The following is a 56,137-nucleotide window of genomic DNA, read 5'->3' on the forward strand; positions in this document are numbered from 1 at the left end:
CGGGCGGCGGCGCAGGCGGCGCAGGTGCCGAACACCTCGACGTCGTGCTGCACGTCGACGAAGCCGTGCTCAGCGGCGATCCGGGCCGCCCAGCGCTCGACCGGCGGGTCGGCGACCTCCACCGTCCGGCCGCACGAGCGGCAGACCAGGTGGTGGTGGTGGCTGGAGGAGCACCGCCGGTAGGCGGCCTCGCCGTCCGTGCTGCGCAGCACGTCGAGCTGGCCGTCGTCGACCAGGGCCTGCAGCGCCCGGTACACCGTCGCCAGCCCCACCGAGTCGCCGCGTTCGCGCAGCAGGGCGTGCAGGTCCTGCGCGCTGCGGAAGCCGTCCAGCTCGTCGAGCAGGGCGAGCACCGCGTTGCGCTGCCGGCTCTGCCGCCGGGGTCCGCCCTCCGGCTGCTCCGTCACGCTCATCGGGCGCCCTCCGTCGCGGCCCGGTCCGCCGGAGCGGCGTCCGTGCCGTGCTCGTCGTAGTGCACGCCCGTACCGGTCAGGTGCGGGGCGTGCAGGTGGCCGTCGTGGTCGTAGTCCACGTGGTCGCCGTGCGGCACGGCCTGGTGGCCGCACCCCGGGCCGTGCTCGTGCGGGTGGGCCGCGTGCACCTCGCCGCGCCGGCGGTGCCGCCGTCGGGCGGTGGCCTCGCGGAGCGCCACGGCGGCGGCGACCAGCAGGAACAGCGCGATCGCCAGCAGCACGATCGTGCCGCCCGAGGGGGTGCCGGTGTAGTAGGACGCCGTCGTCCCCGAGACGCTGACGACCAGCCCGATGCTGCAGGCGAGGTACAGCGCCTGGCGGAAGCTCCGGGCCAGCAGCTGGGCCACCGCGCTGGGCACGATCATCAGGGCGCTGATGAGCAGCAGGCCGACCACGCGCATCGACAGCACGACGGTGCAGGCGACGAGGGCGGCGAGCACGATGTTCAGCGCCAGGACCGGCAGGCCGACGGCCCGGGCGTACTCCTCGTCGTCGCTCACCGCGTAGAGCCGCTGCCCGAGCAGACCGACGACGAGCAGCACGCACAGCGCGATGACGGCGAAGACCGCCAGGTCGCCGGAGCTGGTCGTCGTGATGGCGCCGAAGAGGTAGGCCTCGAGGTTGGTCGCCTGGCCGCGCGGGGCGAGGCTGAGCAGCACCACACCACCGGCGATGCCGCCGTAGAAGAGCACCGCCAGCGCGACGTCGCCGCTGGTGCGGCCGCGCGCCCGGACCAGCTCGATGAGCACCGCACCCAGGACGGCGGCGACGAGGGCCGCACCGACCGGCGCGGTGGAGGTGAGGACGCCGATGGCCACCCCGGTGAGGGCCACGTGGCCGAGGCCGTCGCCGAGCAGCGAGAGCCGCCGCTGCACCAGGAAGATGCCGACCGCCGGGGCGACCAGGCCCACCATCAGCGAGGCGAGCAGCGCGCGCTGCATGAAGCCGTACTCGAGGATCTCCACGTCAGCGGCCTCCGCTCGTCGACCGCACCGCGACGGTGGGCTGGTCCAGCCGGTAGCCGGGGCGCACCATCTCGTCGGCCGGGAGGCAGTGGTGGTCGCCGTGCCCGGTCGCCGCGCCGGCCAGCGGGCCGTCGTAGCTGATCCGGCCCTGGTCCACGACGACGGCGCGGGTGAGCACCGAGGCCAGCGGGCCGGTCTCGTGGGTGACGACCAGCAGCGTGGTGCCCGCCGCCGACACGCGGGCGAGCACCTCGGCCAGGGCGTCCTGGCTCGCGGCGTCCACGCCGGCGGTGGGCTCGTCCATGATCAGCAGCTCGGGCTGGGCGGCCAGGGCGCGCGCCACGAGGACCCGGCGCTGCTGCCCGCCGGAGAGCGAGGCGACCGGCTCCTCCATGCGGTCGGCGAGCCCCACGGCGGCGACGGCCTCGCCGACGGCCACGCGGTCGGCCGCCCTCAGCCGGCGGAGCAGTCCCAGCCGCGCCAGCCGGCCCACCGACACGACCTCGCGCACCGTCGCCGGCACGGCGCCGCTGACCGTGTGCCGCTGGGGCACGTAGCCCACCCGGCCCCGGTCGCGCAGCCGGCCCACCGGCGCGCCGAGCATCTCGACCTCACCACCGAGCACGGGCGCCAGGCCCAGCAGGCCGCGGGCCAGCGTCGTCTTGCCCGAGCCGTTGGACCCGAGGACGGCGACCGCCTCGCCGTGCCGCACCGTCAGGTCGACGCGGGAGACGATCGGCACGTCGTCGTAGCCGATGCTGGCGTCCTGGAGCCGGACGGCGGCGGTGCGGCGATCGGTCATGAACAGCCCTGGCCTTCCTGCAGCGTGGCGAGGTTGGCGCGCATCACCTGCAGGTAGTCCTCGCCGTCGGACTCGTCGGTCAGCCCCTCGAGCGGGTCGAGCACGGCGGTCCGCACCCCGGCCTCCTCGGCCACCGTCTCGGCGACGGCGGGGTCGACCAGGGTCTCGGTGTAGACGGTGGTGATGCCGCGGTCGCGGACGAGGCCGGTGATCTCGGCCAGCCCCGCGGCGCTCGGCTCCTGCGACGGGCTGAGCCCGCTGATGCCGATCACGTCCAGACCGTAGCGCTCGCCGAGGTAGCCGAAGGCGTCGTGGCTGGTGACCAGGGAGTCCACCGTGCAGGTGGCCAGGCCGGCCTCGATCTCGGTGTCGAGGGCCTCGACGTCGGCGCGCAGCGCGGCCGCGTTCTCCTCGTAGATGGAGGCGCCGTCGGGGTCGAGCTCGCCGAGGCGCTCGGCCAGGGCATCGCCCACCGCGGCCAGCCGGGTGGGGTCGAGCCAGAAGTGCGGGTCGACGGCTTCGTCGCCGTGGTCGTGCCCGTCCTCCTCGTCCCCGTACTCGTCCTCTCCGTGCTCGTCCTCTCCGTGCTCGTCCTCCGCGTGCTCCTCGGTGTGCTCGCCCGCGACCAGGTCGGCGGCCTGGCCGGCGTCCCACGCGGCGTCGCCGGCCTCGGCGGAGGCGGCCTCGTCGAGCGCGGGCTGGAAGCCCTCCAGGTACACCAGCAGGTCCGCCGACCCGACGGCGGCGACGTCCCGCGGGGTGAGCTCCAGGTCGTGCGCCTCGGCGCCGGCGGGGGTCAGCGAGGACACCTGCGCCCGCTCACCACCGACCCGGGCCGCCGCCCACTCCAGGGGGTAGAAGCCCGCCACCACGGTGGGCCGGCCGTCGTCCGCGCCGTCGCCGCCACCCGCGCCGCACCCGGCGGTGAGGAGCGCGGTGGCGGTGAGCGCGAGGGAGGCGGTCCATCGGGTCGCGTGGGTGCTCATGAGAATCATTCTCCCACGCGGAGCCGGAGTGCTGCTCGCAGCCCCGGCGGGCCGGGGAATCAGGCGAGCCCCCGCGTAGGCTCGGGGGCGTGCCCGAGGTCGCTGAGCTGCCGCTGATCGGTGCCGCCGCGCTGCGCGCGAAGGCCGCCGCCCGGGTGCTGCGCACCCTCCCGACCGACGTCAAGGACGCCGCGCTGGCCGCGATGGCCGAGGCGCTGGTCGAGCGGACCGACGAGATCCTCGCCGCGAACGCCGCCGACGTCGACGCGGCGGCCGCCGCCGGTACGCCCGCGTCGGTGCTCGACCGGCTGCGGCTGGACCCGCCCCGCATCGCGGGGGTGGCGGATGCGCTGCGCCAGCTGATCGCCCTGCCCGACCCCGTCGGCGACGTCGTCCGGGGCTCCCGGCTGCCCAACGGGCTGGACCTCAAGCAGGTCCGCGTGCCCTTGGGCGTGGTGGGCATCGTCTACGAGGCCCGCCCGAACGTGACCGTCGACGCCGCCGGGCTCTGCCTGAAGAGCGGCAACGCGGCGCTGCTGCGCGGGTCGGCGTCGGCCTCCGGCACCAACGCCGCCCTGGTGGCCGTCCTCACCGAGGCGGGGGAGAAGGCCGGCCTGCCCGCCGGCTTCGTCGAGCTGCTGCCGGCCGACCGCGCATCGGTGGGCGAGCTGCTGGGCGCCCGTGGGTACGTCGACGTCGTCATCCCGCGCGGCGGCGCCTCGCTGATCCAGCGGGTCGTGCGCGAGGCCCGCGTGCCGGTCATCGAGACCGGCGAGGGCAACTGCCACGTCTACGTCGACGCCTCCGCGGACCCGGCCATCGCCGAGGCGGTGGTGCTCAACTCCAAGACCCACCGGGTGAGCGTCTGCAACTCCGCCGAGACGCTGCTGGTCCACCGCGACGTGCCCTTCCTCCCGCGGCTGCTGGCCGCGCTCTCCGGCGCCGGGGTCACCCTGCACGGCGACGACTCGGCGCGCACCGCGCACGACGGCGTCGTCCCGGCGACCGACGAGGACTGGGCCACCGAGTACCTGTCGATGGACATGGCCGTGCGCGTGGTCGACGACCTGCCGCAGGCCCTCGAGCACATCGCGCGCTGGAGCACCGGGCACACCGAGGCGATCGTGGCCGACTCCGCCGCCGCGATCGCCGAGTTCACCGCCGGCGTGGACGCCGCAGCAGTCCTGGTCAACGCCTCCACCCGGTTCACCGACGGCGGGGAGTTCGGCTTCGGCGCCGAGATCGGCATCTCCACCCAGAAGCTGCACGCCCGCGGTCCGCTGGGGCTGCCGGAGCTGACCTCCACCACCTACGTCGTGACGGGCAACGGCCACACCCGCTGACCCGATCTCCGCCCGAACGAGGAGCCCGATGCCCCGCCAGCAGTCCCCGAACTTCTCGTCGGTCGCCGACGTCAGCAAGCGGCTGTCCGCGGCGGGTTACCTGCCCGACGCGCAGATCGCGACGACGGTCTTCCTCGCCGACCGCCTCGGCAAGCCGCTGCTGGTCGAGGGGCCCGCGGGCACCGGCAAGACCGAGCTGGCCAAGGCGCTCGCGGCGTGCACCGGCTCGGAGCTGATCCGGCTGCAGTGCTACGAGGGCCTGGACGAGGCGCGGGCGCTGTACGAGTGGAACTACAAGAAGCAGCTGCTGCGCATCCAGGCCTCGCAGGCCGACGGCGGCGCGGACTGGGACACCGTCCACGACGACATCTTCGGCGAGGAGTTCCTGCTCTCCCGGCCGCTGCTCACCGCCATCCGCCGCACCGAGCCGACGGTCCTGCTCATCGACGAGACCGACAAGGCCGACGTCGAGGTCGAGGGCCTGCTGCTGGAGGTGCTCTCGGACTTCCAGGTGACGATCCCGGAGCTCGGCACCATCACGGCCGCCCGCCGGCCGACCGTCGTCCTCACCTCCAACGCCACCCGCGAGCTCTCCGAGGCGCTCAAGCGGCGCTGCCTGTACCTGTCGCTGGACTACCCCTCGGCCGAGCGCGAGCGGGAGATCGTGCTGTCGCGGGTGCCGGACCTGGCGCCGGGGCTGGCCGACCAGCTGGTGCGCACCGTGCGCGCGCTGCGCGGGCTGGAGCTGAAGAAGTCGCCGTCGATCTCCGAGACCCTCGACTGGGCCCAGACCCTGCTGGAGCTGGGGCTGGACACCCTCGACGAGCCGGCCATGCGCTCGACCCTCGGCGTGGTGCTCAAGCACGCCAGCGACCAGACCCGCGCCGCGGCCGAGCTCCGGCTGAACTGATGACCGCGGTCGGGCACGGCGGGCTCGCGGGGCACCTCGACGGGTTCGTGCGGGCGGTCCGCGAGGCCGGCATCCCGGTCGGCATCAGCCAGGCGGTCGACGCCGCGGAGATCCTGACCGTGGTCGACCTGCTCGACCGGGAGCAGCTGCGCCACGGCCTGGCGGCCGTGCTGCTGCAGCGGGCGGCCCAGCGGCCGACCTACGACGTGCTGTTCGACCTGTGGTGGCCGCTGGGCGACCGGCCGGTGGCCGACACCGAGGACGACGACGGCGGCCAGGGCGCGGAGGCCACCCTCGACGTGCCCGACGACGCCGCGCTCGCCGAGCTCATGCGCGCGGAGCTGCTGCGGCTGCTGACCGACGGCGACCCGGAGGAGCTGCGCCGGTTCGCCCGCGAGGCCGTCGACCAGCTCGGGCAGGGGCAGCCGACGCCGTCGGGGCAGTCGTACTTCAGCTACCGCGTGCTGCGGGCGCTCTCGCCCGACACCCTCGTCGCGCAGCTGCTCGCCGGGCTGCTGGGCGACGCCGGCACGGGCGGGCTGGCCGAGCAGGTGGCGCGGCAGACCGTGCGCGACCGGCTGAACGCGTTCAAGTCCGCCGTCGAGGCCGAGGTGCGCCGGCGGACGGCGGCGGAGAAGGGCCGCGACCGCGTGGCCAAGAACGCCGTGCGGCCGCTGGCCGACCAGGTGGACTTCCTCCGCGCCCAGGCCGCGGACCTCGCCGAGCTGCGCCGGGCGGTCACGCCGCTGGCCCGCCGGCTCGCCGTGCGGCTCTCGGCCCGCCGCCGTCTGGGGCGGGAGGGCCGGCTGGACTTCCGCAAGACCGTGCGCGCCTCGCTGGCCACCGGCGGCGTCCCGGTGGTCACCCACCACCGGCCCCGGAAGGTGCACAAGCCCGAGCTGGTGGTCCTCTGCGACGTCAGCGGGTCGGTCGCCGGGTTCAGCCACTTCACCCTGATGCTCACCCAGGCGCTGCGCGAGCACTTCAGCGGCGTCCGGGCGTTCGCCTTCGTGGACTCGACCGACGAGGTGACCCGCTTCTTCCGGCCCGGGGTCGACGTCGCCGACGCCATCTCCCGCATCGGGCGGGAGGCGCAGGTGGTCGCCTACGACGGGCACAGCGACTACGGCACCGCGTTCGAGGTGTTCGCCGACCGCTGGGCCTCGGCCGTGGGCCCGAAGACGTCGCTGCTCGTGCTGGGTGACGGGCGCACGAACTACCGCCAGCCGGGCGTCCCGGTGCTGGCCGACCTGGTGCGCCGGGCGCGCTCGGCGCACTGGCTGAACCCCGAGCCGCGCCGGATGTGGGGGAGCGGGGACTCCGCCGCCGATCGGTACGGCGAGGTCATCGACATGGTCGAGTGCCGCAACGCCGCGCAGCTGACGGACTTCGTCACCACCCTCTGAGCGGTCCTCCGGGTCGATCCGACCGCGAGTCCGCAGGTCGCCGAGTCACCGTGTCGACATGTCGCTCCGACGTGGCGCGCGGCACACGGGCGCGATCGAGACGGTGCCGTAACCGAATGCCCGTTGCCGCGTTGTCAACGCGGTGTCGACCTGTCGGCACCGACTGACCGCGACGACGCGGCCGGACCGCGACCGGCTGCACGGGGGAGCCGGTCGCAGCGGGTCCGCCCGTCCCGGTCCACGGACCGGGTCGGGTGGGTCCGCGGGGCCGGGGCCGGTCCTCACGGGCCGGCCCCGGACGCCCCGGATACGCTCGTCCGGTGGCGGGACGACGAGTCGGTGTGATGGGTGGGACCTTCGATCCCGTCCACCACGGTCACCTGGTGGCCGCCAGCGAGGTCGCCGGGCTCTTCGGCCTGGACGAGGTGGTCTTCGTGCCCACCGGCGAGCCGTGGCAGAAGAGCGACAAGTCGGTCAGCCCGGCGGAGGACCGCTACCTGATGACGGTCATCGCGACGGCGTCCAACCCGCGGTTCTCGGTGAGCCGGGTGGACATCGACCGGGGCGGCCCGACCTACACCTTCGACACCCTCACCGACCTGCACGCCCAGCGCCCGGACGACGAGCTGTTCTTCATCACCGGCGCCGACGCGCTGGCCCAGATCATGACCTGGCGCGACGGCGCCCGGTGCTTCGAGCTGGCGCACTTCATCGGCGTGACCCGCCCCGGCTACGCGCTGGCCGACGCGCACCTGCCCGAGGGCGGGGTGAGCCTGGTCGAGATCCCCGCGCTCGCGATCAGCTCCAGCGACTGCCGCGCACGGGTCGACCGCGGGATGCCGGTCTGGTACCTCGTTCCCGACGGCGTCGTGCAGTACATCGAGAAGCGCGGCCTCTACCGCCGACCGGTCGGCCGGGCGGCCGACGGCCGTCCCGCCTACGACCGTCCGACGCCGGGGAACACCCGCGCCGTCGACGGCGCTGAACCGTCCCCGACTCCAGACCACCTCCAGGAGGTACCCCGATGACCGCCTCGGCCGAAGCCCGGGAAACCGCGCTCGTCGCCGCGCAGGCGGCTGCGGACAAGCTCGCCACCGACGTCTCGATCGTCGACGTCAGCGAGCGGCTCGCCATCACCGACGCGTTCGTGCTCGCGTCGGCCCCCAACGAGCGCCAGGTGCAGGCCATCGTCGACGAGGTGGAGGAGCGGCTCCGCGAGCACGGCGTGAAGCCGGTGCGCCGGGAGGGCGTCGCCGAGGCGCGCTGGGTGCTCCTCGACTTCGTCGACGTCGTCGTGCACGTCCAGCACGCCGAGGAGCGGGCGTACTACGCCCTCGAGCGGCTCTGGAAGGACTGCCCGAGCATCCCCTTCGTCGACGAGGCGCAGCCCGCGACGGACGAGCCGTCCGCCCCGGCCGTGGAGACGGCCGGCCAGTGACCGCTGCGGCCCTTCCCGAGCTGCCGGTCGGCCGTCTGGTCGTCTGGCGGCACGGGCGGACCGGGTGGAACGCGGCGGGCCGCTTCCAGGGGCAGCTGGACCCCCCGCTGGACGACGTCGGCCGGGCGCAGGCCGCGCACGCCGCACCCCACCTGCTGGCCGGGCTCGACGGGCAGGACGCCGTGGTGCTCTCCAGCGACCTGGTCCGGGCCGCCGACACCGCGCGGGTGCTCACCGACCTGATGGGTGTGGAGCTGCAGCTGGACGAGCGGCTGCGCGAGCACGGGATGGGCGCCTGGGAGGGCCTGACCCGGAACGAGATCGCGGACCGGTTCCCCGAGCAGTACGCCGACTGGCTGGCCGGGCGACCCGTCCTCGGCCGGGGCGGCGAGGAGACGGCGGCGGTGGCCGCGCGCGTGCTGGCAGCCCTCCAGGACCTGCCTCCCGTCGAGGTCGCCGTCATCGTCACCCACGGCGGCACGAGCGGCCGCCTGATCGAGGCGCTGCTGGAGCTGGGTCCGGGGCAGCGGCGGGTCTTCGGTCCCCTCGGCAACTGCGCGTGGAGCGAGCTGGCGCGGCAGAGCGGACGCTGGCGGCTGCTGCGGCACAACTTCTCCGCGGGGCCGCTGCCCGAGGGCGTGGCGACCCGGCGAGCGGCGCAGGACACCGGCACGACCGTCCTGCCGGGCACCGGTGGGCAGCCGGGGCCCGACCCGGTGCAGGACGCCGACGCCGTCGGCTGACCGCTCCGCGGGGCGCCGGGGCCGCCGCGGGGGATGCCGCCGGTTAGCCTCGCCGCGTGCCCGTCGCCGTCCTGACCGATTCGACGGCCTACCTCCCTCGCGAGCTGGTGGCTGCCTACGGCATCCACGTCGTCCCGCTCTACGTCGTCCTCTCCGGGCGCTCGGGGCGCGAGGGCGAGGACATCTCCTCCGACGACGTCGCCAAGGCGCTGGTCACGCGGGGGCAGAAGGTGTCCACGTCCCGGCCCACGCCGGGGGACTTCGTGGCCGCCTACCGGGCCGCGCTCGAGGGCGGAGCCGACCGCGTGGTGTCGATCCACCTGTCGTCGGAGCTGTCGGGCACCTGGGACGCCGCCCGCGTGGCCGCCTCGCAGGTGGGGGAGCACATCGTCTCCGTCGTCGACTCCCGCTCGGCCGCCATGGCCACCGGCTTCGCCGTGCTGGCGGCGGCCCGGGCAGCGGCCGACGGCGCCGACCTGCGGACCGTGGACCGGATCGCGCGGGACACCGTGGACCGCACCCGCACGCTGTTCGTCGTCGACACCCTGGAGCACCTGCGCCGGGGTGGGCGCATCGGCTCGGCGGCGGCGATCCTCGGGTCCGCGCTGGCGGTGAAGCCGGTGCTCCACGTCGTCGAGGGGCGGGTCGTCCCGCTGGAGAAGGTGCGCACCTCCGCGCGGGCGCTGCACCGGCTCGTGCAGCACGTCGTCGAGTACGCCGGCGAGCGCGAGGTGTCGCTCGCCGTGCACCACCTCGCCGCCGCCGACCGGGCCGACCGGCTGGTGGCCGAGCTGCGCGCGCGGGTCCCCGCCGTGCGCGACGTGCACGTGAGCGAGCTCGGTGCGGCCATCGGGGCGCACGTGGGCCCGGGCGCGGTCGGCGTGGTGGTCGCGCTGCCGCCCGAGGGCGCGACGTCCTGAAGTCCTGAGGCGGGGAGGCACCCGGGCATCCTGGCCTCCGGTGCACGCCCGGCCTCGTGCGTCGTCCACAGCGGGCGGGGGCATCCACAGGTGCCGCTGCACCGGGCCGCGGGGAACAGCCGCTTCCTAGCGTCGCCGGGGTGCGCCTCCCACTCCGCCGGAACGACGACGCGGACCTGATCCGTGCCCGCCTGCGGGCGCTGCTGGCGCAGGAACCGGAGCTGCCGGGCGGCTGGCTGCCCGAGGACGACGACCCGCCGTTCGACGAGGTGCCCGTCGACGACGGCCTGCCGCCGGGGCTCGGCCGGCACCGGGCGCCGGGGACCGCGGCCCGCGTGAGCACCGGGCCGCGCGGTGCGCGAGCGCTGTGGCTCGCGGCCGTGCTGGCGGTCGGCCTGCTCCTGGGGTGGACCTGGCTGGACCGGCCGGTCGTGGAGCCGGCCGCGGACCTCCCGCCGGCCGCACCTGCTCCGTCGTCCACGCCGGTCGGTGAGGCGGCGGAGACGTCCCCGACCGTGGTGGTCTCGGTGGTGGGGCAGGTGGCTCAGCCGGGTCTGGTCACCCTGCCCTCGGGCGCCCGGGTCGCGGACGCGCTGGCGGCGGCGGGAGGCCTCCTGCCCGGTGCCGACGCCACCTCCGTGAACCTGGCAGCTCCGGTCGCCGACGGCGAGCAGATCGCGGTCGGGCTGCCACCCGCGGCAGCAGCTGCGGGGAGCTCCGGGCCGTCGGCGGGTGGCGGGAAGGTCGACCTGAACAGCGCGGGCGTCGCAGAGCTGGACGCCCTGCCGGGGATCGGCCCGGTGCTCGCCCAGCGGATCGTCGACCACCGCACCGCGCAGGGGCCGTTCGGCAGCGTCGACGAGCTCGACGACGTCCCGGGCATCGGACCGTCGATCGCGGCCGAGCTGGCCGAGCTGGTACGCGTGTGAGGGAGGTCGGGCCCGAGGAACTGCCCGACCAGCGGTGGCGCTGGCTGGACCTGCGGCTCTGGCCGGTCGCCGCCACGGTGTGGGCGCTCGGGCTCGCCGCTCCGCACCTGGCGGCGTCGACACTTGGCTGCATCGCCGCCGGTGCCGGCGTGCTCGCCGGGATCGCCGCCCGCTCGGGCCGCTCCGGTGCCCCGGTGGCCGTCGCGGTGCTGGCGGCTCTCCTCGCGGCGGCGGGGACCGGGGCGGTGCGGGCGGCCGAGCGGGAGACCGCGCCGTTGGCCGACGTCGCCGCGACCCGGGCGACGGTGCACACCTGGCTGGCGGTGACCGGCACGCCGCACCTCGTCCGGGGCGCCGGTGAGCCGCGGGTGGTGCTCGACGCGGAGGTCCGCTCCGCCCAGCACGGGGCGGGTGCCGCGGTGCTCGTCTTCGCGCCGGCGGAGGGGTGGGCCGATCTGCTCCCGGGCCAGGAGGTGCGGGCCCGGGCCGGAACCGCCCCGCCCGGCCCCGGGGACGACGTGGTGGCGGTGCTCTCCGTCCGCGGACCGCCGGACGACGTGCGACCGCCCCCGGCGGAGCAGCGGGTGGCGGCGGCGGTGCGGACAGCGCTGGCCGAAGCCTCCGCGCGCGTGCTCGACGACCGGCCCGGCGGGCTGCTGCCCGGCCTCGTCGTCGGCGACACCAGCGCCATGGACCCGGTCCTCGACGAGGAGTTCCGCCGGGCCGGCCTGTCGCACCTCACCGCCGTGTCCGGCGCGAACGTCGCCATCGTGATCGCGGGCGTCCTGTGGCCGCTGCGCCGGCGGGCGGTCGACCGGCGCCTCCAGGCGGCGGTCGGCGTCCTCGCGCTCGCGGCGTTCGTCCTGCTGGCCGGCCCGAGCGCCAGCGTGGTGCGCGCCGCGGCGATGGGTGCGGTGACGCTGCTGGCGCTGGCCTCCGGACGGGTGCGGTCCGCCCTGCCCGCGCTCGCTGCTGCGGTGACCGTCCTGCTGCTTGCCGACCCGTCGCTAACCCGGGACCCGGGGTTCGCGCTGTCGGTCGTCGCCACCGCGTCCATCGTGCTGCTCGCGCCCGGCTGGGGCCGGCGTCTGCGCCGGCGGGGCTGGCCCGCCTGGCCGGCCGACGCCGTGGCCGTCAGCGCCGCCGCCGGGCTGGCGACCGCCCCCCTGATCGCGGGGCTCAACGGCACCGTGAGCCTGGTGTCGTTGCCGGCCAACCTCCTCGCTGCCCCAGCGGTGGCCCCGGCCACCGTCCTCGGCCTGCTGGCCGCGGGAGCCGCCGTGGTCGTGCCGCCGCTGGGCGACGTCCTGGTGTGGCTCGCCGGCTGGCCGGTGCGCTGGGTGGTGCTGGTGGCCGAGCGGGCCTCCGCGCTGCCCGACGCCGTGGCGGGCTGGCCCGGGGGAGTGCGGGGCGCGGTGGCGCTCGGCGTGCTCCTGGCCGCCGTCGGCTGGGCGCTCTGGCGGTTCTCCCGGCTGCGCCCCCTGGCGCTCGCCGCCGCGGTGGGGGTGGTGGTCGTCGGCTGGCCGCTGCGGCAGCCGCTGGACGGGTGGCCGGTGGCGGGGTCGGTGCTCGTGGCCTGCGACGTCGGTCAGGGCGACGCCCTCGTGCTGCCGCTGGGCGACGGCGCGGGCGTGCTCCTCGACGCCGGACCGGAGGTCGGCCCCGTCGACGCCTGCCTGGACCGGCTCGGCATCGACGAGCTGCCGCTGGTGCTCCTCTCGCACCTCGACGCCGACCACGTGGGCGGCCTCGCCGGCGCCCTCACCGGCCGTCGGGTGGGCGTGGTCGCGACCGGCTCGCTGTCGCCGGCCGACGACCGCGCCGGGCCGGTCGACGCGCTGGTGCGCCGGGCAGGAGGAACGCGGGAGGTGCTCGTGCCCGGCGATCGCCGGACCGCCGGGGAGGCGGTGCTGGAGGTCCTCGCCCCGTCGCCCCGCCGGGCCACCGCCGCCGCCGAGCCCAACGACCTCTCCCTCGTCGTCCGGGTCACCGTGCGCGGCCTGCGGATCCTGCTGACCGGGGATCTCGGGGCGGAAGCGGAGGCGCGGCTCGTGCGGGACGGGACGGACCTGCGCGCCGACGTGCTCAAGGTCCCGCACCACGGCAGCGCCGACTTCGACCCGCAGTTCCTCGCCGCGTCCGGAGCCGCGGTCGCCGTGGTGTCGGTGAGCGCGGACAACACCTACGGCCACCCCGCGCCCGAGCTGCTCGACCAGCTCGCCGACTCCGGGATGCGGGTGCACCGCACCGATCGGGAGGGCGACGTCGCGGTGGTGGGGGAGGCGGGCGACTGGGGAGTGGCCTCCCGCCGCCCGGCAGGAACCGTCGGCGCCCCGTGACACCATGCAGCCGTGCCTGCTTCACCGGTCGAGCCCACCTCTCGGCTGCGCGTCGTGATCGGCGAGGAGGAGCTGCTCCGGTCGCGCGCCGTGAGCGCCGTGCGCGCCGCCGTCCTCGCCCGCCACCCCGACGCGGAGGTGCACGAGCTGGCCGCGCTGGGCCTCCCGATCGGCCAGCTGGCCGACGTGCTGGCGCCCTCGCTGTTCGGCGGTCACCGGATGGTCGTGGTGACCGGCGTCAACGAGGCGGCGGGCGCGCTGGCGGACTCGCTCACGTCGTACGCGAAGGACCCGGACCCCGACCTCACGCTCGTGATCGTCCACTCGGGGGGCAAGCGCAACGAGGCGCTGGTCAAGGCGTTCAGGAGCGCCGGCGCCGCCGTCGACGAGTGCCCCAAGGTGAGCTCCGTCGGTGACCGCATCGCCTTCGTGCGCAACGAGGTCCGCACCTTCGGCGGCCGGATCGCACCCGACGCGGTCACCGCGCTCGTGGACGCGATCGGCGCCGACCTGCGCGGGCTCTCGGCGGCGGCCAGCCAGCTGGTGAGCGACTTCGGCGGGAACATCGACGCCGACGACGTCGCCCGTTTCCACCGCGGGCAGGCCGAGGTCACCGGCTTCACCGTCGCCGAGCGGGTGCTCACCGGCGACCGGGCCGGATCGATCGAGATGCTGCGCTGGGCCCTGGAGCGCGGCGTGGCCCACGTGCTCATCGCCGACGCCATCGCCGACGGCGTGCGCACGGCCGCGCGGGTGGCCTCGCTGAGCTCCACCAACCCCGGCGACCTCGCCCGCACGCTGAAGATGCCGCCCTGGAAGGTGAAGAAGGCCCAGGCGCAGGCGCGCGGCTGGAGCATCGACGGACTGCAGCAGGCGCTGGGCGTCGCCGCCGACCTCAACGCCGACGTCAAGGGGGCCGCGGCCAGCGCGGACTACGCCCTCGAGCGGGCCATCCGGCGGATCGTCACCATCCGCACCGAGACCGGCCGGGGACGCGTGCCCGGCGGTCGCTGAGCCGGAAGCCCGCGGAAAGCGACGAGCCCCCGTCCCGGGAGGGAAGGGGGCTCGTTCGGTCCGCGCCCGCAGGCGCGGCGTCGGCTCAGAGGCCGGCGATGAGCTTCGTCAGACCCGACTTGCGGTTGGCAGCCTGGTTCTTGTGGATGACGCCCTTGGAGGCGGCCTTGTCCAGCTGCTTGTTGGCGGTCGTCAGAGCGGCGGCGGCAGCAGCGGCGTCACCGGACTCGGCGGCCGTGCGGACGCGCCGGACGGCCGTCTTCAGGGCGGACTTGACGGCAACGTTGCGCTGACGCGCCTTCTCGTTGGTCTTGATCCGCTTCATCTGGGACTTGATGTTCGCCACGCGTGAGCCTCGAAAAGTCTGGAGGGAATGGTTCTGACAGTGCGTCCGGGCGCAGCGCACGACCGCGCGACAGGACCGGTCTGCCAAGATACCAGCGACCTCGGCCCGCTCCCAACCCGGTCGATCGGGCGTTCAGTCACACCGGCCGGTGGGCCGCCACGAGCTGGTGAGCACGTACCTGCCCGGGCGCTCGACCTCCAGCGTCGTCCAGCCGTCGCGGTCGCCGGCGGCCAGGCACCCCCCGGCCCCTTCGAGCGACGACCACCGCGACCACCGGAGCGCGACCTCCACCCGGCCGGCGGCCGGCGCGTCCAGCACGAGCCGGGACCGGTCGCTGGACACCAGCGTGGCCCCGCCCCGCACGATGCCGCCGCCGGACACCTCGAAGAGCCGCCACGAGCGGTCGGACCACACCTCCCGCAGACCGGGGACACCTTCGCGCAGCAGCCGCGCCTCGCCGCCGGCCGGCCAGTCCAGCGGAGCGCGGGGGAGCACCACGTAGGAGACACCGGCATCCCGCAGCCAGGTCAGGTACGTGCCGGCGTCGAGGGAGCCGTCGTAGAACAGCCCGGCGTGCACGGTGTCCAGCTGCCGGAGCCACCCGCGCGCCAGCGGCACGTCCGCTGCCACCGACACGCTCTCCTGGTGGCTCTCGAGGGGCACGACCTCGATGCGGCCCACCGGGCCGCGGTCCCGCAGCTCGGCCAGCAGCGACGCGGCCTGCGGCGCGGGCGGAGCCGGCTCCCGGGGCATGAGGTCCTGGATCACCACCGGAGGCAGCAGCCAGGCGACCCCCACCGCGGCGAGGCCGACCACCGCCGTCCGGGCGCGTGCCACCGCGACCAGCACCGGGACGGCGAACAGCAGCACCAGGCGGGTCGACGTCGAGCCCACCGGGCTCGGGACCAGCCACGTCGCCAGCAGGAGCACCGCGGTGAGGCCCGCGCCGACCAGCAGCACCCGGTGCCGCCGGGGCAGGAGCGCCGCCACCAGACCGGTCGCCGCCACGGCCGCCAGCATCTGGTGGGCGCTGGTGGGCTGGGGGCCGCTCACCGCGCCCAGCAGCGGGGCGGCACCCACCGGCAGCAGCGCGCCGACGGCGATCAGCCACGGCTCCACCGGCCCAGCGCGCCACGAGGAGGGGCGCGCCGACGGCTGCCCGCCGCACCACCAGGCCGCAGCCGCCAGCAGCAGGAAGACCGACGCCACGGGGCTCGTCGCGCCGGCGAGCGCGGCCAGCACCGCCCCGGACAGGCGCCCCGCCCGGGTCCGGTGCCCGGACACCACGACGAGGGCCAGGCAGCCCAGTGCGGCACCCAGACCGAAGGTGGTGCGCCCGCTCCACTCGTCGGCCGCCCACGTCGCCGCGGCGCAGACCCCGGCGAGCGACGCCCGCGCCGGGGTGGGCCCGAGCCGGCCGATCAGGGCAGCGGTGGAGACGGCACCGATCACCGTGCCCGCGATCCCCACCAGCGGCAGCCCCAGCAGCGCCCCGGCCCACGGGCCGAGCAGGCTGTAGGACGCGACGGTCACCCCGCCGTACCAGCCGAGGTCCACCGGCGCCCGGTTCGACGCCGCCCACGACGCCCACCACTCCTGCGCGACCAGGTCGCCGCCGACGACCGGTGCCGCCTCCACGAGGAGGGCCAGCACCAGCGCGGCACCGGCCGTGACCACCACGGGGTGGGCCCGGAGCGGGGGCGTCGGGGAGGGCGCCGTGGCGGGTCGCGCGGTCACCGATCGGAGCACCCGCCCCCTCTGCCCCGGACCGGCGCCGCCGGAACCAGCGGCCGGTCGATGTCGCGCCGGCCGGGTCGCACCGTCCCGTGCGCCGGAGCCGTGGGACGATGGCGGCACTGTGACGACTCCCGCTGCCACCGATCCGGCCCTCATCCGGAACTTCTGCATCATCGCCCACATCGACCACGGCAAGTCGACGCTGGCCGACCGGATGCTCGAGGTCACCGGAATCATCGAGGCGCGGCAGATGCGTGCCCAGTACCTCGACCGCATGGACATCGAGCGCGAGCGCGGCATCACCATCAAGGCCCAGAACGTGCGCCTGCCGTGGAAGGTCGGGGACACCGAGTACGTCCTCGACATGATCGACACCCCGGGCCACGTGGACTTCACCTACGAGGTGTCCCGCTCGCTGGCCGCCTGCGAGGGCGCCGTGCTGCTGGTCGACGCCGCGCAGGGCATCGAGGCGCAGACCCTGGCCAACCTCTACCTGGCCATGGAGAACGACCTCACGATCATCCCGGTCCTCAACAAGATCGACCTGCCGGCCGCCCAGCCAGAGAAGTACGCCGCGGAGATCGCGCACATCATCGGCTGCGACCCCGACGACGTCCTGCGGGTCAGCGGCAAGACCGGTGAGGGCGTGCCCGCGCTGCTCGACCAGATCGTCGCGCAGATCCCCGCTCCGGTGGGCGACGCCGACGGCCCGGCCCGGGCGATGATCTTCGACTCGGTCTACGACATCTACCGCGGCGTCATCACCTACGTCCGCGTCGTCGACGGCCGGATCTCCGGGCGCGAGAAGATCAAGATGATGTCGACCGGCGCGACCCACGAGCTGCTGGAGATCGGCGTCATCTCGCCCGAGCCCAAGCCCGTGCCCTCGCTCGGCGTCGGCGAGGTCGGCTACTTCATCACCGGCGTGAAGGACGTCCGCCAGTCCCGGGTCGGCGACACCGTCACGCTGCACCACAAGCCGGCCACCGAGGCGATCGGCGGCTACAGCGACCCGAAGCCGATGGTCTACTCCGGCCTCTACCCGATCGACGGCAGCGACTACCCGCTGCTGCGCGAGGCGCTGGACAAGCTGCTGCTCAACGACGCCGCGCTCACCTACGAGCCGGAGACGTCGGCGGCGCTGGGCTTCGGCTTCCGCGTCGGTTTCCTCGGCCTGCTGCACCTGGAGATCGTCCGCGAGCGGCTGGAGCGCGAGGCCGGCATCAGCCTCATCTCCACCGCGCCGAACGTCGTCTACCGGGTGGTGATGGAGGACCGCAGCGAGATCACGGTGACCAACCCGAGCGACTGGCCCGAGGGCAAGATCGACCGGGTCTACGAGCCGATCGTCAAGGCCACGATCATCGCGCCCAGCGACTACACCGGCGCGATCATGGAGCTCTGCCAGAGCCGCCGCGGCCAGCTCGGCGGCATGGACTACCTGAGCGAGTCCCGCGTCGAGCTGCGCTACACGCTGCCCCTCGGCGAGATCATCTTCGACTTCTTCGACGCCCTGAAGTCGCGCACCCGCGGCTACGCCTCCCTGGACTACCAGGAGTCCGGCGAGCAGGAGTCCTCGCTGGTCAAGGTGGACATCCTGCTGCAGGGCGAGGCCGTCGACGCGTTCAGCGCGATCGTGCACAAGGACAAGGCCTACGCCTACGGCGTGATGATGGCCGGCAAGCTCCGCGAGCTCATCCCGCGGCAGCAGTTCGAGGTGCCGATCCAGGCCGCCGTCGGCTCCCGGGTCATCGCCCGCGAGACGGTCCGCGCGATCCGCAAGGACGTCCTCGCCAAGTGCTACGGCGGTGACATCACCCGCAAGCGGAAGCTGCTGGAGAAGCAGAAGGAGGGCAAGAAGCGGATGAAGATGGTCGGCCGCGTCGAGGTCCCCCAGGAGGCCTTCGTGGCCGCGCTCTCCACGAACGAGTCGACCGCCTCCAAGAAGTGACGGCGAGGGTCCCTGGCCTGGTGACCGCGGTCTGCGTCTCCGGCACCGACCTCCCGTCGGTCGCGGGCCGCAAGCCGGTCCGGACCGGCATCGACAAGCGGCTGGTCGAGGGCCGGGTCGCCGTCGGCGAGCACGGTCTGCACGGCGACGTCCAGGTCAACCGCAAGTACCACGGCGGCGACGGCCAGCAGGTCTACGCCTACGCCCAGGAGGACGCCGACTGGTGGGAGGCGGAGCTCGGTCGCGAGCTCCCGGCCGGCCGGTTCGGGGAGAACCTGCGCACGTCAGGTCTCGACCTGACCGCGGCGCTGCTCGGGGAGCGGTGGCGGGTCGGGACGGCGCTGCTCGAGGTCAGCGCGCCGCGGATACCGTGCGCCAACTTCGCCCGCTTCTGGGACGTGCCCCAGCTGGTCAAGCGGTTCACCGCGCGCGGCACCCCCGGCGCCTACCTGCGGGTGCTGGAGACCGGTGAGCTCGGCGCCGGTGACGCGATCGAGGTCGTCTCCCGGCCCGACCACGACGTGACCATCGACCTCACCTTCCGGGCCTGGACGACGCAGAAGTACCGGGCCGCCCAGCTGGAACCGGCGCTGGCCTCCCTGCCCGAGCGCAACCGGGCCAAGGCCGCGGCGCGGATCGCCGCGCGCACCACGGCCGCGGTCTGAGTTGCCGGCGCCTCTCCGGGCGCCGACGCGCCGCCGACCGCCCTGCTCGGGCCCGGCCGGCTTCCGGGCGCCCTCGGTGCGCCGACGCACCCTGGGACCGCGGCGGCCGGGCGCGTCCCGGCCATCGGAGTCGACCGGCGATGTTCTACATAGCGGAACTACAGCCACGGCCGTAGCTCTGTGCGCTACGTCACGCTAGCGTCCGCACTGCCGCCGTCCCGAAGCGTCGTCAGCACTCCGACGACGCGCAGCCGCTCCACCGGCTGTGCGGGACGCGAGCCCGTGGTCGTGAACGCCGACGTCGCCAGGAGGACACCGTGCAGCCGTCCGCCGTTCCCGCACCGGTGCACCGGGGGGAGGTGAGCACCCCCGCAGCAGGCTCTCCCCGGACCGCCGGGGCCGGTCCCACCCCGGTCGCCGGCCCCCGGGGTTCCGCGGGCAGGAACGACGGCCCGAAGGAGCCCGGCCGCGCACGTGCCCGGCTGTACCGGTTCGGGTTGGGACTGGCGGGCGTCGTCGGTGTCATCGCCCTGCTCGAGCTGGTCGTCCGCCTCGGGCTGCTGCCCGAGGCCTGGTTCCCGCCGCCGTCGGAGATCTTCCCGGCCTTCGCCCGGCTCGTCGTCAGCGGCGAGCTGTTCGGGCCGGTCGGTCAGACCCTGCAGGGCTGGGTGCTCGGCATCCTCGCCGCCGCGGCCGTCGCCCTCCCGCTGGGGATCGCCATCGGATCGATCGAGCTGGCCCACCGGCTCACCCGGTTCATGCTCGAGTTCCTCCGGCCGATCCCGCCGGTGGCGCTCATCCCGGCCGCCGTCCTCATCTTCGGCAGCAACCTGGACATGAAGGTCTTCCTGATCGCCTTCGGCACCTTCTGGCCGATCCTGCTGCAGACCGTCTACGGCATCCACGACACCGACCCGACGCTCCGCGACACCGCCCGCTCCTACGGGCTGCCCAGGCGCGCCCGGCTGGTCCGCATCGTGCTGCCGAGTGCCCTGCCCTACATCGCGACGGGCCTGCGCATCGCCTCGGCGATCGGCCTGATCCTCGCCATCACGGCGGAGCTCGTGGTCGGTACACCCGGGATCGGGGTCAGCATCACCGACGCGCAGTCGGCCGGTGACGCCCAGGACGTCATGTACGCGTGGATCCTGGCGGCCGGGCTGCTCGGGTTCCTGCTCAACGGCAGCCTGCAGGCCGTCGAGCGCCGGGTGCTGCACTGGCACACGTCGTTCCGGGGTGAGGCGCGGTGATCCGGGCCCGCCTCGGTGACTGGGCGCTGGCCCTGGTCGTGCCCCTGCTGCTCCTCGTCGGCTACGACCTGTGGGCCCGCGGCGCGGGCGACTTCTTCTTCCCGCCCCTGTCGGTCATCGGCGGCAACTTCGCCGACGACTGGCTCTTCGAGCGCGTGCCCACCGACCTGCTCCCGAGCCTGGCCCGGATGCTCGCCGGCTACGCCATCGCGGTGGCCATCGGCGTGGTGGCCGGGATGGTGCTCGGGTCGCTCCGGACGCTGGCCATCGCGCTGGACCCGGTGCTGCAGTTCCTGCGCGCCCTGCCGCCGCCGACCCTGATCCCCGTGTCGCTGCTCGTGTTCGGCGCCGGCGACAGCGCGAAGATCTTCCTGATCGCCCTCGGTGCGCTGTGGCCGGTGCTGCTCAACACCGTCGACGGCGTGCGCGGGGTCGACCCGACCGTGCTGGACATGGCCCGGTCCTACCGGATCCCGGCGCGCGCCCGGCTGCTCCGCGTCGTCCTGCCCGCCGCCCTGCCGCGGATCTTCGCGGGCGCCCGGACGGCGCTGGCGATCGCGATCATCCTCATGGTCGTCAGCGAGCTGGTCGGGGCCTCCAACGGGGTCGGGCACACGGTGCAGCTCGCCCAGCGCGGGTTCAACATCCCCGAGATGTGGGCGGGCACCGTCCTGCTCGGCCTGGTCGGCTTCGCCTTCAACGCCCTGTTCGTCGCCGTCGAGCGGCGGGCCCTGGGCTGGCACCACGGCAGCACCGGCCGCGGCGGCGCTCCCACCCGGCGCACCCGTCTGCGGCGCGAGCGCCCGCGCCCCGTGCTGACCCCCACCCGCACCGCCGTCGCCGTGGAGTCCGCAGCCGCGGGCCCGGCCCCCACCGAAGGGAGCGTCCCCGATGCTCGTCGTCAGTGACCTGAGCAAGACCTACGCCCCGGGCGGCGAGCCGGCGATGGCCGGCCTGGACTTCACGGTGGGGGAGCGGGAGTTCGTCTGCATCGTCGGGTCCTCCGGCTGCGGGAAGACGACGATGCTCCGCTGCCTGTCGGGGCTGATCCCGCCGACCGAGGGCTCCATCGAGCTCGAGGGGCGCGCGGTGCAGGGTCCGCCGGAGGACATGGCCTACGTCTTCCAGGACTACAGCCGCTCGCTGCTGCCGTGGCAGACCGTCGCCGGCAACGTCTCGTTCCCCCTGAAGTACAAGGGTCTGTCCAAGGCCGAGGCGGCCGCCGCCACCGAGGAGGCGCTCGCCGCGGTCGGGCTCGCCGACCGCGGGCGCAGCTACCCGTGGCAGCTCTCCGGCGGCATGCAGCAGCGCGTGGCCATCGCCCGCGCGCTGGCCTACAAGCCGCGGATCCTGCTCATGGACGAGCCGTTCGCCTCCGTGGACGCGCAGACGCGGGCCGAGCTGGAGGACCTCCTGCTCGACATCTGGCGGCGCTTCGAGATCACCGTCCTCTTCGTCACGCACGACATCGACGAGGCGGTCTACCTCTCGCAGCGGGTCCTGGTCCTGCACAAGCCGGCGCACGTCTTCGAGGCGATCGACGTCGACCTGCCGGCCGAGCGCGACCAGATGGACACCAAGAAGCTGCCGCGCTTCGGCGAGCTGCGCTCGCGCGTCCTGGCCAGCCTCCGGGCCCCGGACACGACCTCGGCGTGAGCCGACCTCACGCCGTCCCTCCGACCGCACCACTCATCCGACGAAAGGGCTCCTCCATGACCACCTGGCCACGAATCGGCGCCGCCATGGCCGCTGCCGCCCTGCTCATCTCCGGCTGCGGCTCGGACTCCGGATCGGGCGGCAGCGGGAGCGGTGGTGGCGGGGACGACGGCCCGATCACGCTGCGCGTCGCCGACACCAACGGGGCTCCGCTGTACTTCCTCCAGTACGGGATCCAGGAGGGGTTCTTCGAGGACGCGGGCGTGACGCTCGAGGCCACCGCCTCCAGCGGCGGTGCGACGGTCATCCCGCAGCTGGTCAGCGGCGACCTCGACATCGCCGGGTCGAACGTGGTGTCCGTGCTCATCGCCAGCAGCCAGGGTCTGCCGCTGAAGATGGTCGCCGCCGGGACGGCGACGTCCGAGGAGCCGGAGCAGGACTTCTCCGCGCTCATGGTCCCGGGCGACAGCCCGATCGCGGACATCAGCCAGCTGGAGGGTCAGAAGGTCGCGGTGAACACCCTCCGCAACGTCAACGACATCGTGCTGGGCAACATGCTCGAGGACGCCGGGCTCTCCTTCGACAGCGTGGACCTCGTGGAGATCCCCTTCCCGGACATGGCGGCCGCGATCGAGTCCGGTGACGTCGCCGCCGGTGTGCTCATCGAGCCGTTCATCACGGTCGCCGAGCAGCGCGGGCTGAAGATCATCGGGCGTCCCTACTCCGACCTGAAGCCGGGGCTGCAGATCGGCACGTACGTGATGACCGAGCAGTTCGTGAACGAGAACCCGGACGCCGTCGAGGCCTTCCAGGAGGGCGTGCAGGCGACCGCGGATGCCATCGCGGAGGACCCGGAGGCGTTCCGGCAGGCGCTGCCCGAGCTCGGCGACATCTCTCCCGAGCTGGCCGAGAAGGTGCGGATCAACCTCTGGAGGGGCGAGACCGACCGGGAGTCCCTCGAGCTCATCCAGGAGCTGATGGTCGAGTACGAGCTCATCGAGGACGAGGTCGACCTCGACGAGCTCGTCGTCGGCTGAGACGGCGGTCGGTGGCCGGCGGGGGAGACCGCGCCGGCCACCGGTCAGCTCGGGACGGTCAACCGGTGGTGCACCAGCTCGGCTGCGCGCAGGACCGCGGGGCCGAAGGCGCGGATGGCCTCCCGGGTGCCGATCCGGCTGCTCGGCGCGGCGATCCCGAGGCCCGCGAGGGGCTGGCCGACGGTGTCGCGGAGCGCGACGGCGACGGCGCACACGCCCTCGCCGCTCTCCTCCCAGTTGAGCGCGAAGCCCTGGTCGCGGATCTCGACCAGCTCCGCCTTGAGGCGGGTCATGTCCCGGAGGGCCGCGCTGGTGGAGGCCTCGGGCAGCCGGCCGTCCGGGTAACGGCGGTCGAGCTCCTCCTCGGAGAGCCCGGCCAGGATCGCCTTCCCCACGGCCGAGGCGTGCGCCGGGCGGATGACGCCGGTGCGGTTCCCGACGCGCACCGACCGCGGGCTCTCGACGCAGTCGATGAACCGCACCGAGGTGCCCTCGAGCACCACGAGGCTCACCGTCTCCTGCGTCTCCTCGCGCAGCTGCTCGAGGACCGGGCGGGCGACGCGGCGGATGTCGATGCGGCCCACCGCGGCGAGACCGATCTCGTAGAGCGCGGGGCCCGGGCGGTAGGCGCCGTTGGGCCGGTCCTGGTTCACGAACCCGCGGCGGCGCAGAGCCGTGAGCAGCCGATGAGCGGTCGACCGGGCGACGCCGAGCAGATCGGCGGCCTCCGCCACCCGCAGGGCCTGGCGCTCACCGATGAGCTGCAGGAGCCAGAGCGCGTTGTCCACCGAGGTGGACGTCGTCCCGTCCGGTACGGGCACCGGCGTGCGGCGGCCGGACGGGGGCTGGTCGTTCGACATGGGGGCAGCGTAGGTCGGCGTCGTCCGGCCGTAAAGTTCGACCCTGCGGAACTTGATGCTGCTTTCTCCCATGCAGGGGAACGCGTGACTAGCCTTCGGACCAGATCGCGCCGGGGGATCCGCACGGAGCCGGCGGCGGACCGCGCGGCCACCACGAGAGACAGGGCTGGGAAGGCGTCATGAGCAGGCGTTACGAGGTCATCATCGTGGGGGCGGGCCCCGTGGGCGTCGCGCTGGCGCTGGAGCTGGGCATGCGCGGGGTGTCGTGCGCCGTCGTGGAGCGCCGGACCGAGCTCTCGCGCATCCCCAAGGGGCAGAACCTGACGCAGCGCACCATGGAGCACTTCCGGTTCTGGGGGCTGGCCGAGAAGCTGCGCGCCGCCCGCACGATGCCCCCCGGGTCGCCCATCGGCACCGTGGTCGCCTACGGCGACCTCCTGGGCGAGTTCTGGCACGCCCCTCCCGGTCGTGAGCAGGTGGCGAACTTCTTCGTCGAGCGCAACGAGCGCCTGCCCCAGTACCGGACGGAGGAGGTCCTGCGCGGGGCGATGACCGAGCAGGACTCCGTGGAGGCGTTCGCCGGGTGGAAGGCCACCCGGGTCGAGCAGGACGACTCCGGCGTCCGCATCAGCATCGAGCGGGACGGCGAGGAGCAGGTCCTCGAGGCCGAGTACGTGGTCGGGTGCGACGGCGGGCGCTCCGTCGTGGCCGAGCAGAGCGGCGTGCAGCGGTCGGGTTCGGACTTCGACCAGGTGGTGGCCCTCGCCGTCTTCCGCTCCACCGAGCTCGACGCGATCCTCGAACGGTTCCCGCCGCGCTCCACCTACCGCGTGGTGGCGCCCTACCTCAAGGGCTACTGGGCCTTCTTCGGCCGGGTGGACGCCGAGGGCACGTGGTTCTTCCACGCCCCCATCCCCGAGGGCACCACCGCGGAGACGGCCGACGTCGAGCAGATGCTGCACCGGGCGGTCGGTCAGGAGTTCGCCCACCAGGTGGATCACCTCGGCTTCTGGGACCTGCGCGTGCAGGTGGCCCACGAGTACCGGTCGGGCCGGGCGTTCATCGCGGGGGACGCGGCCCACACGCACCCCCCGTACGGGGGCTTCGGCCTGAACAACGGTCTCGAGGACGCGGTCAACCTCGGGTGGAAGCTGACCGCGGTGCTCCGGGGCTGGGGCGGGGACGCGCTGCTCGACTCCTACAGCGCCGAGCGCCGTGCGGTCTTCCACGACATCGGGCAGAACATGATCGCGGCGCAGATCGAGCGCGAGCGCGAGTTCGTCGAGAAGTACCGGCCCGAGGACGGGCGGGCGGAGTTCGAGGAGGCCTTCGCCCCGATCGGCGGCGCGGGCGGTGAGATCGCGGTGCACGACTACGAGCCCAACTACGCGGGGTCGGCGGTCGTGGCCGGTCCTCCCGGGGCGGTGAGCAGCGCCTTCGGCTCGCACTCGTTCGAGGCGCAGGCCGGCCACCACCTCGCGCCGCAGGTCCTGACGTCCGGGGAGAACGTGCTCGACGCGCTGGGGCGCGGGTTCAGCCTGCTGGCCCTCGACGCGCCGGAGTCCTCGGTCCGCTCGTTCGAGGTCGCGGCGGACGCGCTGGGCGTGCCGCTCACCGTGCTGAGGGACAGCTTCGCCGAGGGTCGCGCGGCCTACGCGTCCCGGCTGGTGCTGGTCAGGCCCGACCAGCACGTCGCCTGGGCCGGGGACGACGCCCCCGAGGACGTCGACGCTCTGCTCCGGATGGTCACCGGGCAGCGCTGACACCCGGCTGGTCGGCGTGGTGCCGGGGCCCCCGCCGCGCTACTGTCCGCCGTCGGTACGCCGGGTCCACCCGGTGGGACGGGGAGGTCGTCATGCTCATGCGCCGGTCGCGGATCCCGCTGGTCGCGCTCGCCCTCGTCGTCGGGCCGGTGCTGGCCGGCTGCAGCGGCAGCGAGGAGGCCGGTGAGTCGGCGACCGACGTGCTGGAACGGGCGAAGCAGACCCTCGACGAGGCGTCGAGCGCGCACTTCGTCCTCGACAGCGAGGGGGCGCCCGACTCCGGCACGGCGCTGGTCGGCGGCGAGGGCGACATCGCCCGCCCGGCGTCGTTCGAGGGGACGTTGAAGGTGGTGGCCCTCGGCTCCACGGTCGACCTGGACGTCGTCTCGGTCGACGGCACCGTCTACGCGCAGCTGCCCTTCGCCTCGGGCTTCAGTGTGATCGACCCGGCGCAGTTCGGCATCGGCGACCCCGGCGCGCTGCTGGACCCCGAGACCGGCATCTCGCAGCTGTTCACCGAGGCCCGGTCCGCGGAGCTGGGGGAGGAGCGGCGGGTCGACGGCGAGGTCGTCCGCGAGGTCACCGCGGAACTGCCCGGCGACCTGGTCGAGCAGCTGCTGACCAGCAAGGACCCGTCGCAGGCGGTGCAGGCCACGTTCTCGATCGCCGCCGAGTCCGGTGAGCTGCGCCGGGCGACGCTGACCGGCCCGTTCTTCACCGCCGGTGAGGACGGCACCTACACGCTCGACCTCACCGACTTCGGGGCCGATGTCCAGATCACCGCTCCGGCGACCGGCTGAGCCCTCCGCCGTCGCCCGGGTCCCGGGCCTGGCGGCGGTCGCCCTCGCCACCCTGGCGGTGCTCGTCACCGCCGCCGACACCTACGTCGTCGTCCTCGCGCTGCCCGACATCCTCACCGGGGTCGGCGTCGGGCTGGACGACCTGCAGCGGGCGACGCCGATCGTCGGTGGCTTCCTGCTCGGGTACACCGCGACGCTGCCGCTGCTGGGCCGGCTGGCCGACCTGCGGGGCCGGACGCCGGTGCTCATCGGCTGCCTGCTGCTGTTCGCCCTCGGCTCGCTGCTGACCGCGACCGCGGACTCCCTCGGCCTCGCCGTCGCCGGCCGCGGGCTCCAGGGCATCGGCGCCGGTGGCCTCGTGCCGGCCACCCTCGCGCTGGTCGCCGACCGGTGGTCGCCGGAGCGCCGCTCGGTGCCGCTCGGCGTGGTCGGCGCCGTGCAGGAGGCCGGTGCGGTGCTCGGCCCGCTGGCCGGAGCGGCCGTGCTCGCGGTCGCGGACTGGCGGGCCATCTTCTGGCTCAACCTGCTCCTGGGGGTCGGGCTGGCCGCCGGGGTCGCCGTCGCCGGACGGGTGCGGCGGCCCGACGTCGTCGGCCTGGTGCTGGTCGTCCTGGTTGCGTCGGCGCTCGGCCTCCAGCTGGCCGAGCCGACGGCGCTGGCCGAGGACGTGACCCTGGGCCTGCTCTACGTCCCGCTGGTCGAGGCCTGGCCGTGGACCACCCCGCTGGTGCTCGGCGCGCTGGTCGCGGGCGCGGGGTCGGTCGCCCGGAGCCTGGTGCACCCGACCGGCGCGGTGCTCCCGCTGCGCGGCCTGGGCGCGCTGGCCCGCGAGGTCGACGTCGTCGGCTCGGTGCTCGCCGTGGTCGCCCTCGGCGCCCTCGTGTGGGCCTTCGCCGCCGCCGATCCCGAGGAGCAGGTCGTCGCGCACGGCTGGGTGCTGCTGCCGCTCGCCGGGATCGCCGGCCTGCTCTTCGTGCTGCACGAGCGCCGTGCGGCCAACCCCGTGCTGCCCCTGGACGCCCTGCGGCCGGTCGGTGCCTGGGGTGCCCTCGTGGTGAACCTGCTCGTCGGCGTGGCGCTGGTGGCCGCGCTCGTGGACATCCCGCTCTTCGCCCGCGCCACCACCACGCCGGGCGACCAGCTGGGTGCGGCGCTGGTGCTGGTGCGCCTGCTCGTCGCCGTCCCGGTGGGCGCGGTGCTCGGCGGGTGGCTGTGCCGGTCGGTCGCCCCGCGGGGAGTGGCGGCGGGCGGCATGGGGCTGGCCGCCGTCGCCTTCGTCCTGATGACCCGGTGGGACTCCGGTGCGCTGGACGGCGCCGGTTCGTGGGCGGTCCTGCTGGCCGCGGGGCTCGGTTTCGGCCTGGCGATCGCGCCGGTCAACGCCGTCCTGCTCGCCGTCACCCGCCCCGAGGTGCACGGCAGCGCCGGAGCGCTGGCCGTCGTCGCCCGCACCGTCGGGATGCTGGTCGGGCTGTCGCTGCTGACCGCCGTCGCGCTCCGCCGGTTCACCGCCGAGGTGGCGGCGATCGGCACGCCGATGCAGCTGTGCCCCTCGACCCCGGCGGACTGCGCGGCCTACGACGCCGCGACCGAGGCCGCCCTGCTCACCCAGCTGCACACGGTGTTCGCGGGTGCGGCGATCGCGGCGGCGCTGGCCGCGGTCGCCGCGCTGGCGCTGCTCAGGGGTTCAGGACCAGCGCGAGGTCCTGCCGCAGGCTGAACGGGTCGACGCCGCGGTCGTGCAGCACCTTCATCGCCAGGCCCTCGCCCTCGCGGAGCAGCCCGAGAGCGATGTGCCCGTCGGCGATGCTCCGGGACTTCATGGCGATCGCCTCGCGCAGCGACAGCTCGAGCACCTTCTTGGCCCGCGGCGTGAACGGGATGTGCCCGCCGCGCTCGGGCTTCCGCTTCGGGTCGTCGAGCGCCCCGGGGCCGAAGGCCGCCTCCACGCTGCTGCGCACGGAGTCCAGGTCGATGCCCACGCTGGTCAGGGCATCGGCGTCCAGGTCGTCGCCGGTGAGCCGGACGACGTCGGCCGTCACGTCGTCGGCCGTGAGCCCGTGCCGGGTCAGGGCCGACGCCGACGGCGTCGGCCGGCGGAGCAGCGCGATCAGCAGGTGCTCGGTGCCGATCGTGGGGGAGCGGAGGGTCCGGGCCTCCTGCTGGGCGCCGACGACGACGGCGCGCGCCTCGGGGGTGAACCGTTCGAACATGGTCAGTCCTTCCGTCGGAGCGGCCCGCGACCGCTCGCGTACTTCTTGTGCACCGCCTGCCGGGTGACGCCGAGCAGCTGCGCGATCTGCTCCCACGTCCAGCCCTGGTCGCGGGCGTTCTGCACCTGGAGGGCCTCCAGGCGCTCGACGAGCACCCGCATCGACCGGACCGCCCTGAGGCCCACGGACGGGTCCTTGCTGCCGGCGGCGGTGGCCACCTCTGTCGTGTCGGCCATGGCTGTCAACCTAGGTTGCGCTACCCGAGCCGTCAACCTGGATTGACATGAGTACGGGACGGCTATGGTCGGGGCGAGCCGCGACCCCGGCTCCCGGACGAGCGGTGCCGTACCCGGTGTGCGACAAGACGGCGCCAGAGGAGTTCGTCATGTCGTGGTTCGTGCTGGTGATCTCGGGGATGCTCGAAGCGGTCTGGGCCGCGGCGCTGGACCGCTCGGACGGCCTCAGCCGGCTGGTGCCCTCGATCGTGTTCGCCGTCGCCCTCGTGGCGAGCATGGGCGGGCTGGCCTTCGCCATGCGCGAGCTGCCGCTGGGCACCGCGTACGCGGTGTGGGTCGGCATCGGCGCGGTGCTCACCGTCGTCTACGCGATGGTCACCGGCGCCGAGGCCGTCTCGGTGGTGAAGATCCTGCTGCTGGCCGGGATCGTCGGCTGCGTCGTGGGCCTGAAGGTCCTGCACTGACCCCGAGCGGTCGGCCCCCTGCAGGGACCCGCCGCGCGCTCGCGAGGGGTGGGGGGCAGGGGGTCCTTCTCAGTTCGTGAAGACGATCTTCCCGTTGGTGCGGCCCTCGAGCATGCGGGCGAAGCCCTCGCGGGCGTCGGCCAGGGGCAGCTCGACGTCGATCTGCGGCCGGATGCCGGTGACGGCGCACATCTGGATCAGCGCCTCCAGCTCGGCCTTGGTGCCCATGGTCGAGCCGATGACCGACAGCTGGGTGAAGAACACCCGGTTGAGCTCGGCGCCGGGGTTGAACCCGGTCGTGGCGCCCGAGGTGACGATGACGCCACCGGGCTTCAGCGACTTGATGCTGTGGCTCCAGGTGGCGTCGCCGACGGTCTCCATGACGCCGTCGACCTTCTCGGGCAGCCGTGCGCCGGACTCGAACGCCTGCTCTGCGCCCAGCGCCAGCGCCGCGGCGCGCTTCTCCTCGCTGCGGCCGGTGACCCAGATCCGGTAGCCGGCCGCGCGGCCGAGCACGATCAGCGCCGTCGCGACGCCGCCGCTGGCGCCCTGAACCAGGACGGTCTGACCGGGGCGCAGGCCGGACTTCACAAAGAGCATCCGGTAGGCGGTCAGCCACGCGGTGGGCAGGCAGGCGGCCTCGGCGAAGGAGAGCTCGGCGGGCTTGGGCAGCAGGTTCCGCCGGGGGACGGCGACCTGCTCCGCCATCGACCCCTGGTGGACCTCGGAGAGCAGCGACCGCTTCGGGTCGAGGGTCTCGTCGCCCATCCAGTCGGGGGTGGCGATGACGCCGTGGACGACGACCTCGTTGCCGTCCTCGTCGAGGCCCGCGGCGTCGGTGCCCAGGATCATCGGCATCCGCTCGGCCGGCAGGCCGATGCCCTGGAGGCTGAACAGGTCGTGGTGGTTGAGGGAGACCGCCTTCACCCGGATCGCCGTCCAGCCCTCGGGTGCCTCGGGCTCGGGGCGCTCGCCGATCTCCAGCACGGAGAGCGGGTCCTTCGGGGCGGGGGTGGAGACGAAGGCAGCCAGCATGATCGCGAACCTAACCGACGAGGCGGGCGGCTGCCTTCCGTGCCGTGGTCAGGGCCTCCGGATCGTTCCCCGCCGTGGAGGCGACGAGCGCTCCCTCGTACAGGAGGTGGAGCGTCGCGGCCACGGCTTCCGGGGCTGTTCCGCCGGCCTCGGTGACGAGGTCGGTGAAGCGTCGCCGCATCCACTCCTTCTCGGTGCGGATCACCGGGAGGGCGGGGTGGTCGGTGCCGCCGACCTCGGCATAGGCGTTGACGAACGCGCAGCCGCGGTCCTGCCCGTCCTGCCAGCGCCGGGCGGCGTCGAAGACGGCGAGCACGCGCTCGGCGCCCGGGGGAGCCGCCTCGATCTCCGCGTCCAGGAACCGCTGCCAGGTGCGGGCGCGGCGTTCCAGGTAGAGCGCGACGAGCGCGTCCTTGGAGCCGAACCGGTCGTAGAGGGTCTTCTTGGTGGTGCCCGCGGCGTCGGCGATGGTGTCCACCCCGACCGCGCGGATGCCGTGGGCGTAGAACAACGCCGAGGCGGCGGTGAGCAGGCGCTCGGCCGCGGGGGTGAGCGCACGGTCAACGGCGTCGGTCATCGGTCCTCCGTCAGGCAGGTACACGGCGAGTATACCGACCGGTGTGGTTACCTCAGGCCCGTGAACGGAGGGCGGAAGGACGCGGCAGCGGCGTCCGTGCTGGTCGTGTGCTGGTCCTCCGGTTTCGTCGGGGCCGAGCTGGCCACCCAGGACGCGCCGGTGGAGACCGTGCTGGCCTGGCGGACCGGGCTCGCGGCGGCCCTCCTCGGCGGGTGGGCGCTCCTCCGGGGGGAGCGCGTCCGCCGGGCATCGCTGCTCCGGCAGGCCGTCCTCGGGTTCCTCGTGCAGGTGGTGTACCTGGGTGGGGTCTTCGCGGCCGCGGGGGCCGGGATCTCCGCCGGGACCTCGGCGCTGGTCGCGGCCCTGCAGCCTCTGGTCGTCGCCGCGCTCGCCGGCCCGCTGCTGGGGGAGCGGACGTCGGTGCGGCAGCGGGTGGGCCTGGCCATCGGGGCGAGCGGTGTGGCCCTGGTCGTCGCCGGCGACCTGGGCGCGGGCGGCGCGGCGCCGGCGGCCTTCCTGCTGCCGGTGGTGGCTCTCGCAGGGCTCGCCGCGGGCACCCTGTTGGAGCGCCGGTGGGCCCCGTCGGCGTCGCTGGTGGTGTCGCTCGCGCTCCAGTCGGCCGTGGCGGCGCTCGTCTTCGGCGTGGTGGCCGGGGCCCGGGGGCAGCTCGTCCCGCCGGCCGGGGCGGAGTTCTGGACGGCGATGGCCTGGCTGGTGCTGCTGTCCACCGTCGGCGGTTACGGCAGCTACCTGTTCGTCGTCCGCCGCTCGGGTGCCACCACCGCCAGCACCCTGCTCTACCTGACCCCTCCGGCGACCGCGCTGTGGGCGTGGGCGATGTTCGGCCAGGCGCCCGGACCGACGGCCCTCCCCGGGGTGCTGGTCTGTGCCGTCGGGGTGGCCCTGGCGCTGCGCCGGGCCGGTGCACCGGAGGTCGACCGCGCCCTCCGGGCCTGAGCGCGGGTCACCGGACGACGACGGTGAACTCCCCGCGCGGCACGAACTCGCCGATCACCGGGGAACCGGGGATCTCGCCGCCGAGCAGCAGACCCCCGGAGGTCTGGGCGTCGGCCAGCAGCAGCGCCTCGTCCTCGCTGATCGCCGACAGGTCGGCGTGCGGGCGCACCCAGTCGAGGTTGCGGCGGGTGCCGCCGGAGACGAACCCGTCGGCCAGCGCCTCGCGGGCACCGGTCAGGTACGGGACGGCGGCGGCGTCGACGACCGCGGTCACGCCGCTGGCCCGCGCCATCTTGTAGAGGTGGCCGAGCAGGCCGAACCCGGTGACGTCGGTACCCGCGCGGATGCCGGCGGCGACCGCGGCCCGCCCGGCGTCGCGGTTGAGCGCGGTCATCGAGGCGATCGCCTCCTCCGACACCTCGCCGGTCTCCTTCATCCGGCTGTTGAGCACGCCCACGCCCAGCGGCTTGGTGAGGGTGAGCGGGGTGCCGGCGACCGCGCCGGAGTTGGTGATCAGCCGGTCGACGTCGACCACGCCGGTCACCGCCATCCCGTACTTCGGCTCGGGGTCGTCGATGGAGTGCCCGCCCCCGACGTGGCACCCGGCTTCCTGGGCGACCTCGAGCCCGCCGCGCAGCACCTCGGCGGCGAGCTCCGCGGGCAGCACGTCGCGTGGCCAGCCCAGGAGGTTCACCGCGACGACCGGGGTGCCGCCCATGGCGTAGACGTCGGACAGCGCGTTGGCCGCGGCGATCCGGCCGAAGGTGTACGCGTCGTCGACGACCGGCGTGAAGAAGTCGGTGGTCAGCACGAGGCCCTGACCGCCCGCGATGCGGACCACGGCCGCGTCGTCGCCGTCGTCCAGGCCGATCACCAGCTCGGACGCCGGGTCGACCGGCCCCTGGGCGGTGAGCCCGGCGACCACGGCCTCCAGCTCACCGGGCGGGATCTTGCAGGCGCAGCCGCCGCCGTGGGCGTACTGGGTGAGCCGGATGCGGGCGGGTGCGGTCGTCACGGCACCGAATCTAGGCCGGATCTCAGGCGAGGCCGCCGGGGAGCAGCCGGAGGCGGGGTGCCTGCGGCTGCGCGACCGGGCTACGGGGGAGCTTCCGCCCGGCCGGGTGGTTCGACGACGGCGGTGCGCCGAGCCCGTCGAGCTCACGGCGGGGGGAGACCTCGTCGGTGATCTGGACCTCGCTGATCCGGTCCTCGCGGAACCAGCGCAGCGCCTGGCGGTCGCGGCACCAGGCGACCAGGAACTGGTGCGCCCCGGAGCGGACGAGCGCCTGCGGCTCCACGGTCCGCTCCGACCAGCGGTTCTGCGCGTCGCAGTAGTCGAGCACCAGCACCCGCCGCTCGGTCAGCCCCTGCTCCACGCGGCGCCGCAGCTCGGCGTCGCGCGCGGCCTCGGCCGCGACCCAGCGGCTGCTGGCCAGCATCTGGCCGCGACGGCCGGCGTCGGGCTCCAGCGCCGTCAGCACCTTCTCGAGCGCGGACTCCCCGGCCTCGGCGAACTGGCCGGGAGGCCGGCCGGTCAGCGCGGCGACGACCGCGGCGGCCTCCTCCGGGGAGAGGTCGACCGGGGGCAGCGGCGCGGGGGTGCGGTGCTCGGTGCGGGTCACGGATCGGATGCTGGCAGGAGCCACCGACAATTCCGCGACGTAGGCTCCCGGGTGGAGGCGTCAGGGTGTCTGGTGGCCCCCGCGGCCTCTAAAGCCGACGTGGTCGAGCATCTCGGCCAGGCGGGTTCGATTCCCGTCCGCCTCCGCCAGTCCACCGGGCGCGACCGGGCCCGGCAGCACGCCGGACCCGGTCGCCGTCGGTGCGCCTACGCTCCCTGGCGATGAGCGCCGACCCGCGCCGGCAGGTGCCGCGCACCGACACGCTGCTCGCCGATCCGCGCCTGGCGGCCGCCGGCGAGCGGCTCGGACGTGCGCTGGTGAAGGGCGCCGTCCAGCGCGTGCAGCAGCGGGTGCGGGCCGGCGAGGTGGCCCCGGACGCCGCGGTCGACGCCGTCGTCGCCGAGCTGCCGGGCACCGCGTCGAGCCTGCGCCCGGTGCTCAACGCGACCGGCGTCGTCGTGCACACCAACCTCGGTCGGGCGCCGCTCTCCGACGCGGCCGCCGAGGCGATCGCGGCCGCCACCGGCACCACCGACGTCGAGCTCGACCTGCGCACCGGACGGCGCGGACCGCGCGGCGAGGCGGCGATCGCCGCCCTGCTGGCGGCCGTCCCCGCCGCGGAGGCCGCGATCGTGGTCAACAACTGCGCCGCCGCGCTGGCCCTGGTCGCCACCGCGCTCGGCGGCGAGCTGGTGATCGCCCGGGGCGAGCTGGTCGAGATCGGTGACGGCTTCCGCATCCCGGAGCTGCTGGAGAGCACCGGTGCCCGGCTGCGCGAGGTCGGCACCACCAACCGGGTCACGGGAGCGGACTACCGGGGCGCGCTCGGCCCGGACACCGGCGCGGTGCTCAAGGTGCACCCCTCGAACTTCGTCGTCCGGGGCTTCACCCGGGCGGTCGAGGTGGACGAGCTGGCGGCGGTGCTGGCGGGCACCGGGGTGCCGCTCGTCGCCGACGTCGGCTCCGGCCTGCTCCGCCCGCACCCCGTGCTGCCAGACGAGCCCGACCTGCAGACGACGCTCGCCGCCGGTGCCGACCTCGTCCTGGCCAGCGGCGACAAGCTGCTCGGCGGGCCCCAGGCCGGGCTGGTGCTGGGCCGTGCCGAGCTGGTGCAGCGGCTGCGCCGGCACCCGCTGTACCGGGCCCTGCGGGTCGACAAGACCACGCTCGCCGCGCTGGAGGCCACGCTCCGGGGACCGGTGCCGCCGGTCCAGCAGATGCTCGCCGCCGACGTCGAGGGACTGCGGGCGCGCGCCCGGGCGCTCGCCGCCCGGCTGAGCGGCGCCGGGATCGACGCCGTCGCGGTCGACGCCGAGTCGCGCGTCGGCGGGGGAGGGGCGCCCGAGCACCCGCTGCCCGGCGCCGCCGTCTCGCTGCCCCGGGAGTTCGCCGAGCCGCTGCGCCTCGGCGCCCGGCCGGTCGTGGGCTACGTGGAGGACGACCGCACCCTGCTCAACCTGCGCAGCGTCCTGCCCACCGCCGACGACGCCCTGGCCGACGCGGTCCTGGAGGTGGCGGGCACGTGGACGTGATCGCGACGGCCGGGCACGTCGACCACGGCAAGTCCGCGCTCGTCCGCGCGCTCACCGGCATGGAGCCCGACCGCTGGGCCGAGGAGCGCCGCCGCGGGCTGACGATCGACCTCGGCTTCGCCTGGACGACGCTGCCCTCGGGCCGCCGGCTCGCGGTCGTCGACGTGCCGGGGCACGAGCGGTTCGTCGGCAACATGCTCGCCGGTGTCGGCTCGGTCCCCGCCGCCCTGGTCGTGGTCGCGGCCGACGACGGCTGGTCGGCCCAGACCGCCGAGCACGTCGCCGTCCTGGACGCCCTCGGGGTGCGGCACGCGCTCCTCGCCGTCACCAAGTCCGACCTGGCCGACCCGGCACCCGTCCTGGCCGACGTCCGGGAGCGGCTGGCCGCCACGTCCATGGGCGAGGTCCCCGGTGTCGCCGTCAGCTCGGTGACCGGGGCCGGTGTGCCGGAGCTGACCGCCGCCCTCGAGCGGCTGCTGGCGGAGCTGCCCGCTCCCGATGCCGCCGCACCGGTGCGGTTGTGGATCGACCGGGCCTTCACCATCACCGGTGCCGGCACCGTCGTCACCGGGACGCTCGCAGCCGGCACCGTCGCCGCCGGCGACCGGTTCGTGCTCGGTGACCGCGAGGTGGGCGTGCGGGGTGTGCAGTCGCTCGGGGAGCCGGTCGACCGGGCCCCGGCCACGGCCCGCGTCGCCGTCAACCTGCGCGGCGTCGCGGTCGAGGACCTGTCCCGGGGCGACGCGCTGCTCACCCCTGGCGCCTACCGGCTGACCGACGTCGTCGACGTGACCCTGGACGCGGCACCCGAGGACCAGCTCCCGGCCGAGCCCGTGGTGCACGTCGGGTCGGCCACCGTCGGCGCCCGGCTCCGGCCGCTGGACGGCGCCGCGCTCCGGCTGCGGCTGACCCGGCCGCTGCCGCTGCGGATCGGTGACCGGCTGCTGCTGCGCGACCCCGGCGCCCGCCGGGTGCTCGGCGCCGACGTCCGCGACGTCGACCCGCCGGAGCTCCGCCGTCGGGGTGCGGCCCGGCAGCGGGGCGCCGACCTGGTCGCCCAGCCCGGCGGCGACGCCGGAGCGGCCGCGGACCTGGCGCGCCGCCGGATCGTGCGCGCCGCCGACTTCGCCGCGATGGGGTGGCCGGTGCCCGTCGGCGCGACCCAGCAGGGGACGTGGCTGCTGGCGCCCGGTCTGGCCGACGAGCTGGGCGCGCGGGTGCCCGACGTCGTCGCGCGGTACCGCCGGCTCCGTCCGCTCGAGCCCGGGCCGCCGGCCGAGGTGGTGCGCCGGGCGCTCGACCTGCCGGACGCCGACCTGGTGGCGGGTCTCGTGCGCGAGCCGCTGCTGCTGCGCGAGGGCCGGGTCGTCGACGGCTCGGCCGACCTGCCGCCGGCGGTGCAGAAGGCCGTCGACGAGATCCGCGCGCGCCTGGTGCTCGACCCGTTCGCCGCCCCGGAGGCGCCGGACCTGGTCGCCGCCGGGCTCGGCGTGCGCGAGCTGGCCGCGGCGGTGCGGAGCGGTCAGCTGGTGAAGGTCGGTGAGGGCGTCTTCCTGACGCCGGAGGTCGAGGGCGTCGCCCGCAACCGGCTGGCCACGATCGCGCAGCCGTTCACGCTCAGCCAGGCCCGTCAGGCGTGGGGCACCAGCCGCCGGGTCGCCGTCCCGCTGATGGAGTGGCTGGACGCGCGCGGGGTCACCGAGCGGCTGCCGGACAACTCCCGCCGCCTCCGCTAGTCGGCCGCCGGCACCCAGCGGGCGGGGCGCTTCTCGCGGAACGCGGCGATGCCCTCCTGGCCCTCCTCGCCGGCGAAGAACCGGGCCGAGAGGTCGAGCAGGTCGTCGAAGGCGAGTGCACCCTGCCGGGCACGCAGCAGGCGCTTGGTCTCCGCCAGGGCCGTGGGCGCCCCGGCGGTCAGGTGCGCGAGCTGGGCGGACAGCTCCGCGTCGACGTCGGCGTCCGGGACGACGAGGTCGACCAGCCCGCCCGCCGCGGCGGTGGCGGCGTCGAAGACCTGACCGCCGAGCATCAGCCGGTGCGCTACGTGCGGCGCCATGCGCGGCAGCACGACGGCGGAGATGACCGCGGGCACGAGACCGAGCCGCACCTCCGAGAACGCGAAGGTCGAGGACTCGGCCGCGACCACGACGTCGCAGGCGGCGAGCAGCCCGACGCCCCCGGCGCGGGCCGGCCCGCGCACGACCGCGACCACCGGCTTCGGCGAGGACCAGATCAGCTCGAGCAGCTCGGGGAACTCGCGCACGCCCTGGTCCTCGCTGGCCCCGCCGGCGGCCTCGGAGAGGTCCATCCCCGAGCAGAAGACCCGGCCGGTGTGGTCGAGCACGATGGCGCGCACCGCGTCGTCGGCCAGGGCCTGCTGCACGGCGGCCCGCAGCTGCCCGCGCATCGCGCGGGAGAGCGCGTTGCGGTTGGCGGGGGAGTCGAGCACGAGCGTCGCGACGCCGCGCGACACGGACACCTGCAGCACCTGGTCGGAGGTCACGCCGGGCATCCTGCCGGTCCGGGGCGACGGCGCGGCACACTGGGAGCAGATGAACACCGTCCTGCCGCTGCTGAACGACGCGGGTTTGCCACCCGGCTCACCCGGACCCGACCGGCTCCCCGACAGCGCCCGCGAGGGCCTGGCCAGCACACCGTTCGGGCTCTACGTGCACGTGCCGTTCTGCGCGACCCGGTGCGGCTACTGCGACTTCAACACCTACACCTCCGAGGAGCTCGGCCCCGGCGCCAACCGCAGCGAGTACGCGGGCACCGCGATCGCCGAGCTGGAGCGGGCCGCCCGCACGCTGGGGCCTGACCTGCCGACCGTCTCCACGGTCTTCGTCGGCGGGGGCACGCCCACGCTGCTCCCGGCCGACGACCTGGCGGCCGTGCTGGGCGCGATCCGCGAGCTCTTCCCGGTGGCCGACGACGTCGAGGTGACCACGGAGGCCAACCCCGAGACGGTGTCCCCGGCGTCGCTGGCCCGGCTGCGCGAGGCCGGCTACACCCGGCTCAGCCTCGGCATGCAGTCCGCGGCGCCGCACGTGCTGGCCGCACTCGACCGCCGGCACACGCCCGGCCGCGCGGTCGAGGCCGCGCACGAGGCCCGCGCGGCGGGCTTCGAGCACGTGAACCTGGACCTGATCTACGGCACGCCGGGGGAGAGCGACGCCGACTGGGCGACCTCGCTGGACGCCGTCCTCGCCTCGCCGGTCGACCACGTCAGCGCCTACGCGCTGATCGTCGAGGAGGGCACGAAGCTGGCCCGCCGGATCCGGCGCGGCGAGCTCCCCATGCCCGACGACGACGTCCTCGCCGACCGCTACGAGCAGGCCGACGCCACGCTCCGGACGGCGGGCTTCGAGTGGTACGAGGTGTCCAACTGGGCCACCTCCGACGCCGCCCGGTGCCGGCACAACGAGCTGTACTGGGCCAACGCCAACTGGTGGGGCGTCGGCCCCGGTGCGCACAGCCACGTCGGCGGCCTGCGCTGGTGGAACGTCAAGCACCCGGCCGCCTACGCCGACCGGCTGGCCCGCGGTGAGAGCCCGGCCCAGGACAGCGAGCTGCTCGACGACGCCGACCGCGCGCTGGAGGCCGTGATGCTCGGCCTGCGGCTGCGCGACGGGCTGCCGCTGACCGCCCTCACCGACGTCGGCCGGGCGCGGGCGCGCGCAGCCGTCGCCGACGGTCTCCTGGACCCGGCGGCCCACGCCGACGGCCTCGCCGTCCTCACCAACCGCGGCCGCCTGCTGGCCGACGCGGTGGTGCGCGACCTCACGGACTGAAGGACGGCCCCGTCCCGGCACGGCACCAGCGGTTCACCCGAAAGGGCGGGTTCGTGACGGACGTCATGGGCTAAGGTCCTGCGTTCCGGCAACGGCGCCGGGAGGACCGAGGGGGTGTCGGCGATGGATGAGCACGCGTTCCACCGAACGGCGTCGAACCGCGGTCTCCGCCCCGCCGCCGCACCCGCCCTCTCCGGCGGCATGCTGGTCGCCCTGGCGATGAACCGGAGAGCCCGAGGTCTGCGAGGACTCGACGTCCTCCGTCGCAGCCAGGACCGGGCCCCGCCGCGCACCTCCTGACTCCTCCCCGGAGTCATCAGCGCCCCTCCTGACGCGACACCGACCGGTGACCGCGTCCTCCCGCGTTGCTCGAAGGAGATCCGCATGTCCGCCAAGCTCGACACCATGACCCCCGCCTCGGCGGACCGGTTCCGCACCCAGCTGCAGGCCCACCGCGCCGAGTGCGTGCAGCACCGCGAGGAGGCCCTCGCCGAGTGCGCCACCTCGGTGCCCGACCCGGTCGCGCAGCGCCGCAGCGCCGACCTCCAGCGCACCATCGAGGAGATCGACGCGGCGCTGTCCCGCATCGACGGCGGCACCTACGGCCGCTGCACCGGGTGCGGCGCCTCGATCCCCGAGGAGCGGCTCGAGCTGCGCCCGTTCGCCCGCACCTGCGTCGCCTGCACCGCCGCCGCCTGAGCCCTCCGGCCGGTGCTCCCGGTCCGCGCGGCGCTCAGCCGTTGCGCGGGCCGGGGACCGGCGGCTGCGCCGGGATGGACGCCGTGTCCGGCCCCAGGTGCGCCTCGACCGGGCCGGCCGAGTCCAGGTCGAGCACCCGCACGTGGATCACGTTCCGCTGCTGCAGGGCCGCCCGCAGCGCCCGGTGCAGCCCGTCCTCCAGGTACAGCTCACCGTGCCACTGCACCGCGTGCGGGAACAGGTCGCCGTAGAACGTCGAGTCGTCGGCCAGCAGCGCGTCGAGGGCCAGCTCGCGCTTCGTCGTCGTCAGCGTGTCCATGCGCACCTGACGCGGCGGGATCATCGCCCAGTCGCGGGGCTGGAGGCCGTGGTCGGGATAGGGGCGGCCGTCGCGGACACCTTTGAAGATCAGGGGGACCGACCTCCGCTCTCAGCCCCCGGCGGGGCGCCCGACGGGCCCACCCTAACCGCCGGGCCACGTGCTCTGCCGCCCGTACCGCTGCGTGGGTGGCCCCCTGCGGAGCCTCGCTCCGAGCGTGCGAGCAGGGAGGAGGAGGGGGTCCTTCGAGTATGCTGGCTTGGCACTCTGTCCGTGCGAGTGCCAGCCCCGAGAGGGCCCGCCGCACGGCACGTCGACCGGTACGGGGAGGTGTCACCGTGGCGCACGACGAACGCCGCCTGGAGGTGCTCCGGGCCATCGTCCAGGACTTCGTGTCGACCAACGACCCGGTGGGCAGCAAGGCCCTCGCCGAGCGGCACGACCTCGGCGTCTCCCCTGCGACCATCCGCAACGACATGGCGGTGCTGGAAGAGCAGGGCTACATCACCCAGCCGCACACCAGCGCCGGCCGGGTGCCCACCGACAAGGGCTACCGCCTGTTCGTCGACCGGCTCTCCGCGGTCAAGCCGCTCTCGTCGGCCGAGCGCCGCGCGATCGAGCGCTTCCTCGACGGCGCCGTCGACCTGCACGACGTGCTCGGCCGGACCGTGCGCCTGCTGGCCCAGCTGACCCGCCAGGTCGCGGTCGTCCAGTACCCGACGCTCTCGCGCAGCGCCGTCCGGCACCTGGAGGTCGTCCAGGTCGCCGCCTCGCGGCTGCTCGTCGTGCTCATCACCGACACCGGGCGGGTCGAGCAGCGGGTGGTCGACTCGCCGGTCGAGGTCGACGCCGGAGCGGTCGCCGACCTGCGCGCCCTGCTCAACCAGGCCTTCGCGGGGGTCAAGCTCGCCGAGGCCGGCGACAAGGTCCCCGACCTGCTCGACACCGCTCCCGCGCACCTGCGCGGTCTGGTCGCGACCGTCAGCACCACGCTGGTGGAGACCCTCGTCGAGCCGAGCGAGGACCGGCTGGTCATCGGCGGGACGGCGAACCTCGCCCGCGGCAGCGCGCTGGACTTCCCCGGCACGATGCGCCCGATCCTCGAGGCGCTCGAGGAGCAGGTCGTCGTCCTCCGGTTGATGAGCGAGGTCGACGCGAGCACCGTGCTGGTGCGGATCGGCGAGGAGAACGCCCACGAGGCGCTGTCGGGGGCCTCGCTGGTCACCGTGGGCTACGGCTCGGCGGACCGGTCGCTCGGCGGCCTGGGCGTCGTCGGGCCGACCCGCATGGACTACCCAGGGAACATGGCCGCGGTCCGAGCCGTGGCCCGCTACGTCGGCCATCTGCTGGCCGAGAGCTGAGGACGAGACAACACCCATGGCAACCGACTACTACGGCGTGCTGGGCCTTGCCCAGGGGGCGACGGACAGCGAGATCAAGAAGGCCTACCGCCGTCTGGCGCGCGACCTGCACCCCGACGTCAACCCCGACGCCGAGGCCAAGGAGCGCTTCCAGGAGGTCACCCGGGCCTACGAGGCGCTGACCGATCCGGAGAAGCGCCGCATCGTCGACCTCGGCGGCGACCCCTTCGACCCGGGGGCCGGCGGGGGCGCCGGGTTCGGCGGAGCCGGCTTCGGCGGCCTCGGCGACATCATGGACGCCTTCTTCGGCGGCGCCGCCGCCCGCGGGCCGCGCAGCCGCACCCGCGCGGGCCGAGACGCGCTCATCCCGGTCGAGCTCGAGCTCGACGAGACCGTGTTCGGCACCACCAAGGAGCTGACGGTCGACACCGCCGTCCTCTGCGACGCCTGCTCCGGGGCCGGGACGGCGCCGGGCACGCACCCGGCCACCTGCGTCACCTGCTCCGGTCGCGGCGAGGTGCAGAGCGTGCAGCGCGGGTTCCTCGGCCAGGTCGTCTCCAGCCGGCCCTGCCCGACCTGCTCCGGCACGGGCCAGGTCATCCCGGAGCCGTGCCCGAAGTGCGCCGGCGACGGTCGCGTCCGGGCCCGCCGCACGATCTCGGTGAAGGTGCCCGCCGGCGTCGAGGACGGCATGCGGATCCGGCTCACCGGCCACGGCGAGGTCGGCCCGGGCGGCGGGCCCGCCGGTGACCTGTACGTCGAGGTGCGGGAGGTCCCGCACCCGGTGTTCACCCGCGAGGGCGAGGACCTGCACTGCCGGGTCACCCTGCCGATGACCTCGGCCGCGCTCGGCACGACCCTGAGCCTCAAGACCCTCGACGGCGAGGAGGACCTGGACATCCGTCCGGGCACCCAGTCCGGCAGCGTCCTGACCCTGCGGGCGCACGGCGCCCCGCGGCTGCGCGCCACCGGCCGCGGCAACCTCGTGGTGCACGTCGAGGTGCAGACCCCGACCCGCCTCGACGGCGAGCAGGAGAAGCTGCTGCGCGAGCTGGCGGCGCTGCGCGGGGAGGACCAGCCCGAGTCGCACCGGGAGGCGCAGGGCGGCCTGTTCTCCCGCGTCCGCGACGCGTTCAAGGAGCGCTGACCGGTGAGCACCGAGGCCCCGGAGCTGGACGGCTCGCCGCTGTTCCTGGTCGACGAGCTGCCCGACGTCCCGGAGCTGCTGGTCGACGGCCAGGAGGGCCGGCACGCCGTCGACGTGCTGCGGCTGCAGAGCGGTGAGCGGGTGCACGTCGGCGACGGCGAGGGGACCCTCGCCGAGGGCGAGGTCGTCTCCGCCGGGCCGGAGGGCCTGCGGGTCGTGGTGCGGAACCGGTTCGAGGTCCCCGCGCCGACGCCGGAGTTCGTGCTCGTCCAGGCGCTGCCCAAGGGCGACCGCGGACCGCTGGCCGTCGACCTCGCCACCGAGCTCGGCGTGGACCGGATCGTGCCCTGGCAGGCCTCCCGCTGCGTGACCCGCTGGCGCGAGGACCGGGTGGACAAGGGTGTGGCCAAGTGGCGCGCCGCGGCCCGGGCGGCGAGCAAGCAGTCCCGACGTCCGTGGCTGCCGGAGGTCACCGAGCCGATGAGCACCCGCGAGGTCGCCGGGATGCTGGCCGACGTCGAGCTCGCCGTCGTGCTGCACGAGCAGGCCCGGCGTCCGCTGGCCGAGCTGACCGTCCCGACGTCGGGCACCGTGGTGATCGTGGTCGGGCCCGAGGGCGGGCTCACCGACGGCGAGGTCGTCGCCTTCCGTGCGGCCGGCGCGCACCCGGTGCGGCTGGGCCCCGAGGTGCTGCGCACCTCCACCGCCGGCGCCGCCGCGCTCGCCGCCCTGAGCTTCGGCACCCGCTGGAGGTAGCGGTCGCGCTCTCACGTCAGAGGGTCGCTATCCACGATGGGATAGCGACCCTCTGACGTATCAGGGCGCGTTCAGCAGCAGCGGCTCATCGGGTTGGCCTCGGCCGCGTCGGCGCGCTCCCGCTCGAACTGCCGCCGGCTCATGGGCTCGTGCCCGTGCTCCGCGCAGTGCGCCAGGTAGTCGTCCCAGCGGGCCTCGCCGGTGAACTCCTTGAGGTACCAGCGCAGCCCCTCCCAGGCCCGGGTCAGCGTGGCGGTCACTTCTCCTCCGCCTCGCTGCGGCCGGCGCCCGCTCCGACGAGGCGGTCGCGGTCGGCCATGGCCCGCTTCTCCTCGGCGGTCGCGAAGAGTCCGGCCGGCTCGACGAGCTTCGACTCCACCGCCGGCTCCTCCGTGGTCGGCAGACCCCCGGCCTTGATCGCCCGGGCGATCACGAGCGCGGCGTGCACGGCCACCACCAGCGTCAGCAGCGCGAAGACCGACTGCAGGATGCCGTTGAGCGTGGAGTTGAAGATGACCTGGTCCATCTGGTCCTGGTTCTGCGCCGGGGCCAGCACCTCACCGGCGGCCCGGGCGTCGGAGTACACGCCCGCCTGGGTGAAGTAGCCGACCCGCGGGTCGGCGGAGAAGATCTTCTGCCAGCTCGCGGTCATGGTGATGACGAGGTCCCAGGCCAGCGGGATCCCGGTCACCCAGGCGTAGCGCAGCTTGCCGTGCTTGACCAGCAGCACCGTGCACAGCGTCAGCGCGATGGCCGCCAGCAGCTGGTTGGCGATGCCGAACAGCGGGAAGAGCTGGTTGACGCCGCCCAGCGGGTCGGTGACGCCGATGTACAGGACCGTGCCCCAGAGGCCGACGACGACGGCGCTGGCGATGATGTTGCCCGGCCGCCACGACAGGTCGCCGAACTTCTTCCAGACGTTGCCGATCGTGTCCTGCAGCATGAACCGGCCCACGCGGGTGCCGGCGTCGACGGCGGTGAGGATGAACAGCGCCTCGAACATGATCGCGAAGTGGTACCAGAACGCCTGGCCTCCGCCGCCGAACGCCTGGCTGAAGATCTGGGCCAGGCCGACGGCCAGCGCGGGGGCGCCACCGGTGCGGGAGACCAGCGAGTCCTCCTGGACGGCGGCCGACGCCGCGGCGATCGACTGCGCGGTGGTGTCGAACCCGAGGCCCTGGACGAACGCGGCGGCGGACTCCGCCGTGCCGCCGGTGGCGCCGGCCGGGCTGTTCATCGCGAAGTACAGGCCCTGGTCGATGACCACCGCGGCGATCAGCGCGCTGATGGCCACGAACGACTCCATGAGCATGCCGCCGTAGCCGATCAGCCGGACCTGGCCCTCCTTGGCGACCATCTTCGGCGTGGTGCCGGAGGAGATCAGCGCGTGGAAGCCCGAGAGCGCGCCGCAGGCGATCGTGATGAACACGAACGGGAAGAGGCTGCCGGCGAACACCGGCCCGGTGCCCTCGCGGGCGAAGTCGCTGACGGCGTCGGCCTGGATGACCGGCCGGGCGACGATCAGGCTGATCGCCAGGAGGACGATGACGCCGATCTTCATGAAGGTCGACAGGTAGTCGCGCGGGGTCAGGAGCATCCAGACCGGCAGCACCGAGGCGACGAACCCGTAGACGACCAGCGCGAGGACCAGCCACTCCTTGGACAGCGTCAGGGTCTCGCCCAGGGCGGTGTCCTGGATCCAGCCGCCACCGACGATGGCCAGCAGCAGCAGGGCGACGCCGATGCCGGTGGCCTCGAGCACCCTGCCCGGCCGCAGCACCCGCAGGTAGAAGCCCATGAAGAGGGCGATCGGGATGGTCAGCGCGATCGAGAAGACGCCCCACGGCGACTCGGCCAGCGCGTTGACCACGATCAGCGCGAGCACCGCCAGGATGATGATCATGATGGCGAAGACGGCGATCAGCGCCGCGATGCCGCCGACCAGGCCGATCTCCTCGCGGATCATCTGGCCGAGGCTCTTCCCGTTGCGGCGCATCGAGAAGAACATGACGACCAGGTCCTGCACCGCCCCGGCGAAGATGACGCCGACGACGATCCAGATCGTGCCGGGCAGGTAGCCCATCTGCGCCGCGAGCACCGGACCGACCAGCGGGCCCGCGCCGGCGATGGCGGCGAAGTGGTGGCCGAAGAGCACCCGGCGGTCGGTGACGTCGAAGTCGACGCCGTTCTCCAGCCGCTCGGCCGGGGTGGCCCGGCGGGAGTCGGCGCGGAGCACCCGGTAGGTGATGAAGCGCGAGTAGAAGCGGTAGGCGATCGCGTACGAGGACAGCGCCGCGAACAGCAGCCAGAGCGCGGAGATCGTCTCGCCCCGGGCGATGGCCAGCACGCCCCAGCAGACCGCGCCGACCAGCGCGACCGCGGTCCAGATCAGCACGCTCTTCATCGACAACCGGCTGCCGCCGGAGCCCGCGGAGGACGCGCCCCCGCCGTCGTCGGTCCTGGTCATCGTCCCGGCCATGTGCGCCTCCACCCCCGGCGGCGACACCGACGTCACCGCGCGGCAGCAGCATAGGAGCCGGATCCGTTCCGACGCGAAGAAACGGCGCGACGCGTCCCGGGTTCAGCGGAGCGCGGCGCGGGCCCGCTCGCTGAGCAGGTCGACGGCGAGACCGAGCAGCACGATCGCGGCCAGCACGGTGGCGACCGCCGGCCAGTCGAACGACGCCGTCGACGCCGAGAGGAGCACCCCGATGCCGCCGGCGCCCAGCAGCCCGACCAGCACGGTGTCGCGGATCGCGACCTCCCAGCGGTAGCAGGCCAGCGCCACCACCGGCCCGGCCAGCGACGGCACCGTGCCGTACAGCCAGGCCGCGGCGGGTGGGGCACCGGCCGCCCGCAGGGCCTCGCGCGGGCGCTGGTCGGACTCCTCGACCGCCTCGCCGACCAGCCGGCCCAGCACGCCGAGCGTGTAGACGCCCAGCGCCAGCGCGCCGGGGAGGACCCCCGGCAGGAGCACGAACAGCAGCACCAGCGCCCACACCGGCGGGGGCACGGCCCGCAGCAGGAGGAGCGCGGTGCGCACCGCTCCACCCGCGATCCGGCGGACCGGTCCGGCCGAGCGCGGGCGCGCGACGAGTCCGGCCAGGGCCACCGCCCCGAACGCGGCGAAGGCGATCGCCAGCACCGACATGAGCACCGTGTCGACGGCGGCGGCCAGCACGGCGGCCAGCAGGTCGCGGTCGGTGGCCGGCGGCCAGGCGGCGGAGAGGACGTGGCCCAGCTGCTCGCGGGCCCGGGCGGAGACCAGGGTGGCGGGGGAGAGGGCCAGGAACCAGACCGCCCAGCCGGCGAGCACGAGGACGGCCCAGACCGCGCCGGCGAGGACGGGATCCCGCCCCGCCCCGGCCCGGGGGTCGGCCGCCCGCCGCCGGACCGCCCGACCGGCGGCCTCCGCGGCCAGGCACAGGACGGCGAGGGCGTACACCGTCGTCCACACCTGCTCCCAGCGCAGCGAGGTGAACGACAGCGACAGCTGGTAGCCCAGCCCGCCGGCGCCGATCAGCCCGAGCACGACGGCGGAGCGCACGGCGCACTCCAGCCGGTAGAAGGCGTAGGAGAGCAGGCTCCCGGTCGCCTGCGGCAGCAGCCCGTACAGCGTGGCGGTGCCGCGACCGGCGCCGGCGGCGAGCAGCGCGTCGAAGCCGCCGCGGGGCACCTCGTCGAGGATCCCGGCGAAGACGGTCGCGGTCACCGCGCCGTAGGGGAGGGCGATGGCGAGCACGCCGACCCACGGGTCGAGGCCGAGGACGTTGAGCAGCAGCAGCCCCCACACCGCCTCGTGCAGGCCGCGCGGCACGGCGAGCACCCCGCGGACGACGAGCCGGCCCGCCCGGCGTCGTCCCCAGGTGGTGCGGGCGACCGCGAGCGCACCCGCGGCGCCGAGCAGCACGGCCAAGCCGCCGCCGAGCACCGCGTAGGCGACGGTGACCAGCACCGACTCCCCGACGACGGCGAGGAACTCCGGCGCCAGCTCCGGGCGGAGCGCGGCCGAGGCGAAGCGGCCGAACTGCGCCACCCCGCCGGGGTTGAGCACCGCGCCGGAGAACAGCCCGCTCGCGGCCAGCGCCCAGCCGACCAGCGCGAGCGCCCCGAGCGCCCAGGCCCAGCGGCGGCGGTCCCGGACCAGCGGCGGCGCCACCGGCACCGGACGGTCGAGGAGGGTGGTCACCGGGTGACCCCGTAGAAGCCCTCGAGGGAGGTCACGGTCAGCGACGCCGCCGGGGCGTCCATGACCACCCGGCCGTGCTCCAGCCCGACGACCCGGTCGCAGTGCCGCAGCGCCAGGGCCGGGTCGTGCAGCGCGGCGACCAGCGCGCCGCCCTGCTCGGCAGCGAGGGCGCCGAGCAGGGTCAGGACGACGTCGGCCAGCGCCGGGTCCAGCGCCGACGCCGGCTCGTCGGCCAGCACCAGCTCCGGCCGCTGCAGGAGCAGGCGGGCGACCGCCACCCGCTGCCGCTGCCCTCCGGAGAGCCGGTCGGTGCGCTCGTGCAGGCGGTCGGCCAGGCCCACGCGATCCAGGGCCGCCAGGACCTCCGCCGCCCCCTGCGGCCGCAGCAGCGACCAGGCCGCGCGCGCGGCCGACCACGACCCGAGCCGGCCGGCGTTGACGTTGTGCACCACCCGCAGCGGCCCCGGGAGGTCCAGCTGCTGGCGCACGGTGCCGGTGCGCGCCCGGAGCCGGCGCAGCTCCCGGCCGCGCAGCGTCGTCGGGTCGGAGCCGTGCACCTCGACGGTGCCGGCCGTGGGCGCCACGGTGCCGTCGAGGACGCCGAGCAGCGTGGACTTCCCCGCGCCCGACGCACCGACGACGGCGACGCGTTCGCCCGCGGTCACCGCGAGGTCCACCCCGGCGAGGGCGGTGGTGCCGGGGTAGCGGACCTCGACGCCGGTGAGCCGCGCGATCGCGGTCAGCGGATCAGCCCGAGGTCGCGGCCGATCTGCTCGATCTGCGCGTAGTTAGCCGCCTCCGTCGGGATGAACGACTGCGCGCCGAACAGCTCCAGCACCTCGGCGTCGTCCTCGGGGGAGAGGCCGGTGAACCAGTCGGTCAGCCGCCGCGGCAGGTCCTCGCCGAGCCGCTCGACCGCCCGCGGGCCGAGCAGCCAGTGGTAGTCGTGGTAGGCCGGGGTGCGGGTGTAGGCGACCACCGCCGGGTCGACGTCGCCGGCCTCGCTGCGCGCGCTCCACACCTGCTCGTTGAGCACGCCGGCCTCGTAGGTGCCCGACGCCACGAGGGCGAGGGTGGCGTCGTGCGAGCCGGAGAACCCCGGGCCGCCCGGGAAGCCCTGCGGGTCGATCCCGGCCTCGCGCAGGAACCAGGCGGGCATCAGCCGGCCCGAGGTCGAGGTCTCGCTGCCGTAGGTGAACCGCAGGCCGGCGAGCGGGCCCAGGTCGTCGGAGGGGGCGAGGCCCGTGGCGGTGTTGACGACGAACACCGAGTGGAAGTCCTCGTCGATGTCCCGTTGGGCGATCGGCACGGCACCCGGGGTCTGCAGGCGGGCCTGCACGCCGGTGAGCCCGCCGAACCAGACGAGGTCGAGGTCGCCGGTGCGGAACAGGGAGACGGCGGCGGCGTAGTCGGTGACCGGGCGGTACTCGACCTCGAGGTCGAGGCCGGCGGCGAGGGACCCGGCGAGGGTGCCGTGCAGGCGCTGCAGGACCTCGGGGTCCTGGTCGGGGATGGCGCCGATGCGCAGCGGGGCGGCGCGGTCCTCGGCGGCGGAGCTGCCGCAGCCGGCGAGCGCGGCGGCGAGGGCGAGCCCGGTGCCGGCCAGCAGGGCGCGGCGGGAGAACGGCGGGGGGAGCGGGGACGTGCTCGGGGCGGGGCCACCCGACCGGGCGGCGCGGAGGGCGCTCACTACGTCCTCGTGGGGGGGAGGGGAACGGGCACGGCGGACCTCCGGTCGGGCGGGGACGGGCACCTCATCCTCTCCCGGCCGCGGGGAGCCGTCGCGCCGGTGGGCGGGGAGCCGCCGGCGTCGTCAGTCACGTTCTGGGCACGGTCGCCGACCCCTTCCCCGATCGGGCGGCCCGGCTGCCTACTGTGACGCCGGTAACCGGCCCGGCACGGCGGCCGGGGACCTCGCGCCCGGGTGGACCGGGACCGACGCGGGAGCCGACGACCACCCGGCCCGGCAGGGTCGTCGTGCACGAACAGGGGAGAACCATGCGCAGCACCACGCTCCACACCGTCGCCGCGGCCACCGCCGCGGTCTTCGTCCTCGCGTCCTGCTCGTCGGAGGGCGGCAGCGGCGGGTCCGAGGCCTCCGGCGAGCTCTCCGGCGAGGGCACCGGCGACTCCTGCTCCATCGAAGGCGAGGTGCCCCTGGGCGCCGTCCTGAGCCTCACCGGTGCCGCCGCCAGCTACGGCGAGTCGCAGCAGCGCGGGCTCGAGCTGGCCGCCAAGGAGCTGGCCGAGAAGGGCGGGATCACCTACGACCTCACGATCGAGGACGACCAGACCGACCCGAAGCAGGGCATCACGCTGTTCGACCAGTTCGTCAACGACGGCGCCAGCCTGATCATCGGCCCGACGCTGTCCAACGCGGCCGTGCAGTCCGACCCCATCGCCCAGGAGGCCGGCGTCCCGGTGCTGGGCATCTCCAACACCGCTGCCGGCATCACCGACATCGGTGACTACATCTTCCGCAACTCGCTGACCGAGCAGGCCGTCATCCCGCAGACGATCGCGAAGGCGACCGAGGAGTTCGGGCTCGAGAAGGTCGTCGTGATGTACAGCAACGACGACGCCTTCACCGAGTCCGGCTTCGAGGCCTTCGAGGCGGCCCTCGAGGACGAGGGGGTGGAGATCGCCGACACCCTGACCTTCTCCAAGGCCGACACCGACTTCCGCGCGCTGCTCACCGAGGCCCAGGGCCTCGAGCCCGACGCGCTGGTCGTCTCCGGGCTGATCGAGGCCGCCATCCCGCTGGTCACCCAGGCCCGCGAGCTCGGCATCGACGTCCCGATCATCGGCGGCAACGGGTTCAACAACCCGCGGCTGATGGCCGACGCCGGCGAGGCCGCCGAGGGCGTCGTCGTCGGCGCCGCGTGGAACTCCGCCTCCGACAACCCGGAGAACCAGGCGTTCCTCGAGGCCTACCAGGCCGAGTACGACGCCGCGCCCGACCAGTTCGCCGCCCAGGCCTACACCGGTCTGATGCTCATCGACGAGGCCATCCGCTCCGAGTGCGCCGCCGACCGGGAGAGCCTGAAGACGGCGCTGGGCGAGCTGGAGGACGTGCCGACCGTGCTCGGCGAGTTCTCCATCGACGAGAACCGCGACGCCGTCCACCCGGCCGTCGTGCAGGTCGTGCAGGACGGGAAGTTCGCCGTCCTGGAGTGATCGGTCCGGTGCCCCCCGGCCGCGCGGCCGGGGGGCACCCCGCCATCCCCATCCACGACGAGAACGGGACCGCTGTGCAGCAGCTCCTCAACGGCATCTTCATCGGGTCGATCTACGCGCTCTTCGCGATCGGCTTCACCCTGGTCTTCGGCATCCTCGACCGGCTGAACCTGGCCCACCCCTCGGTCTTCGCCGCCTCCGCCTTCGTCGGCATCGAGCTGGTCACGCGGGGCGGGATGTCCCTGTGGGCCGCGCTCCCCGTGGTCTTCGTGTTCGGCGCGATCCTCGGGCTGATCATCGAGCGGCTGGCGTTCCGGCCGCTGAAGAACCGCGCCGACGCCCACTTCGCCGGGCTGATCTCCTCGATCGCCCTCGCCGGGATGCTGATCGCGCTGCTGCAGTGGCGCTACGGGCCCGACACCCGCCGCTTCCCGGCGGGCACCTTCCCCGACACCCGCTACGAGGTGGCCGGCGCGCAGGTGACGCTGGTGCAGATCGTCATCCTCGCCATCTCGCTGACGCTGATGGTCGGCCTGACCTACATGGTCACGCGCACCCGGCTCGGCCGGGGCATGCGCGCGGTCGCCGAGAACCCCACGGCCGCCCGGGTGCTGGGCGTCAACGTCGACCGGGTCACCGCCACCGTCTTCGCCATCTCCTCGGCCCTCGGCGCGGTCGCCGGCGTGCTGTTCGCCATCAACGTCAACACCGCCCAGCTCGGCATGGGCATCGCCATCGAGCTCAAGGGCCTGGCCGTCATCATCGTCGGCGGCATGGGCTCGCTGCCCGGCGCGCTGATCGGCGGCCTGCTGCTGGGCCTGGCCGAGGTGTTCGCCGTGCAGCACATCGGCTCGTCGTGGCGCGACGTCATCGCCTTCGGCCTGCTGTTCATCATCCTGCTGCTGCGCCCGCAGGGTCTGCTGGGTGCGCGGAAGGTGCGGGAGGTCTGATGCTCGCCGAGTACGCCACCACGCTGACGTTCATCGCCCTCGGGGCGATCTTCGCCTACTCGTTCTACGCCGTCCTGATCGCCGGGCAGCTGAGCCTGGGCCAGGCCGGTTTCGCCTCGCTCGCCGCCTTCTCCGCCGCCGCCCTCGCGCCGAGCGCCGCCGACATCGGCGACGTCCCCGCGCTGCTGACCGCGATCGTCATCGGCATGGGGGTCGGCGCCGCCGCCTCGATCGTGCTCGGGCTGCCCACGATGCACCTGCGCGGCGTCTTCCTGGCCATCGCGACGCTCGGTTTCGCCGAGGCCGTCCGCGTCGTGCTGCTCAACTCGGAGTGGACCGGCGGCGCGCAGGGCCTGGGCGTGCCGCGCGTCCTCACCGTCGGCATGGCGTGGACCGCGCTGGCCGTCGTCGCCTACTGGTTCTGGCGGATGGGCGGCTCCCGGTACGGCCGCGCGCTCGAGGCGATCCGGGAGGACGAGCTCGCGGCCCGCGCCATGGGCATCGACGTCGGCCGGCACCGGCTCGCCGCCTTCATCACCTCGGGTGCGGTGGCCGGCCTCTACGGCGTGCTGTTCGCCTACTACGTGCGGCTCATCGCGCCCAGCGACTTCGACTTCGCCGCCGCCGTCGACGGCCTCGTCACCGCCGTGCTGGGCGGCTCGACGATGTTCGCCGGCCCGATCCTGGGCAGCGGCTTCCAGACGATGATCCCGGAGCTGCAGCGCGCCGCGGGCATCGAGGCGGGCTGGATCCGGCCGTTCCTCGCCGGCCTGCTGCTCCTGGTCGTCATCCTCTTCCTGCCCGGCGGCCTGACCAGCCTCATCCCGCGGCCGGTGCGCATGCCCGCGGCCGAGGACGACGCCGGCACGGGCCTGGCCGGGCGCCGGCACCCCGCGGCCGGGGACACCGTCGTGGCCCTCGCCGGGCTCGGCAAGGAGTACGGCGGGGTGCACGCCGTGCGCGGCGTCGACCTCGAGGTCCGCGCCGGGGAGGTCGTGGGCCTCATCGGCCCGAACGGCGCCGGCAAGACGACGCTGGTGAACATGATCAGCGGGCTGGTGCCGCCGAGCCAGGGCACCGCCACGGTGCTCGGGACGACGGTCGGCCGCACCCCGGTGCACCGGATCGCCGCGGCCGGGGTCAGCCGGACCTTCCAGCACTCCAAGCTCTTCGACCGGCTCTCGGCGCTGGACAACGTGCTGGTGGGCGCCCACCTGGTCAGCCGGCCGACGTTCCTGCGGCGGCTGCTGTGGCTGCCCTCCGCCCGCCGCGACGAGCGGGCCGCGCACCAGCAGGCGGCCCGCTGCCTGCGCCGGGTCGGCCTGGGCGACGTCGCCGCGACCCGCGCCTCGGCGCTGTCCTACGGCGACCAGCGGCGGCTGGAGATCGCCCGGGCGCTGGCCTCGGACCCCTCGCTGCTGATCCTCGACGAGCCGGCCGCCGGCATGAACCACGTCGAGGCCACCCGGCTGTCGGAGCTCATCACGTCGCTGGCCGCCGACGGCCTGACGATCCTGTTCATCGAGCACAACGTCGGGATGGTCCTGCGGACCTGCACCCGCGTCGTCGTCCTCAACTTCGGCGAGGTCATCGCCAGCGGTTCCCCCGAGCAGATCGCGGCCGACCCGCTGGTCATCGAGGCCTACCTGGGCGCCGCCGACGAGGACGCGGCCGCGGACCCCGGCGCGGGCTCGATCGCCGAGGGCACCGCCGTCGACCCGACCGCGGTCGGCCCGGACGCGGCGTCGCCGGACGCCGTGCTCAACGTGCGGCCCGGAGCCGCCGGCACCCTGGAACCACCGGACACCACCTCGAGGGATGCGACATGACCGAGCCGATCCTCAGCGTGGCCGACCTCCGGGTCGGCTACGGCCGGGTGGAGGCCGTGCGCGGCGTCTCCTTCGAGGCGGCGCCCGGATCCCTGGTCACGCTCGTCGGCGCCAACGGGGCCGGCAAGTCCTCGATCATCAACGCCGTGTCCGGGCTGGTCCGGCCGGCGGGTGGGCGGATCACCTTCGAGGGCCAGGACATCACCCGCACGCCTGCGCACAAGCTGGTCGGCCGCGGGCTGGTGCAGGTGCCCGAGGGCCGGCAGATCCTGGCCACGCTGACCATCGAGGAGAACCTCCAGATGGGTCAGTGGCACACCGGTCCGGGCACCCGGCGCTCGATGGACGACATGTACGACCGGTTCCCCGTCCTCGCCGAGCGGCGGGCGCTGCCGGCCGGGTCGCTGTCGGGCGGGGAGCAGCAGATGCTGGCCATCGCCCGCGCGCTGGTCGCCGCGCCCAAGGTGATGCTCATGGACGAGCCGTCGATGGGCCTGGCCCCGAAGATCGTGGACGAGGTGTTCCGCGTGATCGAGGAGATCCGGGCCTCGGGGACGACCGTGGTGCTGGTGGAGCAGAACGCCCGCCGCGCGCTGCGCGCCGCCGACCACGGTTACGTGCTGCAGAGCGGCGAGGTCGTGCACTCCGGCCCGGCTGCCGAGCTGCTCGCCGACGAGCGGATCGTCCAGGCCTACCTCGGCGTGTGAGCTGCTGGAACGGCCCCCGGGCAGGGTCCCGCCGCGAGCGCAGCGAGTGGTGGGGAGATCGGGGGTCCTTCTAGTGTGCGTGCCGTGAGCGACTGCCTGTTCTGCCGCATGGTCGCGGGGGAGATCCCCGCCGACGTCGTCCACCGCACCGACCGGGTGCTCGCCTTCCGCGACATCAACCCGCAGGCGCCGACGCACGTGCTGGTCATCCCGGCCGAGCACCACGCCACCGTGGGGGCGCTGGCCGAGGCCGACCCGGCGCTGCTCGGCGACGTCGTCGCGGCGGCGCACGCGGTGGCCCGGCAGGAGGGGCTGGTCAGCGGCGACGGCGCGGAGCCGGGGTACCGGCTGGTCGCCAACACCGGCCCGGACGCCGGTCAGACCGTGCACCACGTGCACCTGCACGTGCTGGGCGGTCGCGGGCTCGGCTGGCCGCCGGGGTGACCCGCTCCGATCGCGCCTGAGAGGGTGGGGGCATGAGCGAGCCCCTGCGCATCGAGCGCGACGGCGACGTCGCCGTCGTCGTCCTGGACAACCCGCCGCTGAACCTCTTCGACGCGGCCACGTTCGACGCGATGGAGCGGGTGGCGCGCGAGCTCGTCGTCATGACCGACCCGGCCGACCCCGGTCGCGCCCGGGCGGTGCTGGTCGAGGCCCGGGGCAAGGTCGTCTCCGGCGGGGTCGACGTCACCTACTTCCGGGACATCGCCGAGGGCCCCGACCCGGCGCAGCGCGGCGGCGAGCTGTGGGCCCGCCTGCTGGAGGTGGCCAACACCTTCGAGGACCTGCCGGTGCCCACCGTCTTCGCCGCCCACGGGCTGACCCTCACCGCCGCCTTCGAGCTGGCGCTGTCCTGCGACATCCTGCTCGCGGCGGAGAAGGCGTCGTTCGGCCTGGTCGAGATCGTCGTCGGCCTCACGCCGTCGATGGGTGGTCCGCAGCGGCTGGCCGAGCGGGCCGGCCCGGCGCGCGCCAAGGAGCTCATCTTCACCGGCGAGCGCTACCCGGCCGCGGTCCTCGAGCGCTGGAACGTGGTGAACCGGGTGCTGCCCGACGAGGGCTTCGCCGAGGCCGCCCGCGCCTACGCGCACCGGGTGGCCGCCGGGCCGACGGTGGCGCACGCGGCGACCAAGCAGCTCGCCGGCATCGCCGTCCGCCAGGGCGCCCGGGCCGCCGACGCCCTGGTGCCGGAGATCTCCGGGCCGCTGTTCGCCACGGACGACCTGCGCGGCGCCGTCGCCTCGTTCCTCTCCGAAGGCCCGGGCAAGGCGACCTACACCGGGCGCTGACCCCATCGGGCGACCGGCGCTTCACCGGCGCGGACGCGGGTAGAGTCGAACGGTCCGCCGTTGCCCGTAGCAGGAAGGCAGGGTCGAGGGTTCTTGCCCGACACCTCCCCGAACGTCCCCGTGCCAGGTGCCCCCACGTCGCGTGAGGCATCGGCGCAGGCCGCCGCCGCCGACGACGTCGCGGCCTCTCCGGCGGCGGCCGTCCGCACCGCGATCACCGTGCCCGACGGCGTGCCGATGGTGGCGCTGCTCGGTTCCGCCGACGAGCTGCTGCGCCTGGTCGAGGCCGAGCTCGACGCCGACGTGCACGTGCGCGGCAACGAGATCAGCGTGACCGGGCAGCCGGCCGACAACGCCTTCGCCGTCCGGGTCTTCGACGAGCTCATGGCGCTGATCCGCACCGGCCAGCAGCTGCGGCCCGACTCGGTGCGCCGGGTCATCGCCATGCTGCGCGCCGGCGGGTCCGAGCGCCCCGCCGACGTGCTGAGCCTCGACATCATCAGCCGCCGCGGCCGCACGATCCGGCCCAAGACGCTGAACCAGAAGCGCTACGTCGACGCGATCGACGAGAACACCATCGTCTTCGGCATCGGCCCCGCCGGTACCGGCAAGACCTACCTCGCCATGGCCAAGGCGGTGCAGGCGCTGACGACCAAGCAGGTCAACCGGATCATCCTGACCCGTCCCGCCGTCGAGGCCGGCGAGCGGCTGGGCTACCTGCCCGGCACGCTCAGCGAGAAGATCGACCCCTACCTGCGGCCGCTGTACGACGCGCTGCACGACATGGTCGATCCTGAATCAATTCCCAAGTTAATGGCATCCGGAACAATTGAAGTGGCGCCATTAGCGTACATGCGCGGAAGAACTCTTAATGATGCTTTCGTCATTCTTGACGAGGCCCAAAATACCACTGCCGAGCAGATGAAGATGTTCCTCACCCGGCTCGGCTTCGGG

The 56,137-nt window shown here is 74.6% G+C and carries 54 protein-coding genes, 1 tRNA gene, 1 pseudogene and 1 riboswitch (2 of these 57 cut by a window edge); of the genes and pseudogenes, 36 read left to right on the forward strand and 20 right to left on the reverse strand.

Translation table 11 applies throughout. The features are described from left to right. The 4 genes in view from DQ244_RS05515 to DQ244_RS05530 are tightly spaced (at most 1 nt apart) and all read right to left on the reverse strand, a layout consistent with a single transcriptional unit that may run on beyond the window. Positions 1-413 carry the 5' portion of a Fur family transcriptional regulator gene (locus DQ244_RS05515; protein WP_113810364.1) on the reverse strand. The gene continues 7 nt to the left of window position 1, outside the view, so only the first 413 of its 420 coding nucleotides appear in the window; it begins with the start codon at positions 411-413; its stop codon lies off the left edge, out of view. Continuing rightward, the gene (locus DQ244_RS05520) at positions 410-1,438 is read right to left on the reverse strand and encodes a metal ABC transporter permease (RefSeq protein ID WP_113810365.1); all 1,029 of its coding nucleotides are present in this window, start codon (positions 1,436-1,438) and stop codon (positions 410-412) included. Before DQ244_RS05520 ends, DQ244_RS05515 begins: the two co-directional genes overlap by 4 nt. Before the next feature lies 1 nt (position 1,439). Next, a complete protein-coding gene (locus DQ244_RS05525) occupies positions 1,440-2,240 on the reverse strand; it encodes a metal ABC transporter ATP-binding protein (RefSeq protein ID WP_113810366.1) in 801 nt (266 codons plus the stop codon). Next, entirely contained in the window at positions 2,237-3,226 is a 990-nt protein-coding gene (locus DQ244_RS05530) for a metal ABC transporter substrate-binding protein (protein WP_113810367.1), read from the reverse strand. Before DQ244_RS05530 ends, DQ244_RS05525 begins: the two co-directional genes overlap by 4 nt. Positions 3,227-3,315: 89 nt before the next feature. Here DQ244_RS05530 and DQ244_RS05535 point away from each other — a divergent pair, with 89 nt between their 5' ends. The 10 genes from DQ244_RS05535 (at position 3,316) to holA (ending at position 14,268) form a co-directional block, all read left to right on the forward strand. Next, positions 3,316-4,569, forward strand: coding sequence for a glutamate-5-semialdehyde dehydrogenase (locus tag DQ244_RS05535; RefSeq protein ID WP_199580199.1), 1,254 nt, complete (start codon positions 3,316-3,318; stop codon positions 4,567-4,569). A 28-nt stretch (positions 4,570-4,597) separates the two neighbouring features. Continuing rightward, on the forward strand, positions 4,598-5,479 hold the full coding sequence (locus DQ244_RS05540) for a MoxR family ATPase (protein ID WP_113810368.1): 882 nt from the start codon (positions 4,598-4,600) through the stop codon (positions 5,477-5,479). After that, on the forward strand, positions 5,479-6,885 hold the full coding sequence (locus DQ244_RS05545) for a VWA domain-containing protein (protein WP_113810369.1): 1,407 nt from the start codon (positions 5,479-5,481) through the stop codon (positions 6,883-6,885). Before DQ244_RS05540 ends, DQ244_RS05545 begins: the two co-directional genes overlap by 1 nt. 341 nt (positions 6,886-7,226) lie before the next feature. Next, the gene (gene nadD / locus DQ244_RS05550) at positions 7,227-7,913 is read left to right on the forward strand and encodes a nicotinate-nucleotide adenylyltransferase (RefSeq protein WP_255411594.1); all 687 of its coding nucleotides are present in this window, start codon (positions 7,227-7,229) and stop codon (positions 7,911-7,913) included. Further along, the gene (rsfS, locus tag DQ244_RS05555; RefSeq protein WP_113810371.1) at positions 7,910-8,323 is read left to right on the forward strand and encodes a ribosome silencing factor; all 414 of its coding nucleotides are present in this window, start codon (positions 7,910-7,912) and stop codon (positions 8,321-8,323) included. Before nadD ends, rsfS begins: the two co-directional genes overlap by 4 nt. Further along, on the forward strand, positions 8,320-9,066 hold the full coding sequence (locus DQ244_RS05560; RefSeq protein ID WP_113810372.1) for a histidine phosphatase family protein: 747 nt from the start codon (positions 8,320-8,322) through the stop codon (positions 9,064-9,066). Before rsfS ends, DQ244_RS05560 begins: the two co-directional genes overlap by 4 nt. 56 nt (positions 9,067-9,122) lie before the next feature. Further along, the gene (locus DQ244_RS05565; RefSeq protein WP_113810373.1) at positions 9,123-9,986 is read left to right on the forward strand and encodes a DegV family protein; all 864 of its coding nucleotides are present in this window, start codon (positions 9,123-9,125) and stop codon (positions 9,984-9,986) included. Between the two features lie 140 nt (positions 9,987-10,126). Further along, positions 10,127-10,915: a ComEA family DNA-binding protein gene (locus tag DQ244_RS05570; protein WP_113810374.1), complete on the forward strand. Its 789-nt coding sequence runs from the start codon at positions 10,127-10,129 to the stop codon at positions 10,913-10,915. Beyond that, positions 10,912-13,254, forward strand: coding sequence for a ComEC/Rec2 family competence protein (locus DQ244_RS05575; protein ID WP_113810375.1), 2,343 nt, complete (start codon positions 10,912-10,914; stop codon positions 13,252-13,254). Before DQ244_RS05570 ends, DQ244_RS05575 begins: the two co-directional genes overlap by 4 nt. Positions 13,255-13,266: 12 nt before the next feature. Further along, a complete protein-coding gene (gene holA, locus DQ244_RS05580; RefSeq protein ID WP_113810376.1) occupies positions 13,267-14,268 on the forward strand; it encodes a DNA polymerase III subunit delta in 1,002 nt (333 codons plus the stop codon). Between the two features lie 85 nt (positions 14,269-14,353). Here holA and rpsT read toward each other — a convergent pair whose 3' ends face one another. Continuing rightward, complete coding sequence (gene rpsT, locus DQ244_RS05585; protein WP_113810377.1) at positions 14,354-14,614, reverse strand: 30S ribosomal protein S20; 261 nt, start codon at positions 14,612-14,614, stop codon at positions 14,354-14,356. Positions 14,615-14,746: 132 nt separating this feature from the next. Beyond that, complete coding sequence (locus DQ244_RS05590) at positions 14,747-16,351, reverse strand: hypothetical protein (protein WP_147251472.1); 1,605 nt, start codon at positions 16,349-16,351, stop codon at positions 14,747-14,749. A 121-nt stretch (positions 16,352-16,472) separates the two neighbouring features. Between DQ244_RS05590 and lepA the strand changes: the two genes are divergently transcribed. The 6 genes from lepA (at position 16,473) to DQ244_RS05620 (ending at position 22,910) form a co-directional block, all read left to right on the forward strand. Then, entirely contained in the window at positions 16,473-18,302 is a 1,830-nt protein-coding gene (gene lepA / locus DQ244_RS05595) for a translation elongation factor 4 (protein WP_113810379.1), read from the forward strand. 20 nt (positions 18,303-18,322) lie between these two features. Next, a complete protein-coding gene (locus DQ244_RS05600) occupies positions 18,323-18,967 on the forward strand; it encodes an MOSC domain-containing protein (RefSeq protein WP_233491185.1) in 645 nt (214 codons plus the stop codon). A gap of 497 nt (positions 18,968-19,464) precedes the next feature. Further along, positions 19,465-20,217, forward strand: a complete 753-nt coding sequence (locus DQ244_RS05605; protein WP_199580201.1) for an ABC transporter permease — start codon at positions 19,465-19,467, stop codon at positions 20,215-20,217. After that, a complete protein-coding gene (locus DQ244_RS05610; RefSeq protein WP_113810381.1) occupies positions 20,214-21,125 on the forward strand; it encodes an ABC transporter permease in 912 nt (303 codons plus the stop codon). The genes DQ244_RS05605 and DQ244_RS05610 overlap by 4 nt, the downstream gene beginning before the upstream one ends. After that, positions 21,109-21,873 (forward strand): ABC transporter ATP-binding protein, encoded by a 765-nt coding sequence (locus DQ244_RS05615; RefSeq protein WP_113810382.1) that lies wholly within the window; start codon positions 21,109-21,111, stop codon positions 21,871-21,873. Before DQ244_RS05610 ends, DQ244_RS05615 begins: the two co-directional genes overlap by 17 nt. A 56-nt stretch (positions 21,874-21,929) precedes the next feature. Next, positions 21,930-22,910, forward strand: a complete 981-nt coding sequence (locus DQ244_RS05620) for an ABC transporter substrate-binding protein (protein ID WP_113810383.1) — start codon at positions 21,930-21,932, stop codon at positions 22,908-22,910. Positions 22,911-22,954: 44 nt separating this feature from the next. Here DQ244_RS05620 and DQ244_RS05625 read toward each other — a convergent pair whose 3' ends face one another. Further along, on the reverse strand, positions 22,955-23,770 hold the full coding sequence (locus tag DQ244_RS05625; protein ID WP_113810384.1) for an IclR family transcriptional regulator: 816 nt from the start codon (positions 23,768-23,770) through the stop codon (positions 22,955-22,957). Positions 23,771-23,949: 179 nt separating this feature from the next. Between DQ244_RS05625 and DQ244_RS05630 the strand changes: the two genes are divergently transcribed. The 3 genes from DQ244_RS05630 to DQ244_RS05640 all read left to right on the forward strand — a co-directional run bounded on the left by DQ244_RS05630 (position 23,950) and on the right by DQ244_RS05640 (position 28,053). Beyond that, complete coding sequence (locus DQ244_RS05630) at positions 23,950-25,533, forward strand: FAD-dependent monooxygenase (RefSeq protein WP_113810385.1); 1,584 nt, start codon at positions 23,950-23,952, stop codon at positions 25,531-25,533. Positions 25,534-25,625: 92 nt separating this feature from the next. Then, positions 25,626-26,333, forward strand: coding sequence for an LppX_LprAFG lipoprotein (locus tag DQ244_RS05635; protein WP_113810386.1), 708 nt, complete (start codon positions 25,626-25,628; stop codon positions 26,331-26,333). Further along, positions 26,302-28,053: an MFS transporter gene (locus DQ244_RS05640; protein WP_113810387.1), complete on the forward strand. Its 1,752-nt coding sequence runs from the start codon at positions 26,302-26,304 to the stop codon at positions 28,051-28,053. Before DQ244_RS05635 ends, DQ244_RS05640 begins: the two co-directional genes overlap by 32 nt. Here DQ244_RS05640 and DQ244_RS05645 read toward each other — a convergent pair. Both DQ244_RS05645 and DQ244_RS05650 read right to left on the reverse strand, forming a co-directional pair. Beyond that, entirely contained in the window at positions 28,013-28,546 is a 534-nt protein-coding gene (locus tag DQ244_RS05645; protein WP_113810388.1) for a Clp protease N-terminal domain-containing protein, read from the reverse strand. The two genes, DQ244_RS05640 and DQ244_RS05645, sit on opposite strands and share 41 nt — an antisense overlap. A 2-nt stretch (positions 28,547-28,548) precedes the next feature. After that, the gene (locus DQ244_RS05650) at positions 28,549-28,782 is read right to left on the reverse strand and encodes a helix-turn-helix domain-containing protein (RefSeq protein ID WP_113810389.1); all 234 of its coding nucleotides are present in this window, start codon (positions 28,780-28,782) and stop codon (positions 28,549-28,551) included. Positions 28,783-28,854: 72 nt separating this feature from the next. Next, a riboswitch (guanidine-III (ykkC-III) riboswitch) is annotated at positions 28,855-28,920 on the forward strand. A gap of 11 nt (positions 28,921-28,931) precedes the next feature. Between DQ244_RS05650 and DQ244_RS05655 the strand changes: the two genes are divergently transcribed. Further along, complete coding sequence (locus DQ244_RS05655) at positions 28,932-29,246, forward strand: multidrug efflux SMR transporter (protein WP_199580203.1); 315 nt, start codon at positions 28,932-28,934, stop codon at positions 29,244-29,246. Between the two features lie 69 nt (positions 29,247-29,315). Here DQ244_RS05655 and DQ244_RS05660 read toward each other — a convergent pair whose 3' ends face one another. Continuing rightward, positions 29,316-30,281, reverse strand: a complete 966-nt coding sequence (locus DQ244_RS05660; RefSeq protein WP_113810391.1) for a zinc-binding dehydrogenase — start codon at positions 30,279-30,281, stop codon at positions 29,316-29,318. 10 nt (positions 30,282-30,291) lie between these two features. Continuing rightward, entirely contained in the window at positions 30,292-30,858 is a 567-nt protein-coding gene (locus DQ244_RS05665) for a TetR/AcrR family transcriptional regulator (protein ID WP_113810392.1), read from the reverse strand. A 60-nt stretch (positions 30,859-30,918) separates the two neighbouring features. Between DQ244_RS05665 and DQ244_RS19190 the strand changes: the two genes are divergently transcribed. Next, positions 30,919-31,815: a DMT family transporter gene (locus DQ244_RS19190; RefSeq protein WP_158544475.1), complete on the forward strand. Its 897-nt coding sequence runs from the start codon at positions 30,919-30,921 to the stop codon at positions 31,813-31,815. Between the two features lie 7 nt (positions 31,816-31,822). Here the strand turns inward: DQ244_RS19190 and selD are convergent, their stop codons facing one another. Together selD and DQ244_RS05680 are read right to left on the reverse strand one after the other, a co-directional pair. Continuing rightward, entirely contained in the window at positions 31,823-32,830 is a 1,008-nt protein-coding gene (selD, locus tag DQ244_RS05675) for a selenide, water dikinase SelD (RefSeq protein ID WP_199580205.1), read from the reverse strand. A gap of 22 nt (positions 32,831-32,852) precedes the next feature. After that, positions 32,853-33,437, reverse strand: coding sequence for a YafY family protein (locus tag DQ244_RS05680; protein ID WP_113810393.1), 585 nt, complete (start codon positions 33,435-33,437; stop codon positions 32,853-32,855). A 53-nt stretch (positions 33,438-33,490) separates the two neighbouring features. Between DQ244_RS05680 and DQ244_RS19325 the strand changes: the two genes are divergently transcribed. The 3 genes from DQ244_RS19325 to selB all read left to right on the forward strand — a co-directional run bounded on the left by DQ244_RS19325 (position 33,491) and on the right by selB (position 36,705). Next, a tRNA-OTHER gene (locus DQ244_RS19325) sits at positions 33,491-33,586 on the forward strand. Positions 33,587-33,658: 72 nt separating this feature from the next. After that, positions 33,659-34,969: an L-seryl-tRNA(Sec) selenium transferase gene (gene selA, locus DQ244_RS05685; protein WP_113810394.1), complete on the forward strand. Its 1,311-nt coding sequence runs from the start codon at positions 33,659-33,661 to the stop codon at positions 34,967-34,969. After that, positions 34,960-36,705: a selenocysteine-specific translation elongation factor gene (selB, locus tag DQ244_RS05690; RefSeq protein ID WP_113810395.1), complete on the forward strand. Its 1,746-nt coding sequence runs from the start codon at positions 34,960-34,962 to the stop codon at positions 36,703-36,705. The genes selA and selB overlap by 10 nt, the downstream gene beginning before the upstream one ends. Here the strand turns inward: selB and DQ244_RS05695 are convergent. Then, positions 36,702-37,472 carry an enoyl-CoA hydratase-related protein gene (locus tag DQ244_RS05695; protein WP_113810396.1) on the reverse strand — a complete coding sequence of 257 codons (771 nt, stop codon included), beginning with the start codon at positions 37,470-37,472 and terminating at the stop codon, positions 36,702-36,704. The two genes, selB and DQ244_RS05695, sit on opposite strands and share 4 nt — an antisense overlap. Before the next feature lie 49 nt (positions 37,473-37,521). Here DQ244_RS05695 and hemW point away from each other — a divergent pair, with 49 nt between their 5' ends. Both hemW and DQ244_RS05705 read left to right on the forward strand, forming a co-directional pair. Continuing rightward, the gene (hemW, locus tag DQ244_RS05700) at positions 37,522-38,760 is read left to right on the forward strand and encodes a radical SAM family heme chaperone HemW (RefSeq protein ID WP_199580207.1); all 1,239 of its coding nucleotides are present in this window, start codon (positions 37,522-37,524) and stop codon (positions 38,758-38,760) included. 384 nt (positions 38,761-39,144) lie between these two features. Next, positions 39,145-39,459, forward strand: coding sequence for a TraR/DksA C4-type zinc finger protein (locus DQ244_RS05705; protein WP_113810397.1), 315 nt, complete (start codon positions 39,145-39,147; stop codon positions 39,457-39,459). A 121-nt stretch (positions 39,460-39,580) separates the two neighbouring features. Here DQ244_RS05705 and DQ244_RS05710 read toward each other — a convergent pair. Next, positions 39,581-39,871: pseudogene (locus DQ244_RS05710) on the reverse strand (type II toxin-antitoxin system VapB family antitoxin); the annotation flags it as partial. Positions 39,872-40,116: 245 nt separating this feature from the next. Between DQ244_RS05710 and hrcA the strand changes: the two are divergent. From hrcA to DQ244_RS05725, 3 genes are read left to right on the forward strand one after another with little or no spacing between them, the layout of a single operon-like run. Further along, on the forward strand, positions 40,117-41,139 hold the full coding sequence (gene hrcA, locus DQ244_RS05715; protein ID WP_113810399.1) for a heat-inducible transcriptional repressor HrcA: 1,023 nt from the start codon (positions 40,117-40,119) through the stop codon (positions 41,137-41,139). A gap of 16 nt (positions 41,140-41,155) precedes the next feature. Next, on the forward strand, positions 41,156-42,286 hold the full coding sequence (gene dnaJ, locus DQ244_RS05720) for a molecular chaperone DnaJ (protein ID WP_113810400.1): 1,131 nt from the start codon (positions 41,156-41,158) through the stop codon (positions 42,284-42,286). Between the two features lie 3 nt (positions 42,287-42,289). Further along, on the forward strand, positions 42,290-43,042 hold the full coding sequence (locus DQ244_RS05725; protein ID WP_113810401.1) for a 16S rRNA (uracil(1498)-N(3))-methyltransferase: 753 nt from the start codon (positions 42,290-42,292) through the stop codon (positions 43,040-43,042). 71 nt (positions 43,043-43,113) lie between these two features. Here DQ244_RS05725 and DQ244_RS05730 read toward each other — a convergent pair whose 3' ends face one another. From DQ244_RS05730 to DQ244_RS05750, 5 genes are all read right to left on the reverse strand, one after another. After that, positions 43,114-43,302 carry a YbdD/YjiX family protein gene (locus DQ244_RS05730; RefSeq protein ID WP_113810402.1) on the reverse strand — a complete coding sequence of 63 codons (189 nt, stop codon included), beginning with the start codon at positions 43,300-43,302 and terminating at the stop codon, positions 43,114-43,116. Further along, positions 43,299-45,548 carry a carbon starvation CstA family protein gene (locus DQ244_RS05735; RefSeq protein ID WP_233491186.1) on the reverse strand — a complete coding sequence of 750 codons (2,250 nt, stop codon included), beginning with the start codon at positions 45,546-45,548 and terminating at the stop codon, positions 43,299-43,301. Before DQ244_RS05735 ends, DQ244_RS05730 begins: the two co-directional genes overlap by 4 nt. 75 nt (positions 45,549-45,623) lie before the next feature. Then, complete coding sequence (locus DQ244_RS05740) at positions 45,624-47,231, reverse strand: ABC transporter permease (protein WP_113810404.1); 1,608 nt, start codon at positions 47,229-47,231, stop codon at positions 45,624-45,626. Further along, positions 47,228-47,974, reverse strand: a complete 747-nt coding sequence (locus DQ244_RS05745; protein ID WP_113810405.1) for a phosphonate ABC transporter ATP-binding protein — start codon at positions 47,972-47,974, stop codon at positions 47,228-47,230. The genes DQ244_RS05740 and DQ244_RS05745 overlap by 4 nt, the downstream gene beginning before the upstream one ends. Beyond that, complete coding sequence (locus tag DQ244_RS05750) at positions 47,971-48,921, reverse strand: putative selenate ABC transporter substrate-binding protein (protein WP_113810406.1); 951 nt, start codon at positions 48,919-48,921, stop codon at positions 47,971-47,973. Before DQ244_RS05750 ends, DQ244_RS05745 begins: the two co-directional genes overlap by 4 nt. A gap of 308 nt (positions 48,922-49,229) precedes the next feature. On the opposite strand from DQ244_RS05750, the gene DQ244_RS05755 reads away from it, so the two are divergent. The 7 genes from DQ244_RS05755 to DQ244_RS05785 all read left to right on the forward strand — a co-directional run. Continuing rightward, the gene (locus DQ244_RS05755; protein WP_113810407.1) at positions 49,230-50,408 is read left to right on the forward strand and encodes an ABC transporter substrate-binding protein; all 1,179 of its coding nucleotides are present in this window, start codon (positions 49,230-49,232) and stop codon (positions 50,406-50,408) included. Between the two features lie 8 nt (positions 50,409-50,416). Further along, positions 50,417-51,358: a branched-chain amino acid ABC transporter permease gene (locus tag DQ244_RS05760; RefSeq protein WP_233491188.1), complete on the forward strand. Its 942-nt coding sequence runs from the start codon at positions 50,417-50,419 to the stop codon at positions 51,356-51,358. Next, positions 51,358-53,187: an ATP-binding cassette domain-containing protein gene (locus tag DQ244_RS05765; RefSeq protein WP_113810408.1), complete on the forward strand. Its 1,830-nt coding sequence runs from the start codon at positions 51,358-51,360 to the stop codon at positions 53,185-53,187. The genes DQ244_RS05760 and DQ244_RS05765 overlap by 1 nt, the downstream gene beginning before the upstream one ends. Then, positions 53,184-53,894 carry an ABC transporter ATP-binding protein gene (locus DQ244_RS05770; RefSeq protein ID WP_113810409.1) on the forward strand — a complete coding sequence of 237 codons (711 nt, stop codon included), beginning with the start codon at positions 53,184-53,186 and terminating at the stop codon, positions 53,892-53,894. Before DQ244_RS05765 ends, DQ244_RS05770 begins: the two co-directional genes overlap by 4 nt. Before the next feature lie 84 nt (positions 53,895-53,978). Then, on the forward strand, positions 53,979-54,338 hold the full coding sequence (locus DQ244_RS05775; RefSeq protein WP_233491189.1) for a histidine triad nucleotide-binding protein: 360 nt from the start codon (positions 53,979-53,981) through the stop codon (positions 54,336-54,338). Between the two features lie 32 nt (positions 54,339-54,370). Further along, on the forward strand, positions 54,371-55,183 hold the full coding sequence (locus tag DQ244_RS05780; protein WP_113810410.1) for an enoyl-CoA hydratase/isomerase family protein: 813 nt from the start codon (positions 54,371-54,373) through the stop codon (positions 55,181-55,183). Positions 55,184-55,303: 120 nt separating this feature from the next. Continuing rightward, a protein-coding gene (locus DQ244_RS05785) for a PhoH family protein (RefSeq protein WP_113810686.1) crosses the window boundary here: on the forward strand, positions 55,304-56,137 show its 5' portion. Its footprint extends 267 nt past the window's final position; the window shows 834 of its 1,101 coding nt (coding positions 1-834); the start codon lies at positions 55,304-55,306; its stop codon lies beyond the right edge, outside the window.

Origin of the sequence: Blastococcus sp. TBT05-19, assembly GCF_003319095.1 — a bacterium.
Classification (GTDB): domain Bacteria; phylum Actinomycetota; class Actinomycetes; order Mycobacteriales; family Geodermatophilaceae; genus Blastococcus.

What these genes read in the sequence shown, in the direction of transcription:
- selA (WP_113810394.1), top strand. Translation starts at nt 33,659, where the DNA reads ATGAGCGCCGACCCGCGCCGGCAGGTGCCGCGCACCGACACGCTGCTC.
- DQ244_RS05635 (WP_113810386.1), top strand. Translation starts at nt 25,626, where the DNA reads ATGCTCATGCGCCGGTCGCGGATCCCGCTGGTCGCGCTCGCCCTCGTC.
- DQ244_RS05660 (WP_113810391.1), bottom strand. Translation starts at nt 30,281, where the DNA reads ATGCTGGCTGCCTTCGTCTCCACCCCCGCCCCGAAGGACCCGCTCTCC.
- DQ244_RS05545 (WP_113810369.1), top strand. Translation starts at nt 5,479, where the DNA reads ATGACCGCGGTCGGGCACGGCGGGCTCGCGGGGCACCTCGACGGGTTC.
- DQ244_RS05620 (WP_113810383.1), top strand. Translation starts at nt 21,930, where the DNA reads ATGACCACCTGGCCACGAATCGGCGCCGCCATGGCCGCTGCCGCCCTG.
- DQ244_RS05630 (WP_113810385.1), top strand. Translation starts at nt 23,950, where the DNA reads ATGAGCAGGCGTTACGAGGTCATCATCGTGGGGGCGGGCCCCGTGGGC.
- DQ244_RS05780 (WP_113810410.1), top strand. Translation starts at nt 54,371, where the DNA reads ATGAGCGAGCCCCTGCGCATCGAGCGCGACGGCGACGTCGCCGTCGTC.
- DQ244_RS05650 (WP_113810389.1), bottom strand. Translation starts at nt 28,782, where the DNA reads ATGGCCGACACGACAGAGGTGGCCACCGCCGCCGGCAGCAAGGACCCG.
- DQ244_RS05755 (WP_113810407.1), top strand. Translation starts at nt 49,230, where the DNA reads ATGCGCAGCACCACGCTCCACACCGTCGCCGCGGCCACCGCCGCGGTC.
- dnaJ (WP_113810400.1), top strand. Translation starts at nt 41,156, where the DNA reads ATGGCAACCGACTACTACGGCGTGCTGGGCCTTGCCCAGGGGGCGACG.
- DQ244_RS05645 (WP_113810388.1), bottom strand. Translation starts at nt 28,546, where the DNA reads ATGTTCGAACGGTTCACCCCCGAGGCGCGCGCCGTCGTCGTCGGCGCC.
- DQ244_RS05530 (WP_113810367.1), bottom strand. Translation starts at nt 3,226, where the DNA reads ATGAGCACCCACGCGACCCGATGGACCGCCTCCCTCGCGCTCACCGCC.
- DQ244_RS05525 (WP_113810366.1), bottom strand. Translation starts at nt 2,240, where the DNA reads ATGACCGATCGCCGCACCGCCGCCGTCCGGCTCCAGGACGCCAGCATC.
- hemW (WP_199580207.1), top strand. Translation starts at nt 37,522, where the DNA reads ATGAACACCGTCCTGCCGCTGCTGAACGACGCGGGTTTGCCACCCGGC.
- DQ244_RS05655 (WP_199580203.1), top strand. Translation starts at nt 28,932, where the DNA reads ATGTCGTGGTTCGTGCTGGTGATCTCGGGGATGCTCGAAGCGGTCTGG.
- DQ244_RS05625 (WP_113810384.1), bottom strand. Translation starts at nt 23,770, where the DNA reads ATGTCGAACGACCAGCCCCCGTCCGGCCGCCGCACGCCGGTGCCCGTA.
- DQ244_RS05770 (WP_113810409.1), top strand. Translation starts at nt 53,184, where the DNA reads ATGACCGAGCCGATCCTCAGCGTGGCCGACCTCCGGGTCGGCTACGGC.
- DQ244_RS05615 (WP_113810382.1), top strand. Translation starts at nt 21,109, where the DNA reads ATGCTCGTCGTCAGTGACCTGAGCAAGACCTACGCCCCGGGCGGCGAG.
- DQ244_RS05540 (WP_113810368.1), top strand. Translation starts at nt 4,598, where the DNA reads ATGCCCCGCCAGCAGTCCCCGAACTTCTCGTCGGTCGCCGACGTCAGC.
- DQ244_RS05665 (WP_113810392.1), bottom strand. Translation starts at nt 30,858, where the DNA reads ATGACCGACGCCGTTGACCGTGCGCTCACCCCCGCGGCCGAGCGCCTG.
- DQ244_RS05705 (WP_113810397.1), top strand. Translation starts at nt 39,145, where the DNA reads ATGTCCGCCAAGCTCGACACCATGACCCCCGCCTCGGCGGACCGGTTC.
- rsfS (WP_113810371.1), top strand. Translation starts at nt 7,910, where the DNA reads ATGACCGCCTCGGCCGAAGCCCGGGAAACCGCGCTCGTCGCCGCGCAG.
- DQ244_RS05765 (WP_113810408.1), top strand. Translation starts at nt 51,358, where the DNA reads ATGCTCGCCGAGTACGCCACCACGCTGACGTTCATCGCCCTCGGGGCG.
- DQ244_RS05640 (WP_113810387.1), top strand. Translation starts at nt 26,302, where the DNA reads ATGTCCAGATCACCGCTCCGGCGACCGGCTGAGCCCTCCGCCGTCGCC.